Origin of the sequence: Segatella copri, from assembly GCF_009495355.1 — a bacterium.
GTDB lineage: Bacteria > Bacteroidota > Bacteroidia > Bacteroidales > Bacteroidaceae > Prevotella.
In genome coordinates this window covers 1-57,671 of sequence record NZ_VZAD01000020.1, presented here as the reverse complement: position 1 = coordinate 57,671, position 57,671 = coordinate 1, and the positions used below count along the sequence as shown (strand labels likewise).

Sequence of the window (57,671 nt, the reverse complement as noted above, 5' to 3'; positions counted from 1 at the left end):
CCGAAGTAGGTCCTGGTGGCGCTTTCCATTGGCATGGTAATATCTATAGTACTTATACCGAGGACGAGTGGAACAACATGACAGATGCAGAAAAGAACGACTATGCTGAGGCTGTAAAGCCAGAAGTACGTGCAGAAGAAATGAATGCTGCTCCTCATCAAACTGAAGATGTTGCTATGGTATCTCATTCTTCTCATACAGACCAGGATGTATCTGTTGCTCACAATGATGCAAATTTGCATCAGGCAAGTGATGTGCAGGTGGCTGATGACCAAAATGCAGATGTTCATTTGGTTAATGCGGGTGAAGTTCAGCTTGCTGATGGCTCCATGGCTACAGTGGGTGTTTTCGACGTGGATGGTCAGGAAGTGAGTGTGGTAGATTTTGATCAAGATGGAAATCCTGATGTTGCGATTTGTGATGCCAATGGCAATGGAAGTATTGACGTTGGTGAAGCAGTTGATTTGCATACAGGACAAGTGATTACTCCAAGTGGTAGTAATTTCGCTGATGCCGGAGTTGATGATTCTGCTGATCCAAATCTCCAAACTGCATCCTTGGAGAATCCAGATGTTGCTCCTGATATGCCAGACTATATGTCTGATGCTGATATTCAGATGGCATAAACATTGATTAAAATAGATGGTGGCAATGGAAACTAAAAGAATCAAATGTCCGAGTTGCGGTGTTTTGCTTGACGTGAGAAATTCTCAAAACGAAGCGGTAAAGATGATTACTTGTCCTCAATGTAAAGCTCAGTTGAGAGTGATGTTCTCACAGCAACATGCTGCAACTCCGCAATCTTTTGGGGAAACAGAATATGTTGGTAATAGTAATGGTGAGACGCAGTATGTGAATCGAGATAATGGAGAAACTCGTTACGTGGGGCATTTCTCTTCTCCTTCTCAATCTGATGACACGATTCTTGCCGACAAGAAAGAAGAAGTTACCCCCGGTTATTTGCTTTATGGTGGTCAGAAGTATCCGTTGGGGTTCGGCAATAATGTGATAGGCCGCAAGGCTGCTACTTCGCAGGCAACTGTACAGATAGCTACTGATGATAGATATATGAGTCGTCAGCATCTTGCCATCCAGGTAATTAAGGCTTCTACGGACAAGGTTAGGGTTGTGGTGTCTAACTATCATAATAAAAATGCCAGTTATGTGAATGGACAATTATTGAACGAGGGTGACCAGCTCGTCTTGACAGAAGGAAGTATCATCAAGATGGGTAACACAACGGTTGTTTATCATCAAAAATAAAGCTAACAATGAGAATCAAGATATATCAGCCTTTAGCTATCCATGAGTTGGGTAAAAGGGCGAACCAGGAAGATAGCATCTATCCAATAGAGGGCAAAGCAACGGAGAATGACCGTTTGTTTTTGCTCTGTGATGGTATGGGTGGACATGAACATGGCGAGGTGGCAAGCCAAAGTATTTGCAAAAGTCTTTCTTCGTTTTTGTTGCAGCATACAGTTGCTTCAGAAGTCTTGGAAGATAAGTTGCTGTCTGATGCTTTGGCGTATGCCTACGAAGAGCTGGATAAACTGGCTGTTGCGGGAGATTCCCGTCAGATGGGAACAACTTTAACTTTGCTGTATTTTCACAGTAATGGATGTACGGCAGCCCACATTGGTGATAGTAGAATATACCATCTCCGTCCATCTTCGCATACCATATTATATAAGAGTCGTGACCATTCCCTGGTGTATGATCTTTATCAGGCTGGTGAGTTGACCTATGAGGAGATGAAGACATTTCCACAGAAAAATGTCATCACCCGTGCGATGATTGCTGGAGATAAAAATCATCCAAAACCTGATGTTATCCATATTTCAGATATTCAGCCAGGTGATTACTTCTATATTTGTTCTGACGGCATGTTGGAACAGATGGAGGATGAGGAACTGTTGGATGTCTTTGCTGCGAATGTTCGTGATGAAGAAAAACGACAGATGCTGATTTCTGAAACCTCAGATAATAAAGATAATCATTCAGCTTATATTGTACATATCAAAGAGGTGAGTCATGACGAGGCTGATGTAAGTCTTGTGAATGAAGAGCCTACGGAGAAATGCAATGCTTTGAATATCAAGCCTGATGTGGAAGAGTTGACTGCTTCTCCTGATGTTGAAGTCGTAAAGCCTGCTGGTACACCGCCGCCTGTTCCTGATAGTGTAATCGTTGATTTGGTGAATAAGCAGAAAAGAAAGAAACTCCTGTTTGTTGCTTTCATGGCAATAGTGGTGTTGGCTGTTGTAGGAATGTTTGGATATGGCTACTATAGCAAGCATAAAGCAGAGGCTGCTTTGCTTGATTCTCTTCATGAAGATTCTATGATGACCGTGAAAGAGTTTAATAGCCAGCAAGAGTCAAAGACAGATACAACAAAACCAGATTCAATAAAGTAAGATACGATAAAAAATGGACGAACTAAATAATCAAAATATGCTCCAAGTAGGAACCATCCTACACGGAACTTACAAGATAGAAAGCTACTTATCATCAGGTGGCTTCGGCAACACCTATTTAGCAAAGAACATCGAGTTTGATGAGACTTATGCCATCAAAGAGTTCTTTGTAAAGGGCGTGTGCCAGCGTGATGGTAATAGCACTACAATTAGTGTAAGTAATGCCGAGAATACCAATAGCTTTGAGCAACAGCGAGAGAAGTTCAAGAAAGAAGCTCGCCGTCTCCGTAGTCTTAGTAATCCTCATATTGTCAAGGTCTATGATCTTTTTGAGGAGAATGGTACTGCGTATTATGTGATGGATTATGTGGATGGAGAAAATCTATCTGCACGTTTGAAGCGTACCAATGCACCTTTGGCAGAGTCTGAGGTTCGCAATTACTTGAATCAGATATTGGATGGTCTTGAGGCAATCCATAACGAAGGTATGTTCCATCTTGACATCAAGCCAGCCAATATTATGGTGGATAGTCATGATGTAGTCAAGTTGATAGACTTTGGTGCAAGTAAGCAGCAGAGTACGGTAGGTGGTGCCACGATGAGCACGGGTATCAGTTATACAAATGGCTATGCTCCTAGTGAGCAGATGGCGCAGAGCTATGATAAGTTCGGTCCATGGACAGACTTCTATGCTCTTGGTGCTACTATGTATAAGTTACTTACCAATCAAGACCCCCCATCAGTTTCTGACCTTTCTGAAGACGAGACAGAGGACAAGCATCTTGCCCTCCCTATGCCTAATGTCTCTGGGGAAATGAAGAAATTGGTGGTTTGGATGATGCAAGAGAAAAGGTTGAAGAGACCGAAGAATGTTGGGGAAATAAGACGTATCTTGCAACAGACTTCTGTTGCTACTTCTAACAATGAAGAGACAAAAGCGTTTGGTCCTTATCAATCTTATGCTAATCCAGTTAGTGATGATGAAGAAACTGTGTGGGCAGATAAGGCTGAAAAAGTAGAAACAGAGGTCAATGAACAAGAAAAGTGTAATGAAAAAGAACAAACGAATTCTTCTAATAGTCATATCTATTTAAAACTTATGGTTTGTTTCGTAATAGCGTTGCTTGTTATTTTAGCAATATTATTCTTACCTCAATCTGCTCGTACAGCAGCAAATACCAATGTCGCTAGTACAGATTCAGACTCTGCCTATTTTGTTGGAGAAGCAACTGCTGATTCAGATGGAGTTTATGTGGAGAATAAGGAAGAGGTATTCTTTAATCAAACGGTAAAATATACAGGAACAGTACTGACAAATCCTGATCCAGGTAGATTTTATCCATGTGATGATAATGGTGAACTTACCTTTAGTGATGGGCGAATGTATAAGGGACCTTTTAATCGTGGTAGGATGGAAGGTGATAATGCAACTTTCATTTATCCAAATGGTGATACATACACAGGTTCTTTCTATGATAATCATTTTTCGAAAGGCACATATACTGTAAAGACAACAGGTGAACAGTTTATCGGTACATTTGATAGTAATGGTCAACCAAAGAAAGGTGCTTGGTATGATAAAAAAGGTAATTTTTTACAGAATGTTTAAATGTTAGCAATGAGATATTTATTTACGATAATAATATTGTTTTCTTTTTCTCCTTGTTATTGTCAGCAAACGACAATAACGAGGAAAACTAATCCTATAACAATGGTACGTAAAAAGCCTACAACCAAATTCACTTCTAATATTAATTTGAGGGAGGCCGTCTTTTCTGTGGTCGCAGAGAATGAAAATGGAGTTCCTTTTTCACATGGTACAGGCTTTTTCTTGTCTTCTTCAGGAGTAGGAGTAACTAATTTCCATATTCTGCAAGGTGCAGTAAAGGGATATATTCAAACTTCTAAAGGTGAACAATTCGAAATAAGTCAGGTTCTTGATTATAACCCAAATCTTGATTTGGTGAAATTTAAGGTAAATGTAAAAAATAAAGTGCGACCATTGAAGCTTGCTGTTAGGAATATTGAGCAAGGTAGTGCTGTCTTTAGTTTTGGAATGCCAAAACAATATAGGACAAATAATACAGTGCAAACTGGGTTGTTTCTACAAAGGATTAAGTTGCAAGGTTATGGCGATGTATTGCAAACGACATTGCCAATAGAGAAATATTCTTCAGGCTTACCTGTGGTTATTGGTACAGGAGAAGTCGTTGGACTCCTTACAGACAAGATAAATGGTAGTTTAAATGTTTCTTATGCTATAAGTGTAAGCAATATCAAAGCGTTAAGTAGAAGTCTTGATCTACCAATAAGCGAAATGGCTACAAATCCAATGGAAACTGCAGATGTAAAAAAGGCTTATTCTTATGGTGAAGGTGGGGAATATTATAAAGCGGTAAAAATGTTGAGTAATGTATTGTCGGTAAATCCAACTAATCATCTTGCATTATATTATCGTGGCGTTTTTCAATGTCGCGGAAAACTTGACGTGGAAGCAGGCTTAGCTGATTTAGCTAATGCTTGTAAAATGGTAAATTATGGTAACTATGAGTATAATATGCACTATTCTACATTTTTAAGGAACCAATTCTTGATAAATACTGATATGAATGTAGAGGATAGGTCTGTTTTAGAACAAATTGTGTTTGTTTTGAAGAAGTGCATAGAGATAGATTCGAATAGAAATGGTGCTTATGCTCAGCTGGCGTATATTTTGTCTGTGTATTATAAAAATGTTCCAGAACGCCTAAAGGAAGCTCTGGATTATTCTAATCATTCTATAGAATTGGATGGTACTGATCCTGTGAGCTATATTGAAAGAGCTGAAATCAAACGGCATCTTCACGATGTTGGAGGTGCTGTACTAGATTGTGAAAGTGCAATAGAATTGGCACCGAACTATTATAGATCATATTTTATAAGAGGTGACATCAAATTCTTTGATTTGCGTTCGTTTAATGAGGGGTTGATGGATATAAATAAAGCATTGTCTTTGGTTCCCCAGAATCGTAATAACGAAAAAGCTGATATATTGGGCTTGCGAGGTATGGCAAAGGCAAGTAAGGCGTTAGTAGAACGACCTTATGATTTGAAATTAGTGTTAGCTGATGCTGTAAAAGATTTGGATGAGGCGTATTCTCTTTATCCACGTCCATTGTTTATAGAACGGAAAAATGAAATATTAAGTGAATTAAATAAATAAAATTATGAAGAAGCTATTTCTTTTGAAAGGATTATTGGTGATTCTTATGTCTTTTTTTACGATTGGAGGTATGGCGCAAAATAGTAAGAAGGTACTCTTGCCTATATTTGATGTAGGTGAAGTTAGTACGTTGCAGCCTTCTAATAATGGCAAGGTTCTTGTCATTCCTGCATTTTTGAGTGTAAGACGTAATCAAATTCAAATGTTAGATGTTGAACATCAACAAATTGATATGAGTGTATTATTTGTGTTGGAGCATGTGGCTGGTAATAGTCTACGTTGGTTCATTATAAATGCAGAGACGAAGAAAGTTTTGTCGTGTGCATCACTTAGTGGAATGAGTATACAAAAGAATGGTGATGACACTATTTATACATTTTCTGCTTTGTATGATAACCTCTTGGGACACCGGAATTGGAATTCAATGTTGTCATTAATGGCAAGGCAAAATGCGGCTCTTAACATAAATGCTGTAAGTATAATTATGGGATTGGATAACAATTTAGTCTTAGAGTTGGTGGGAGTTATAGGTAATGATTCTACTCTTGCTGATATTGTTGGTAAGTAGAAGTAATGTATATACAGAGAATGTAAAATATTATAAAACGGCTAATTCGTTCTCCTGCTAATTGAAGTGTTTAATTTGGAGGTTGAAAAGTGAGGCAAGTGCGGACTCTTCTTTAATTTGTTTAATGATTTAAACTAATATGTTATGACCTAGAAAAGGTTATAGCTTACTAAAGACGCTGTAAAGGTGGTCGTTAGTTTATTTTGCAATTTTTATTTGGACCCACTAGTTGGACACGATGTTGAATATTGTTTAAATATACTAATAGACTATATCTTTACAGGCTTTAGTAAGTAAAAAAAGGGAATCACTATTTGCGTACATCGGATATGATGAGTATGAGAGATTCGCACGGCTTATATTAAATCGTAGTTCAAATCGCAAATAGGCAGATTCTCTAAAAGATTTCAATAATGAATAAAAGGGAAAAATATGAAGATTGAAATGAAAAATATAGTTCTTGTTTTGTTTGTGCTTTGTGCTTTTGAAGCACATGCACAATCATTGGGAGGAGAGATTGTGCGTAAAAAAGAAAAGCCTACTTTGCGTTCTGCTTGGAGTTCAACTTTTGCTGATACTCATACAAAAGTTGTATATAAGCGAGTTGATAAGCATTTGAAGGTTACTAATGTGGATTATAATATGTACAGTGAGGCATTGAAAGTTGAAGCAGATAAAGGCAATGCCAGTGCTCAGTATGCACTCTCAAAGGTTTATGCTCAAGGGTTGGGAGTTGATGTTGATGAGAAGAATGCTCAGTTTTATCTGAAGAAAGCTTTAGAAAGCAAATATCCTGCAGCTCAATATACATGGGGTAGACTTCTTCAGATGGGAGTTGATGGTGTTGTACAAAATACCGAAGAAGGGCATAGGTACCTTCAAATGGCTGCTGCTAATGAGTGCAAGGATGCTTATTACTATTTGGCGTATGATTATTATAATGGAATTGGAACTACAATAGATTATCAAAAATCTAGAATGTTTTTTGAAAAAAGTGCGAATGAAAATAACTCTTACGCTCTTTATTGGCTTGGAGCAATTTATGATATTGGGCAAGGAATAGTAATGAATCCTTCAAAAGCTTTTCAATATTTCATGCGTAGTGCAATGTTGAGAAATGCTGATGCACAAGCTGCTGTTGGTAAGTTCTATTTGTATGGTAGAGGTGTAGCTAAAAATGACGAGAAAGCATTTGAATGGTTTACGCAATCTGCAAATAATGGTTCATTGGAAGGTAATCATTGGTTAGCCGTTTGTTACAATGAGGGATTGGGGGTTGAACGGAATCCTAAAGAAGCATTTAAGCGATATACTTTGTCTGCAGAACAAGGATTCGCAGAATCACAAGTTCGCCTTGGCATACATTATATGTGTGGTGATGATGTTGCACCTAAAGATGTAAAGAAGGCTATAGGGTACTTTATTAGTTCTGCTAACCAAGGTAATGCCTTGGCTCAATACTGTCTTGGTGAAAGTTTTCTCGATGGTTCTGTAGGGGAGGTTGATAAATATAAAGCAAAAGTATGGTTTCAAAAGGCTGCTGCGCAAGGTGAGCAACATGCAATAGAGGCTTTGAATAATTTGAAATAATTTTAATATGAAACGTTTAATATCTGTTTTTATTTTATTTTTTTTTGTCGAATTTGTTCTCGCACAAAAATCCGTAAGTGATGTAGTTGAAGTTTGTCAAATGGAAAAGACGAAAATTAGGACTTTTTCTATGAATGGTAAATCTATAAAAGTAGATGTAGAAAAAACGGTGAAAGACTATTATCAAGGTGATGTAAATGGACGTTGGTATGGCATTCCTGTAATTATAGAGTGTGGGGCAAAAGAATATAATATAGCTGAAGCTCAATATTTGTTAGGAATTAGTTATATGGAAGGAATAGATCGTAATAAAAATATAGATGAGGGGATGACGTGGCTGAAAAAAGCAGCTGATCAATTCCTTCCTGAGGCAATGGGAGAGTTTGGATCTTATTGCTCAGATTTTGGAAAAAAGGAATTAGCAGAAAAGTATCTGTTGTTAGCAGCTAAAGTTCCAAGTAATTGGGCTTATTACAATTTAGGTCATTTGTATAGTGAAAGTGGAAAATTAGATTTGGCAGAAAAGTATTATAGACTTGCTATAGACAATGGACCAAAAGGACAAGCAAGAGCCATTCACAATCTAAATATTCTTTTAGTAAATCAATATAGGTACGCAGAAGCAATGCAATTGCTAAAATTGGGTGTTGAGAAATATCACGATTCGTATTGTATGGGAACATTAGGAGTTCTTTTGTATTCTATAGGTTCTTTGTGTAATAATAATCCTAGTCAGCAAGATAAGAATAAAGCTATAGAACTATTTAAGCAGGGTGCATCGTTAGGAGATAAACGGTCTATAGAGATGTTGAATGAAATTAATGGAAAATGATGAGAAAGATATTTTTTTTGTTTTTGCTTGTTTCAATGGCTCTCTCGATAAAGGCTCAAATACAGCCTTTGTCGAGACAACCAGTAATGCGTCCCATAGAACCTCCTCGGGTGCAGGGAAGATTTACTCAAACATGGGGGAAAAGGGTAACTGTAAAATACACGGCAGGAATAGACTATAATGTTTATAGCCAAGAATTAATGAATGCTGCAATTAAGCAGGGAGATGCCAAGGCGCAGTTTGCATTAGGTTATCTTTACTATTATGGACTGACTGTACCCCAAAGTTTTTCTTTGGCGGCAAAATACTTAAAGATGGCTGCAGACAAAGGCTTAGCAGAGGCTCAATGTAAAATCGGCTTATGTTATGCCGATGGTTTGGGCACAGATAAAAATGAGATGTTTGCATTTAAGTATTTTCAAAAAGCTCATTTGAAAGGAAATGTTGAAGCTACAGTATATTTGGCTTGGTGTTATTTTAATGGGTTTGGCGTAGAACAAAATTGGAGTAAGGCTGCTGCTTTTTATAAACAAGCTGCCGATAAAGGAAATGCTGTTGCTCAATGTGCGATTGGATTTATGTATGACAAAGGAAAAGGTGTAGTCGTTGATAAGAATAAGAGTTTACAATATTTTATGCTTGCCGCGGACAATAATGATGCTGATGCTTTTTATGAACTTGGATACAAATATCATAATGGTGAAAATGTAGAGAGGGATGCGTACAAATCCTTTCGCTATTTTAAAAGGGCTGCTGATTGTGGAAATTCTGATGCTGCTCTTTGGGTTGGAGAGTGTTATAAGGGAGGACGTGGTATAGAGGAGAATCCTCATTTGGCATTTGAATATTTTTTGAAATCTGCTAAAAGTGGAGATGGTATGGGATTATTTGAAGTTGGCTTTTGTTATTATCGGGGAAATGGAATAAAGAAAGATATGCAAGAAGCTGTTCATTATCTAAGCCAAGCTGCTTTAAAGAAAAATGGTCCAGCAATGGCTACTCTTGGTATCATATATTTTCAAGGTGATGGTGTAAGTCAAGATTATAAACTGGCTTATAAGTTGTTTTATGATGCGGCAAATCTATGTGGCATTATGGGCTTTATTGCATATAAATATTTAGGGGCTTGCTATGAATTTGGTCTTGGAACTGAAAAAGATATTGATAAGGCAATCTATTGGTATGAAAAAGATGCAGCGTTGGGATTGCATCAAGATATTATAGAGCATTTAAAGGATTTAAAACAAGAAAGATAATTATGGGTAATGTTGTTTTTATAGAATCAATGCCTGAAGGTTCATATGATTTTTGGGGGATGATGAAATGGGAAATTAAAGATAATCCATAGTATCAAGGGTTGAATGTATGTTTTGAGACTGTTGAAAATAAGAAAGATTTCAAAGAAGTTGTAACTTGTTTGTTGAAGCAGGTTTCAAAAGAGACAACTCTTGTCCTTCACTTGTGTGTACATGGTGATGAAAATGGAATAGCATTTAAAGGGTATGAAGTAAATCAATCTGATGATGATTGTATATTATGGGATGAGTTTATACAAACTGTTAAGCCTTTGAATGAAGCTGTAGATTGTAATTTGATTTTGTTTTTGCAAGCTTGTTTCTCTTCGTCACTAGGGGAAAAACTTTCAAAAACTAAGTTTTGTAAGTGTTTGATAGCAGGAGAAGGACTTGTTCATTCTAAAGAACTTGAACTTCTCTTTCAATTTTATAAGACATATGCAGAGACTATGGATGTTAAGTCTGCATATGATGCAATGATAAATACCAAATATGTTGATGTGTATCATAATGAGATTCAAATATATAGTAGTTATAAATGTTTTCTAAATGATGTGTCAGTGGAGGAGATGAAAGAATGAAACGATTAGCAATAATAATGTTTTTCTTGTTGTGCATTTTGTTTTTGCAAGCAAGAACCTATATCGTGTGTGTTGGCATCGCCGATTATCCCGGTCGTCAGAACGATCTTCGGGTTAGTGCGAATGATGCCAAGACCATATCGGGTATCTTTACCAAGAATGGTAATGCTACGGTTGATTGTTTTGTCAATTCAGACGTTACTATCCAAAAGGTATGTACGGCAATGCGTAATACATTTGCCAAGGCTTCGCCATCAGATGCTATTATCCTATACTTTAGTGGTCATGGTGTGCCTGGTGGATTGGTGTGTTACGATGGATTTTTGTATTACTCTTCCGTATTGAGCATTATGAGACAGAGTAAAGCTCAGCAGAAAATGATATTCGTGGATGCTTGCTTTGCAGGGAAAATGAGAAATACGAATAAGAGGAGTACTAACTATTCTAAAGAGAATGTGATGTTCTTTCTCTCTTCCCGTTCAACGGAGAAATCCTTAGAAACTCCGAGACAGACAGGTTTCAAGAACAGTCTGTTTACGGTGTTTTTGGAACGTGGCTTGCGAGGTGGTGCTGATACAGACAAGGATAGAGTTATCACGGCTAAGGAAATCTATAATTTCGTGCATCAAGGAGTAGTAGAAGCATCAGGGAATCGTCAGCATCCCGTAATGTGGGGTAAGTTTGATGGGAATATGCCAGTAATAAAATGGTGAATATCCTTAAATTCGTTCATGAAAATCTAATGGATACATAAAATATGGTATTACTTTTAATACTTTTAACGCAAAACATTTGCTTAAGAGTATTATTATTCGTACCTTTGCCTGCGTAATCAAAACATTCAATGATATGAAAAAGTACAAAGTCAAAGATGTTTTGCAGATGTTGAAGAAAGATGGTTGGTATTTGGCGAGAACCAAGGGTGACCATAGACAATTCAAGCATCCTTCCAAGTCTGGAACCGTAACGATTAGAGGTAAGGAAAGTGAAGTGCTGAATCAATTTCTTCTTAATAGCATCTGGCACCAGGCAGGTTGGAAGTAAAACTTCCACAGCCTTGGTGCATTCGCTTTTTGAATTAATAATGATTTTAAAGTAGCACATTATGGAAAAGATTATTGTTAATGTTGCGTGGTGCGACAAGAATTTTGGTGGTTCTCTTGGTAGTAATGTACCAGGTGCGGTGGTTTTTACAGCACCAACCTTTGAAGCTTTGCAAAAGGAGGCAAAGGATAGTTTAGAGTTTCATGTTGAAGGTCTTGTGGAAAATGGAGAAGATGTTCCAGAATGGCTGAAGAATGGCGATTATGAGTTTGTGTATAACTATCAGGATGCAACTACTCTTTTGAAGGCATATTCTCCATACGTTTCTCTAGCGGCAATTAGTCGTGCTTCTGGAATAAACCAAAGTCTTTTATCACACTATGTGAATGGATTGAAGAAACCACGTGAGCAGCAGCGTAAACGTATTGTTGATGGTCTTCATAAAATAGGATCAGATTTACAAACGATTATGTGTGTATGAATTTTGCAAAACGGATGCTTGAAGAATGTGGTCAAGCATCCGTTTTGTCATTTGGTACTTCCAGCTCCCCATTTCATACATTTATCCCCCAATTGTCTATGCTGTTTCGGATAAATTCACTATCTTTGTCCCCCTGAAAACAACTAATAAAATGTAATGAAGAAAGGATTGAAATATACTTTGGTTTCCTTAGGCAGCCTGGTCGTTTTGGCTGGTATTGGTCTGGAAATCATGTATTTGGTGTCGCCATATAAGGTGAAGCGATGGTTAGGCATCGCCTCATTTTATTCTGATGTGTTCGTTGATAGATTGAAAGGGCAACCTTATACTCATGGCGGATATGACGGCATTGATGTGTCGAAACACAATGGAGTTATCAAGTGGAAGGAAATAGCGAAGAACAAGCGAATCAAGTTCGTTTATATCAGAGCTACACATGGTAAGGGATATGTGGATCGACATTATCGTCGAAATATCAGACTGGCTCGTAAATATGGGTTGAAGGTAGGATCTTATCATCTGATGTCTGCCGGCTATTCAGTAACTGCTCAGTTCCGGGATTTCCTAAAGATGGTGAAGAAGAGTGAGCAGGACTTGATTCCTGTATTGGATGTGGAGGAAAAAGGCATCCAGGGAAGATGGAAGGGACGACAGCTGCAGGATAGCATACAGGTGTTTGCTGACTTGGTGAAGAAACACTATGGCAAGTATCCTATCATCTATAGCAACGAGAGCTTCTATAATAAGGAGATGGGGGCGAAGTTCAATCGCTATTATCTCTTCATCGCCAATTATAACTCCCGACAACCATCTATTGATGGCAGAGGAAAGTGCAATATCTGGCAGTATTCAGAAACCGGACATTTGCATGGTATTGGTGAAAGGGTAGATTTAAGTAGATTCATGAATGGTACAACCATCAAGGATTTGATGCTATAGGCATTGATGATTTCATACACATAAGCGAGTATTTGATACAATCCACGTATGGATAGCATCATTACTTGCTTATTTTTTTCTACTTTTGTATTATTATGAAGAAGTTATTGATTATATTGGGAATACTGGTTCTGCTTGTCATCGGTGTTCTTTTCGTTCCACCTATTTATAATAGGTTCACAAAACCGTTTCTTAAGAATACGATGGATGCTAAAGAGTGGTATCATCAGGTGGATTGTGAGAATCTGACGCAAGTAAGGGATTATTGCGACAGACGGGGATACAGTACGGATTACTACATCCTGGTGGATTTCTCCAAACCATCTGGCAAGAAGAGATTCTTTATCTACGACTTGCAGCGTGGCAAAAGACTGATGAGCAGCTATTGCATGCATGGAAGCGGTAAAGGAAATACGGCTGCCCAACCAAAGTTCAGCAATAACCCTGGAAGCGGATGCACGAGTCTTGGAAGATATGTCATGATAGGAAAAGGTGGAATGAAGTTCAAGAACTGCGTTCGCCTTCGAGGGCTCGACAAGAGCAATTATCTGGCAGAAGCCCGTGGTATCCTGATTCATTCTGCTGGCAAGGTGACAAGATTCTCCGGTGAAAAGAAGTATATTCCGCTGGGAACAGAGAGCCGTGGTTGCTTTACTGTATCAAGGAGCTGCGTAGAGAAAGTGATGCAGATATACAAGGAATCTTCTAGGAGAAGACCGGTATTGATTTATGCAAAATACAAATAAAAAGAATATTCTATGAAGAAGTTGAAAATGAAGTATATGGCAATGGCGGTCATGGTTCTGGGAATCGCTACTGTTTCCTTCTTTGCCTGTCGCTTTACAAAAGAAAACAAGGATAGTAATATATATGGTGTGGATCTTTCTCACCATAATTGTGTGGAAGACTGGGACCAGGTTACCGCCTCCTTTGTCTATCTCAAAGCTACAGAAGGTGCAACGCATCAGGATGAAACCTTTAAGAGGTTCGCCCACAATGCCCAAAAACGTGGCATATTGGTCGGTGCTTATCATTTCATGACAACAAGCAGTTCAAGCGAAGAGCAATTCCAAAACTTCCATCAAGCTACAGCTGGCATCAAGATGGACTTGATTCCTGTCATAGACATAGAGAGGCAGACCAAGGGATATAAAGTCTCAGGCAATGAACTCAGAAAAAGAGTCAGGGTATTTGTCAATCTATGCAAGAAGCATTATGGCAAGAACCCCATTATCTATTGCAGTCAGCCTTTCTATACCAAAAACTTTCTCGGTCATTTCAATGACTGCCAGTATTGGTGTGGAGATGTCAATGCACCTGTAGTGCTACCCCATGCCATCCATCAGAAAACGATAAAAAAGGTAGCTGGCATAAAAGGAAATGTTGACTATAACATTTTAAACTGTAAATTAAAAGAGATACAATTATGAGAAAAACATTTGTAACATTAACCGTAGGACTGATTATCATCTTGATGAGCAGTTGTAGTAGTTGGAAAAAGACAAGCAGCACAGAGGATGACTCAGACACTCTCTGTACCTGTCCACCGGAAAGTTACGTTCATATTGACCTTCAGCCGTTTGGAGACTTCACCCAGAAGGAAGCAAATCAATTGAAGGAGGAATTGGAAAAGCACCTGGTTCCCATCTATCTGTCCGAGATAGAAGTACTACCCAAGAAAGATATTCCTGCTTCTTGTCTTTACAAGCCGAGAAACAGATATTGGGCAGGAAATATACTTGGTTTCCTGAAGCAACAGAACCAGGGATCCGATTTTGTAACCATTGGTCTGACACATCGAGACATCTCTACCTCTATCCACGGAAACTATAACTATGGTATCATGGGATTAAGTTTCCGTCCAGGTAATGCTTGTGTGGTTTCAACCTTCCGATTAAAACGAAAGGATGACTTATGGAAAGTAACAATCCATGAATTCCTGCATTCTCGTGGCTTGCCGCATTGCAAGAAGGATGACCCGAAGTGCCTGATGCAGGATGCCCATGGCAAGAATACCTTCTACATGAAACATGGGTTGTGTGAGGATTGCAAGAAATCTTTAAGTAAAATGATGTAAGGAAAACGCCCTTCGCTAGAATGTTACTGCTAACGAAGGGCGCTTATCTTATTATACCAAACGATTTGTTGTTCTAAAGTCTTCGGACAGTTGTCGCAGAGAAATTCCATACGATGATAGATCGTGATGTTCTCAATAGTCGCATGAAAGATTTCTTCGACTGTTATCAACTCCTAACAAAGAGAGATTTGTCTGATGACACCTTATACGATGCTATCAAGGCGACTTTTGACAATCGCGGTCTTACATACAATCCCGAATTGCAGTTGTTTACAGAAAGTTTTGCGACAGACGCAGCACGTATGGCACGTTGGAAAGCATTTCTGAAAAAGATACAATGGAAAGAAATGCTTGATTTCGGGACTGTTATGGAAGTAATAAAAGAAAGGTTGCAGCCTATGGCTGAAAAATATTGGAAAAAGTAGTTTACCTTTTTGAATTGTTCTTTATTCCGATATTTCATACAGTTGGTAAGTAACGTTCTCCGCTTTGCCATTGGATAGGTATATGTCGGAATAGTTTCCATCACCTTTGATGAAAACAATGTCCTCGGAAGCAATCCTAATGATTTCGGTGCTATTTGTTAGCGTCAGATATTCCATATGATATTCTTACAATTTGCAGACAAAGATAATGCAAACGAGCGCAATGAAAAAAAGCCGTTAGACTTCCATGATGAGGTCTAAGGGCTTTTATTTTTGTGTGCCCACGCAAAAAATCCTGCGTGCCCACGCATAAATTCATACGTCGGCAAGCAGAGTTTTTGGGGCAGGGGGTATGTTTTTATTTTATATAAATAAATTTCCTATCTGGAAGACCAGAGCTGATATTACCCATGCTAATAGCGTGGTGTAGATGGCGGCAAAACCAGCCCATTTCCAACTGCCCGTCTCGCCCTTGATAGCCGCGATGGTGGCTATGCAGGGGAAGTAGATCAGTACGAAGAGGAGGAAGCAATAGGCGGTGAGGCTCGCTTTGTGGGCAGCCTCGGCATCGCTATAGCCGTAGGTCTTCTGCAGGTCGGCAGTCATCTGCTTCTTCAGTACCTCGTATTTGCCGTCCTCGTCGTTGTAGTCGCTGTCGTCGCCGAAGCTGTCGTTGTTGCTGTAGAGCACGCCCATGGTTGACGCTACGATCTCCTTGGCTCCCACGCCTGAGATGAGTCCTACGTCGAGTTTCCAGTCGAAGCCCTGAGGCGTGAAGATTGGCTCGATGGTCTTACCTATTCTTCCGATGTAGCTTTGTTCCTGCTGTTGCTGCTGTCCCAGCTCTTCGTTGTGGGGGAAGTATCCCAGAGCCCACACGATGATGCTTGCCACGAGGATGATGCCACCCATCTTCTTCAGGTACTGCTTGCCTTTCTCCCAGGTGTGTCGGCCTATGGCTTTCCAGGTAGGGAAGCGGTAGGGTGGCAGCTCCATGACGAAAGGCGTGTCCTCGCCCTTGATGACGAAGCTGGAGAGCACGCGGCTCAGTATGACGGCAAGCAGGATGCCGATGAGATAGAGCGATACCATGATGAGTGAACGGTATTGGATGGCAAAGAAAGTTCCGATGACCATGATGTAGATAGGCAGACGAGCCGAACAGCTCATCAATGGCAAAATCAGCATCGTAATGAGGCGGGAACGGTGACTCTCGATGGTTCTCGTTGCCATCACGGCAGGTACGTTACATCCGAATCCCATAATCAGCGGAATGAATGATTTGCCATGTAGGCCCATCTTGTGCATCAACTTGTCCATGATGAAGGCTGCACGTGCCATATAGCCCGAGTCCTCCATGTAGGAGATGAAGAAGTAGAGGATGAGAATCTGCGGCAGGAAGACGATGACGGCTCCCACGCCTCCGATGACTCCGTCGACGAGCATGTCTTTCACCGGTCCGTCGGGCATGCTGGTGCTGATGACGGTTCCCAGCCATGCCACTCCGTCCTCAATCCATCCCTTAGGCACCTCGCCCAGGACGAAGGTGGCAGAGAACATGATGAACAGGAGCAGTACGAAGATGGGAAATCCCACGTATTTGTTGGTAAGGATGCGGTCGATGAGATGCGTCACCTGATAGGTGTCTTTGGCTTTTCCCGTTTCGTAGCCAGCCTCCTGCAAGGCTCCGTGTATGAAGCCGTACTTGGCGTCCATGATGGCAGTCTCGCTGTCTTCCATGGTTTCCTCCTTGACGCGTCGTGCAGCCTCGTCGCGTGCAGCGAAGATTTCCTTTGCCGACTTGAGGTGGCTCACATACTCCTCGGCATGCTTGTCGTTCTCGAGTAGTTTGATGGAGAGATATCGGGTGGAGTAGCGCTGGCGGATGCTGTCATCGGCCTTCAGATATTTCTGTATGTGCTCGATGCCGTGTTCTATCTCGTGTCCGTGGTTGATGTGGATGTGGCGATAGTGGGCATTGGAGCCTTCGCGTCCCTCGTACATTTCGATGATGGTGTCGAAGAGCCGGTCTACGCCTCTGCCGTTCTTGAAGACGGTAGGAACCATAGGTATTCCGAAGAGTTCGCCCAACTTGTCGTAGTCGATGTTGTCGCCTCGTTTCTCGGTCTCGTCGAACATATTGAGAGCGCACACCATGCGGATGTGCATATCGATGAGCTGAGTGGTGAGATAGAGGTTGCGCTCCAGGTTGCTGGTGTCGATGACGTTGATGACGATATCGGGTGTGTGCTCGATGAGCTGCTTGCGCACATAGAGTTCCTCGGGCGAGTAGGCTGAGAGCGAATAGGTGCCAGGCAGGTCGACAAGGTTGAAGTGATAGCCGTTGTATTCTGCTTCTCCCACCTTGGCGTCGACGGTGACACCGCTGTAGTTGCCCACACGCTCGTGTGCGCCCGAGGCGAAGTTGAAGAGGGAAGTCTTTCCGCAGTTAGGGTTGCCGATGAGCGCCACGTTGATGACATGGTGCAGACGGTCGGCCTCCTGTTCTGCCACGAGCATCTTGTCGCCCAGTGCCTGCTCGTCGGGGTCATTAGAATCGATAGTCTGCGAGTTGATAACCTGTTCGCGTTCTTCCTCGTCAGCTTGTCTGAGTTGTTTGTCTTTCTTGGCCTCGTTGACCGAAACCACCTCGATATGGTCGGCCTCGCTGTGTCTCAACGACACCTCGTAGCCCATGATTTTGTACTTTACAGGGTCCTGCAGTGGGGCATTGAGCAGCACGTCTACCTTCTTGCCCTTGATGAATCCCATCTCGATGATTCTTTTGCGGAAGCCGCCGTGTCCTGAAACCTTGACGATGACACCGCTTTCGCCTGTGTTGAGTTCGGATAATTTCATATATTTTTATCTCCTTTTCTTCTTTTTCTGTTATTGTGCATGGCATGCAAACTGTGTGCCACGTTGTGTTGTGTTGTTTGGCCTGCAAAAATACAAAAATAACTTGGCAACTGAATATTGATACCTTATTAATACGAAAAAATACCTATAAATGATGAGCCTGTCATCAAATATAGGTATTTCCTCATTATTTATGATTATTGAACTTTAGTAAGTTCTCTCTAACTTCTCCATCTGCGAATGTAGAGTTACAGGTTTCTGCCGTGGCAGTTCTTGAACTTCTTGCCGCTGCCGCAAGGACATGGGTCGTTGGGACGAGGCATGCGCTCTGCACGGTAAGGAGTGTGGTTGACCTGCTGTGCGCCCTCGCGTGTGTCGTGATGGGCAGCAGCCTGCTGTGCGGCACGCTCGGCACGTTCGCGCTCTGCGTCGATGTCCACCTTCTGCTCTACATAGTTCTGCTGTGGGCGCTGCTCGGGTGCAGCTTCCTGAACGGGCTGTTCCTGCTCCATGACAGGAATCTGTCCGCGCATCAGAATGCTGGCGATGCGGTCGTTCATCTCGTTGATCATAGAGTCCCAGAGCTTCACACTCTCAAGCTTGAAGATGAGCAATGGATCTTTCTGCTCGTAGCTGGCGTTCTGTACAGAGTGGCGCAACTCGTCGAGCTGGCGCAGGTTCTCCTTCCAGTTGTCGTCGATGATATGGAGCATGATGACTTTCTCCCACTGCTTTACCACGCTCTTGGCCTCGGTGTCGTAAGCCTCCTTGAGGTTGCAAGGAATGTTGTACATGCGCTTGCCGTCGGTGATTGGCACCATGATGCGCTCGTACATAGCGCCCTGGTTCTCGTACACCTGCTGGATGATAGGCCATGCTGTGGCCTGGATGCGCTCGGTCTTGCGCTTGAAGCTTGCCATGGCCTCCTGGAAGGCACGCTCGCAAAGTTCCTCACGCTGTATTCCCTCAAACTCCTCGGCAGTGAATGGAATCTCCATGGCCAGGATCTTGAGGAAGTCCTCCTTGGCGCCCTCGTAGTCGTTGTTGTTGATGATATAGAGCACGCGGTCCCAGATGACGTTGGTGATGTCCATACCGATACGCTCGCCCATCAAGGCGTGGCGGCGCTTCTCGTAGATCACGGTACGCTGCTTGTTCATCACATCGTCGTACTCCAGAAGGTGCTTACGGATACCGAAGTTGTTCTCCTCCACCTTGCGCTGTGCACGCTCGATGCTCTTGCTGATCATTGGACTCTCGATACGCTCGCCGTCCTCGAAGCCCAAGCGGTCCATCACCTTGGCAATACGCTCAGAGGCGAAGAGACGCATCAGTTTGTCCTCCAAAGATACATAGAAGACAGAAGAGCCTGGGTCTCCCTGACGACCGGCACGACCACGCAACTGGCGGTCTACACGGCGGCTCTCATGGCGCTCGGTACCAATGATGGCAAGACCGCCTGCAGCCTTCACCTCGGGGGTGAGCTTGATATCGGTACCACGACCTGCCATGTTGGTGGCGATGGTGACAGCACCCTTGCCGTTGGTAGAGCGTCCTGCCTCGGCTACGATCTGAGCCTCCTGCTGGTGGAGCTTGGCGTTGAGCACATTGTGAGGAATATTGCGCATCTTGAGCATCTTGCTCAGCAATTCTGAAATCTCAACAGATGTTGTACCTACCAAGACTGGGCGACCGGCATTGCGCATCTCCTCGATCTCGTCGATAACGGCACGATACTTCTCGCGGGCTGTCTTGTAGACACGGTCGTCGAGGTCGTGGCGTGCGATTGGGCGGTTGGTAGGAATCTCTACCACGTCGAGCTTATAGATGTCCCAGAACTCACCGGCCTCGGTGCTGGCAGTACCTGTCATACCCGAAAGCTTGTGGTACATACGGAAGTAGTTCTGCAGGGTGATGGTGGCAAAGGTCTGTGTGGCAGCCTCTACCTTGACATGCTCCTTGGCCTCGATAGCCTGGTGCAAGCCGTCGCTCCAGCGTCGGCCTTCCATGATACGGCCTGTCTGCTCGTCGACAATCTTCACCTCGCCGTCCATCACGACGTATTCGTCGTCCTTGTTGAACATGGTGTAGGCCTTCAGGAGCTGCTGCAAGGTGTGCACGCGCTCGCTCTGTACGCCGTAGTGAGCCATCATCTCGTCCTTGATGTCGAGACGCTCCTGGTCGCTGATGTCGGTGCGTGCCTCGAGCTGGCTCATCTCTGTGGCGATGTCGGGCAGTACGAAGAGCTCACGGTCGTTCACCTGCTTGGCGAGCCATTCGGTTCCCTTGTCGGTGAGGTCGGCAGAGTTGAGTTTCTCGTCTACGACGAAGTATAGTGGAGCCACGGCCTTTGGCATCTCACGGTTGTTGTTGGCCATGTAGTATTCCTCAGTCTTGAGCATGCCTGCCTTGATACCTTCTTCAGAGAGGTACTTGATGAGAGGCTTGTTCTTAGGCAGTGCCTTGTAGGAACGGTAGAGGGCGAGGAATCCGTCCTCGAGCATCTTAGCGTCCTTGTTCTTGGTGCCTTCGCCAATCTTCTGCTTTGCCTCGGCGAGCAACTCGGTAGCCTGCTTGCGCTGTACCTCGTACAGGCGCTCTACCAATGGCTGATACTGCTCGAACATTTGGTCGTCGCCCTTAGGAATAGGACCTGATATAATAAGAGGTGTACGGGCATCGTCGATCAACACGGAGTCGACCTCATCGACGATGGCGTAGTTGTGCTGACGCTGTACGAGGTCGGCAGGACTTGTCGCCATGTTGTCGCGCAGGTAGTCGAAACCAAACTCGTTGTTGGTACCGAAGGTGATGTCGGCCATGTAAGCCTTGCGACGAGCGTCGGAGTTGGGACGGTGCTTGTCGATACAGTCGACAGAGAGTCCGTTGAACATATAGAGTGGGCCCATCCACTCGGAGTCACGCTTGGCCAGATAGTCGTTCACGGTAACCACGTGCACACCGTTGCCAGTGAGGGCGTTGAGGAACACAGGCAGTGTAGCGACGAGGGTCTTACCTTCACCCGTAGCCATCTCGGCAATCTTACCCTGGTGCAGCACCGTACCACCGAAGAGCTGTACGTCGTAGTGAACCATTTCCCACTTCAGGTCGTTTCCGCCTGCTGTCCAGTGGTTGTGGTATATGGCATTGTCGCCATCGATGGTGATGAAGTCGTTGGCAGGATTGGCAGCCAGCTCGCGGTCGAACTCAGTAGCTGTGACCACAGTCTCCTCGTTCTCGGCGAATCGGCGGGCTGTATCTTTCACGATGCTGAAAGCTGTAGGCAGCACCTCGTTGAGGGCAACCTCGTAGTTGTCGAGTGCCTCTTTCTCCAACTTGTCTATCTGGTTGAAGATATCTTCACGCTGGTCGATAGGTGTGTCTTCGATAGTGGCTTTCAGCTCAGTAATCTTCTCTCTCTGAGCCTTGCCGGCGTTCTGTACATACTGCTGTATTTCCTTGGTTTTTGCACGAAGCTGGTCATTGCTCAGGGCCTTGATGTTAGGATACTCGGCCTTTACTTTCTCCACGATAGGCTGGATGAGCTTCATATCGCGGGAAGACTTGTTGCCGAACAATGACTGCAGAAATTTGTTAAAGTTCATTTTATATATTGTTTTTTATTATTATTCGTTGATTTTTATTGTTTTCAGGGTTGCAAAGGTACAAATAATATCTGTAAATCAGCAACGTTTTGGGTGATAAATGTTAAAAATCGGGTCCGCGAATAACAATACTTCCGTATGGAGCCTGATATTTGGGCTCTGTGGGGGGAGTAAAACAAATATAAGGATTGGATTCTGTCAGATTGGCAGAAGTGTCGGCTTTCTGTATTGCCGACGGGAAATGATGTTGTGCTTTCTGATGGTCTTCGGATGCTTCCTTGATGGCCTTGATGACGCTCAGAATGTCTTCTTCGAGCGCTTTGGCCTCGGGCTGCTGGATGAACTCATCGTAGGATATATCGGTGAGCGCAAACCTCAGTGCCTGCTGATAGGTCTGCGCTTCCATGCCTGTTGCCGCAAGGACAACCAAGAGGGCGGTGATATATCTGTTTACCATTCTATTTTTTGTTATGAAGCTTTGTTGGCTTCGTGTTGATGATTTTCCTTCGAGAGGTTGAATTCCTTCGTAAAGTCTGTATCTTCAAGAGGTTGATTCCTTCGTGAAGTCTATATCCTTTGTGAGGTCTATTTTCTTCGCAAGTCGAGTTGAGTTGACTTCACTGCTACTCTTACGAGCAAAGATAATGCCAAAATGACCATGCCCTCAGCGTAGTCCTGCCATATCTGCAGGAAAAGTGCCACGACGATGAGTGCTGCCCATACGTTGTAATACCAGTGCACACGATGCTGACGCATCTTCTTGGTGACGCTCCATACGAAGATGAGGTTCAGCGGGTTGAGGATGAGTGTCTGGAAATTGATCTGCACGGTGGGGTGTTGCGAGAACACCATGGCAAGGAGAATCAGTCCTGGCAGTCCGGTAAGTACGAGCAGGGCTGTGTCAATCCACCAGAAATTCTTCTTTCTGCGCCATTCCGTGAGGCTGAGCAGGATAACAATCACCAAGATGCCTGTCGCTGCCACGAAAGGAGAGATGACATCGGCTATAGTAGTTCCTGTCTGAGAGTTCTCCTTGTCTGCATCTGCAGCCATCACTACTTCCTTGGGTGAAATGAGATAGAAGGTGCTGTCTACCAGTTTGATGTATCTTGGTTCTTGTGGATAAACTGTTGTCGACGGAATAGGTTGCTGGGCTGTGTCCTTTCGGGCTTCCACTGCGAAGTCCATGGAGAGGTTGTCGGGCAGGAACTCCCATTCCTGTTTGTTTATTGCACGGTCGGCTCGGAAGCCCAGGAGCAGGTCGTTTCCGAAGCGTGCCCAACGGTGATGGGCGTTCAGGCGGTGAATCTCCTCACGATAGGTGGAGAGGGTCGTTTTGATCTCGAAGTTGGTGCTGTTGGTCGCCAAGTGGTCGATGATCATGTTGCGTGCACGTGTGGTGCAGTTGTCGTAGAAGAAGTTGTAGCGGTAGGTGCGGTTCTCCTCCTGGTTGTTCTTCTCCACGGCAGTAAGGATGTTCCATTTCTCGTTTCGTGTCAGGGCAAGGCGCTGTTGTCTTACCCATCTGCCTTCGTAGGAATACTCCGCCATGAAACGATCCATGGGGATGATGCCTATCTGATAGTCGGTGAGCCCGAAGACGAAGCGCAGCACAAAAAAGTCCTGGTTGAAGGAGAACATGCCCCAGTTGACAGCCACGTCACTGCCATGGGCACGGTCTTCTATGCGAAGAGCGGTGTGTCCATAATACGACCAAACCTCCTGTCCCGGTCCGCAGGTCAGGAGTGAAATATCCACGGAGTCGACCCATTGGGGTGCTTCCGTCTGTTGTGCAGAAGCCTTAGTCGTTAAAATGATTAACAAAACGGCAAAAATGCACCTAAAATTATATTTAAAACGTTTCACGATGCAAAAATACCTTATTATTTTGGATTTTCCTTCTTTTATCTCGATTTTTTTCAATACTTTTGCACTCTGAATATAATTTTGAACAATTATCATAGGATGAAAAAACTATTTTTGGCGGCTCTCATGATGAGCTTGGCTCTGGCAGTGAATGCCCAGAGCGGCATGAATTCTCCATACAGTCAGTGGGGGTTGGGCTTATTGTCCGACCAGACTTCTGGTTTCAATGCAGGTATGAATGGAGTGGGACTTGGCTTTCATGAGCACAATCAGGTAAATTATATCAACCCGGCTTCTTATTCTTCGGTCGACTCGCTGACATTCCTTTTCGATGCCGGCATCTCGGGTCAGATCAGCAACTTCAATGAGAACGGCGTGAAGAAGAACGCCAAGAATGCCAACTTGGACTATGTGGTCGCTGCTTTCCGTGCTTTCCGCCACATGGGTGTGAGTTTCGGTATCCTGCCTTTCTCCAACGTGGGCTATAACTATTCTGTGTCGGGATGGGTGAACGAAGAAACCAAGGAAGATTATTACACCAATACCTATGAGGGTGATGAGGGATTCCATCAGGCTTACGTGGGTTTGGGCTACATGCCAGTGAAGGGACTGTCGGTGGGTGCCAACATCTCTTACCTGTGGGGCAAGTATAACCGTACCGTCACCAACAGCTACAGCAATTCGTATATCAACTCGCTCTCGCGCAACTATTCGGCAAGAGTGGGAAGCTATAAGCTCGACTTCGGTGTGCAGTATACGCAGCGTGTGTCGAAGAAGGACTGGGTGACACTGGGTCTTACCTATTCGCCCAAGCATAATTTAGGTGCCAGCGCCGATATGTATCAGGTGAAGACAAATGCCATGGATGGCTCGCTCGACACCACATCCTTTTCTGTTGACAAGGCTTTTGAACTGCCTCACATGGTGGGAGCAGGATTGATGTGGAATCATGCGGCACAGTGGAAAGTGGGTCTCGACTACACTCTACAGATGTGGGAAGACCTCAAGGCTCCTGTCTTCGACGGAAGAAACTATGTGCTGAAGGACGGTTGCTACAGCAATCGTCATAAGATCAACCTCGGTGCACAGTACTGCTATGGCGAGTACAGCCGCCGTTTCTTGCAGAGAGTACAGTATCGTGCCGGTGTGAGCTACACCACTCCTTATGTGAAAATCAATGGACAGGACGGACCCAAGGAATTTGCGGTAAGTGCCGGTTTCGGTATTCCTATCGTCAACTCCTACAACAGCCGTTCATTCCTCAATATCAGCGGTCAGTGGGTGAAACGCTCTGCCAAGGACCTTATCAAGGAGAATATTTTCCGCATCAACATAGGCTTCACCTTCAACGAGGATTGGTTCAAGAAGTGGAAGATGCAGTAAACTGTACGGAATTTCTGTGCTGAATGTTGGTTTCTGGAAGATTCGGAATGCTTCGGAATATTTCGGAAATGTTTGAGATGTTTTGGGAAACTTCTGGAAGCTTCGAAGTGAGAGATGTTTCCGAAAGCTTGAAAATATTTATATTATTAATGTATAGAACAAGGCATTTTATATATGGACTTATCGCTCTCCTGCTGATGGCTGCATGCCAGGAGCAGGTGGAGCATACGGCTCCTGCCATCAGGGCACGCGACTCCGTGGCAATGATGACTTCTTATGGTGTCAATACACTCATCAGCGACTCTGGCGTCATCAAGTATCGCATTGTTACTGAGCGATGGGAGGTGAATGTCAACAAGCATCCGTCGCAATGGATTTTTGACAAAGGCATACTCCTGGAGCAGTTCGACGACAAGTTTCATATCAACAGTTATATACAGTGCGACACGGCTTATTACTTCGACCAGCTCAGAATATGGAAACTCTATGGTCGTGTGAGAATTCTCACCAAGGATGGCTTGCGCTTTATGAGCGAGCAACTTACATGGGATGAGAATAAGCACGAACTGTCGAGCCATGTGTTCAGTAAACTCATCACGCCTGAGCGTACCTTGCAGGGCACGCACTTCTGGAGCGATGAGAAGATGACGCGTTATTATGTGAGCAACTCGAAGGGTAGTTTCGAGAAGAGCGACATGACAGGATCGGGAGCAAGCGATACCTTGCTCTCGCAGCCCGACTCGGTGAAGGGAAACCTTCGACAGAGAGCCACTCCGCAGCGTGCTACTACCATCCCTCTGATGCATTAATGTCATGACAGAAACAGACAAAAATATATGGAAGTAGGAATAAATCTTGTGATAGGCATATTGGTTACGCTCTTGTTCTCTGCCTTTTTCAGTGGCATGGAGATAGCCTTTGTGTCTTCCAACCGAATGCTTGCCGAGATGGATAAGGACAAGAACAAGAACGGAGTGACCCAGCGATTGGTCTCGCTCTTCTATAACCATCCCAACGGCTTTGTCAGCACCATGCTCGTGGGCAACAATATCGCCCTTGTGGTGTATGGCATACTGATAGCGCGACTGTTCGATAATACAATTTTTCTTGGTATGGATGCGGCTTTCACTGTGCCTGCTGATACTATTCTCTCGACCATCATCGTGCTTTTTACGGGCGAGTTCTTGCCCAAGACCCTTTTTAAGGCGAACCCCAACCGACTGTTGAACTTCTTCAGCCCCATGGCTTATGTTTGTTATGTCGTGCTGTGGCCCATCAGTGTGTTCAGCACTTTCCTGAGCAGAATCCTGTTGAGATTGGTGGGAGTGAAGATGGACAAGGAGGCTGAGGACGAAGGCTTCTCGAAGGTTGACCTCGACTACTTGGTGCAGTCGAGTATAGATAATGCAGAGAAAGACTCCGATATCGATGACGAGGTGAAGATCTTCCAAAATGCACTCGACTTCTCCGACACAAAGGTGCGCGACTGCATGGTGCCGCGAACCGAAATTCAGGCCGTAGAGACCGATGCCTCGCTCGATGAGCTCCGCCAGAAATTCATAGAGAGTGGAAACTCTAAAATCATTGTCTACGAAGAGGATATCGACCACATCGTCGGCTATATCCACAGCTCTGAACTCTTCCGCAATCCTGCCCGATGGCAAGACCATGTGCGCAAAATGCCTTTTGTGCCCGAAACCATGCAGGCACAGAAGCTGATGCAGATTTTCCTGCAACAGAAGAAGTCGTTGGGTGTAGTGGTTGACGAGTTTGGTGGAACCAGCGGACTTGTGAGTCTGGAAGACATTGTGGAGGAAATCTTTGGCGATATAGAAGACGAGCACGACTCGTCCAAGTATGTTGCCAAAAAGACCGAGGACGGTGATTATCTGCTGTCGGCACGCTTGGAGATAGACAAGGTGAACGAACTCTTTGATCTTGATCTTCCCGAGAGTGATGAATATATGACTGTGGGTGGCTTGATTCTGCACGAATATCAGAGTTTCCCAAAGCTGAACGAAATCATCAAGTTCGGTAAGTATGAGTTCAAAATCATCAAGTCCACATCCCGCAAGATAGAGTTGGTACGTCTGCATTTGTTGCAGTAAAAAGCACTTGTTTAAGCCTACAAGTGCTTTTTTTATTTATAAAAATTGCAGTTTTTGCTTGATAAGGCTAAAAAACATAGTAAAAAATTCCCTTATTTGCAATTTTCTTTGTATTTTTGCAAGCAATTGGCTACATTTCTGATAATGAGCCTTCAACGAGAAACAAAAAATAAAAACAAAAATAATAATTAAAACGTAATGGCAGCATTAGGAACAATTAGAAAAAGAGGCGTGATACTGGTATGTATCATTAGTTTTGGCCTCTTTGCATTCATTGCCGAGGAAGGCTTCCGTTCGTGCGATTCTGCAAAGAACAACGAGCGCCAGCAAATCGGTGAAGTGTTAGGTGAGAAAATCAGCGTACAGGAATTTCAGAAGTTGCTCGATGAGTACACCGAAGTTATCAAGATGCAGCAGGGACAGGAAAATCTCCCTGAGGATCAGATGAATCAAATCAAGGATATGGTTTGGAACACATACGTTCAGAACCAGATTGTGGCTAAGGAAGCCAGCAAGTTGGGTCTTACCGTAACAGACGCTGAGCTCCAGGATATTTTGAAGACAGGTACTAACCCTATGCTTCAGCAGACTCCATTCGTCAATCAGCAGACTGGCCGCTTCGATGCAGCTTCTCTTCAGAAGTTCTTGGCTGATTACAAGGCTCAGAAGGCTAATCCTTCTGCCAATGCACAGATGATGGAGCAGTATGACAAAATCTTCAAGTATTGGTCGTTCATCGAGAAGACGCTTCGTCAGCAGACTTTGGCTCAGAAGTATCAGTCTCTCTTGGCTCACTGCTTCCTCTCTAACCCTGTAGAGGCTAAGATGGCTTTCAAGGAGGAGAACGAGGAGAGCCAGATTCAGTTGGCTGCTTTCCCTTACTCTGATATTCAGGACGACAAGGTGAAGGTTGAGGAAAGCGATCTGAAGGCTAAGTATGATGAACTGAAGGCTCGTTTCAAGCAGCCTGTAGAGAGCCGCGACATCAAGTTCGTTGATGTAGAGGTAAGTGCTTCTCAGACTGACCGCGTAGCTCTCAACAAGGAGTTCGCTTCTTTCCACAAGCAGTTAGCAGAGGCTGCCGATCCTGCTGAGGTTGTACGCAAGTCTGCTTCTACTGTGGCTTACCTTGGTTTGCCTGTCAGCAAGACTGCTTTCCCATCAGATATCGCTTCTGAACTCGATTCTCTCGCAGTGGGTGCTACTTCTGCAGTGAAGGTTAATGCTGGTGACAATACTTTGAATATCGTCAAGCTCGTCAGCAAGCAGCAGTTGCCCGATTCAATCCAGTATCGTGCCATCCAGGTGGCTGCCAATACTGTAGCCGAGGCTAAGGTGAAGGCAGACTCTATCCAGGGAGCTATTGCTGGTGGTGCTGACTTCGAGGCCGTTGCCAAGAAGTACGGTCAGACAGGCGAGAAGGCTTGGATGACTACCAAGCAGTATGAGTTTGCTCAGAGCATGGACAAGGACAACAAGACTTTCATCAATACTCTGAATACTGCATCTGTCAATGCTTTGAACACGATTCAGTTGGGGCAGGGTTATGTTGTTCTCCAGGTTCTCGACAAGAAGGGTATGGTAGAGAAGTATATGGCTGCTGTGATCAAGAAGCCTATCGATTTCTCACAGGATACTTATCGTGCTGCTTACAACAAGTTCTCAAGCTTCGTAAGCGCCAACGAGAAGTCTGAGGACTTGCTCAAGAATGCAGAAAAGAACGGTTACAAGGTTCAAGACTTGAAGGACGTTACTACAAATGCTCACTACGTAGCCAACATCCACGCTACACGTGAGGCTTTGAAGTGGATCTTTGACAGCAAGGAAGGTGCTGTTTCTCCTCTCTATGAGTGTGGCGACAACAACCACTTGTTGGTAATTGTTCTTGACAAGATTCATCGTATCGGTTACCGCGGATTGGACGACGCTCAGGTGAAGGAAATGGTAAAGGCTGAGGTCATCAAGGATAAGAAGGCTCAGATGATCGAGGAGAAGTTGAATGGTGTGAAGAGCATCGCAGCTGCCAAGGCTAAGGGTGGCAAGGTTTCTTCTGTCAACCAGATCACTTTCGCAGCTCCTGTCTTTATCGCAGCTACTGGTGCCAGCGAGCCTGCTCTCTCTGGTGCTGTTTCTGCCACTAAGAAGGGTGCTTTCTCTGCTCACGCTGTTAAGGGCAATGCCGGTGTTTATCTCTTCCAGGTAACCAACAAGGCTAATCGTTCTGTTAAGTTCGACGAGAAGGCTATGGAGCAGAAGTGCCGTCAGAAGGCAATGCAGTATGCAGGAAACTTCATGAACGAGCTTTATATGAAGGCTCATGTAGTTGACAACCGCTACTTGTTCTTCTAATTCTTTAGAAATACTTGTTTTCTGATTATTCAGAACAAAACGTATCAATATTTTTTTGAGGGTGTGTCATTAACTGGTGTTATGACACACCCTCGTTTTTTTCTTTTTCTTATTCTTATAAGTTCTGCTAAAGTAGTAGATTGCAGAATATACAATGCATGATGGGATATCTGGAAAGAATAGAAATGCCTCGAAATATGAAAGCGGCTTCGATAGTCAATGAAGCCTATTGCGTAGAGCAATGAAAGCGGCTTCGTAAGCAGTTGAAGCCTATTGCATTATACTGATATAAACTATAAGTAGAGAAACGATTATATCTTACGGTTGTTTGGAAAGTTGGAAATAGCTTTGTAAGCTTTTTCTCATTTTTTTGCACTACAAAAAAAACTGCGACAACGAGGATTTTTATCCTTGTGTCGCAGCCTTTGATATCCTTTCAGCGAAAATCCTTCATCGAAAATTCTTCAGCGAAAATCCTTTCAATTAAATGCTTTTTTCTTTAGGAAAGTATTACAGACTCCACCAATGCTTTTTCTTTTGAGGCTCTGGTTGTGCGCCCATGCTTTCTCTGATGAGCGCCCTGTAGCTTTTTCCCTGGCTGATTATCTGATAAATCTGTCCCCAGTCGGGTAGACCGCCAATGTTACGGTCATCAATGAAGTAATCAGCCTTGAGCTTACGTGAGAAATGATTGTTGTTTTCGTAGCTTTCCTCAGGATAATCCTTGTTGACAGCCCAGAATTCAACTCCTCTTTCCTTGCACCAGTTCACAGCCTCCTGCAGCAGTTCGCCTTCACGAACTGACCACAGGATGAGGCGGTGCTGGTCTCTTATCAGCATTTTCAACGTCTCGATGGCGAATGGAATCTCGCGTCCTATCTTGGGATATTCGTGAGTTACTATTGTGCCGTCGAAGTCTACTGCTATTGTTGCCATAAGTCGTTTTCGTTTTAACGTTTTACGCTATTGTCGTTCTGGTCGCCGTAGTGGCTGTTGTTATAGTTGCCATAGCTTCCGTATACAGAACTGCCGTAACCCTTGTAAGAGCCGTATTTGCCATATTTGCCGTACTTTCCGTACTTTCCGTAGCCGTAATAGTAGCCATACTTTTTCTTCGACAGATCGACACCGTTAAGCACAATCGACATCTTAGGCATCTTCTTGTCGTGGTTCAGCGCATTGATGAGATCGAAACTTGATTTTGGAGTATAGTCTGCACGGCACAGGTAAACCGTAGCATCGGCGATGCGGCTGATCTGCAGTGTGTCGGATACAAGACCTACTGGAGCTGTGTCAATCAAAATATAGTCGTAGTGTTCTCTTAGCTGCGCCATGATGTCATCGAGACTGTGACGTGCAATCAACTCAGCAGGGTTTGGAGGAATAGGCCCTGCCATCAGTATGTCGAGGTTCTTGTTGACACCCGAATTGATAATCTGTGCCTCGATGTCCTGCCATGTGTTGTGGTCTTTGGTGAGCAGCGGAGTGATACCATGATGATGGTCGTCGATTTCGAAGAGTTCTGCCAGTCTTGGCTTACGGATGTCGAGACCAAGAATGATGGCTTTCTTGCCCAACAGGGCGAAGCTGATGGCCACATTCGATGCTGTGAATGTCTTTCCTTCGCCTGATTGGGTAGAGGTGAACATGATGACTTTTTCGTCCTCTTTCAGCATAAACTGAAGGTTGGTTCTCAGTCCACGGAATATTTCCTCCATCAGGTTGTTCTTGTTTTCGTGCACCACGATGTCGGCCTTGCTCTTTGCGCTGTCGCTTGCCACTGCCACATCAGCGAGAATAGGCAGTGTGGTGAGTTTCTCCACATCGTCGTGACCCTCAATCTTGTAGCGGAAGAGCTGTATCAGGAAGAGGATGGCGGCAGGAATGGCGATGCCCAATACGAAGGCGATGAGCATGATGATAGAGCTCTTGGGGCTTATCTTTCCGCTGAATACAGGCTCATCGATGAGCTTACCTTTGTCGGCTGTGGCGGCAAGCGAGATGGAGTTCTCCTCACGCTTCTGCAGCAACATCAGGTAAAGTCCAGACTTCACTTCTTGTTGTCTGCCTATCTGTGTCAGCATTCGCTCCTGTTCAGGTGTCTCACCTATCTGTCCCTGATATTTGTTGGCCTGCGATGCGATGCTGTTGCGCTGAATCTCCATGTTGGTGCGTGCCTGTTTCATGGCACGGCGGATTGACGAGCTGAGGTCGTCGAGCTGTGCTGTGAGCGGTGTCACAGTAGGCGAAGTTTCGTTGGCGCTGTGCAGCAGTTGGTTGCGTTGCAGAGCTATTCTGTTGTATTCGTTGATGAGTGCAGTGGCACTCTCGTCGCTCAGGCCCACGTTGGATGGGATGGGCTGATGATTGTTGTTAGGTTCATTCATGTATTTGTTCAGTTCGTCGAGCAATGCCAGCTGTGTGTTGGCTTCTGTCAGACGCTTGCTGAACTCGTCGGCATTCGATACTGCTTGTGTGGCGTTTATTTTCAGTTCCACCATCTGGTTGCGCTTCTTGAAGTTCTCCAACTCACCTTCTGTGTTGCCCAGTTCGGCGTTGATTTTCTCCAGACGGTTGTTGATGAACTGCTCTGTGCGCACGGCAATGAGGTTCTTGTCTTCGTTGGCCTGTCGGTTGTAGACGATAGCTAATTGCTTCAGATAGTCGATGGCACGTTGTGGGAACTCATCGCTCAACACAAGCTGTGCGATAGTCGTAGTCTTCGAAGTCTGGCTTACGGTCAGACTGCCGGCATACTTGCCTGCTGCCCCTACTGGCGAACTCAGTGTCACCTCGAGTACTTGCCCATCGGCAAGTGTGCGATATTCGTTCTGAGTCAGCGTGATGATGCCCACACGTGTGCCAATCATGGCTGGCAGGCGGCTGAAAGTCCTGTTGATGTTCTTGCTTGTCACCTCCTGCGTGTTCTCACCGGCAGGCATATAGTAGGTTCCTGTCACATGATAGTTGTTGCCTTCGCGGGTAATGCTCAACTGTATAGGCGCACACAACTTCTTCAGGTGAACCAAGTCCATGTCGACGTTGATTTCCTGGTTTCGGTACAAGGTGGCGTCCTTGATGTGGCCCGGATGGCGATAGGTGACGTAGAGCTTCAGGTCGGTGACAGCCTGCTGCGCCAGGTTGCATGAGCTTAGGATTTCCATCTCGTTGTCGATACCAGTCGAGTTGGAAATAATGCCCAGGTTGGAGGTGTTCATGATACTGTTGCCTCTGCTTCTCGATTGTGTCTCGTCCTTGATGAGCAACTTTGCCTGTGCCTGATAGATAGGCGTGGTGTATCGCAGATAAATGTAGGCAACTCCTAAACAGATGATGATGGACAATACAAACCATTTCCAGTTGAGCACCAGAATGGTGTAAATCTGCTTGATGTCGAAAGAAGATTTCTCCTCCTCATCTTGTAGGTATTCCTGTTTCAGATACTTTGTTTCTTCCATTATGTTGATCTTTTCTTTATAATATATAATAGGTATACATATTTATATATAGGCATTTTATCTCTTGGCCAGTTCGAGCAAATACTTACCGTAGTTGTTCTTCATCATTGGTTTGGCGAGTTCTTCCAGCTGCTTGGCGTTGATCCATCCCTGTTTGAAGGCTATTTCCTCCAGACAAGCCACTTTAAGTCCCTGTCGTTTCTCAATCACCTCGATGAAGGTGCTGGCTTCCGACAGACTGTCGTGTGTTCCAGTGTCGAGCCATGCAAAACCTCTCTGCAGGGTGCGTACCTTCAGCACGTTCTTGCCCAGATAATGCTGATTGACGGAGGTTATCTCCAACTCACCACGTGCGCTTGGCTTGATGTTCTTAGCCACCTCTACCACGTCGTTGGGGTAGAAGTAGAGTCCCACCACTGCATAGTTGCTCTTTGGATGCTCAGGCTTTTCCTCGATGCTGAGGCAGTTGCCGTCCTTGTCAAATTCTGCCACGCCGTATCTCTCTGGATCGTTCACATAGTATCCGAAGACGCTCGCCTTTCCTTCTTCGGTAGCCTTCACACTCTCTTTCAGCAGGGCTGAGAAACCTGCGCCATAGAAGATGTTGTCGCCCAATACCAGGCACACATTGTCATCGCCGATAAACTTCTCGCCGATGATGAAAGCCTGTGCCAGTCCGTCGGGTGATGGTTGCTCGGCATATTCGAACTTCACCCCCAACTCGCTTCCGTCACCCAAGAGGCGCTTGAATCCCGGCAAGTCGTAGGGAGTGGATATGATGAGTATTTCCCTGATGCCAGCCAGCATGAGTACCGAAATGGGATAATAGATCATGGGCTTGTCGAAGATAGGTATCAACTGCTTGCTGATGCCTTTCGTGATGGGGTAGAGGCGTGTGCCCGACCCACCTGCTAAAACGATACCTTTCATATTCTTTGGTTTATGTTGTTTCTTATTGTGTTAATTTTTCAAGTTTTGAAACTTCTGTCAATACGCCTTCTTGTCGGGCATGATGATGCTCTTGGCTGTGAGGAAGATGATGCGTATGTCGAGCCAGAACGACCAGTTCTCCAAGTACCAGATGTCGCGTCGCACGCGTTCCTCCATCTGCCAAAGTTCCTTGGTCTCGCCACGATAGCCTGTCACCTGTGCCCATCCTGTGATGCCTGGTTTGGCGAAGTGGCGCACCATGTACTTGTTGATGATGGTGCCGTATATCTCGGTGTGGTGCAGCATGTGTGGTCGTGGACCCACGATACTCATGTCGCCTCGCAGCACATTGAAGAACTGCGGAAACTCGTCGATGTTGGTCTTCCTCATGAAGTTGCCAAAGGCAAACTTGCGTGGGTCGTGCTCCGTAGCCTGTGCCAGGTCGGCATCCTTGTTAATGTGCATCGAGCGGAATTTAATGCACTTGAAGGTCTTGCCGTTGATGCCCGTTCTGTCCTGACGGAAGAAGATGGGGCCGGGGCTCTGTAGCTTGATGATGAGCGCGATGATGGGGATGAATGGCAGCATGCACAGGCAGGCTATGCCGCTCACCACCAGGTCGAACGAGCGCTTGATGACACGGTTGGTGGTGTTCGACAGCGGCTCGATATGGTTGGTGTACAGACTCTTTCCCATAAACTGCAGCGCATCGAGGTGCAGCTTGTAGCCCTCAAATTGGCGTGGCAGATAGTAGAAGTGAATCACGTTCTTGTCGCAGTACTGCATCAGCCTGATTACCTCCTTTGACTGGTTGTGCGACAGACAGCAGAACATCTCGTGCATATTGGCAGGTGCTCCGTGAATCGTGTTGTTGATCGAGCTGTCCACGATCTCGTTCAGTTCTGTCAAGTTTCCCAACCGTACAAACTCCTTGGGCGCTCCGACAATGTCGGCATCAGCAAAGTATCCGTTCACTCGATAACCTGCCGAAGGGTCTTCCACCAGAGTGTTGTACATGTCGAGCACAGCAGGGTCGTTGCCCACGAAGATGGCAGTGCGGCTGTTGTAGCCTTTGGTGCGGAAATATTTCAAGACCTCCAGTTCCAGTGCCCTTGAAATGACAAGGATGACGTAGAACGAGCCAAAAAACAGCAAACTGAAGTAGAACAGTCCGCCATAGTTGATCAGGAGTCTGATGGAAAGAAAGAACAGGATGGAAGCCAGTCCGCTCAAGCAGAAGGTGCGCTTGCACGCCTGCATGAAACTCACCCTTCTGATGTGGATAATGGTGGAGTACATGCTCTCGGCGATGAACATCGATGCATTGGCTGCGAAAAAAGTCATTTTCGTGGACAGGTCGAATGCTGCTGGCGAAATGTCTGGTGTGAGCAGAATATATGCCAGCAACACCAGGTTGAGGATGGCAAAGTCTACTACAATGACAATTCTTTTGACCAGTATATTACCTTTGTTTCTTTCCATTTCTTTATGATTAAGTTATTCTCACCTCTTACTTGAGGGATAGTCTGTTCCCGTTTCTGCTGTGCAAAGATACTGCAAATCGAATGCACAACATCAAGCTTGCTTGAATGTTTTGCTGAGATGCAGCGTATTTTCTGCAAAGATAATTATTTTTATTTAATAAGGTATAAAAAAAGACCAGAAATGTAGTAAAAAAATGATTTACGTCAAAAAACACCCCGTCAATTTTGATATATTGTAATTTTATTGTACTTTTGCAAGTAATTTTAATTTGTATGAATCATAAATAACGAATAATGGGAGTATTTTCAAAACTATTCGGCCGCAAGACCGAGGATAAAAAAGTAGGCGGCATGGAAGACTACATGACGCTTGTCAGAGTGTATTTCCAGGCAGCCCTTGCTTCACAGTTGGGCATCACCAATTTGGCAATGTTGCCCGACCTTCGTGCCTTCAAGACTACATTCCGCGTTCCTACTCAGAACAACAAGTTGGGCCTGGGCGAGAAGGCGCATGTCAAGAAGATGATGAAGAGTGTCTATGATACTGATGACAATTTCTTTAAGGAGATCGATCAGAGCATCCGTAAGAAGTGCCACAAGTTGCAGGATGTCAATGTGTATCTCATCCAGTTCCAAACATTCACACAGGACCTCATGATGCTCCTGGGCAACCTGATGAAGTTCAAGCTCCGTCTGCCAGGTTTCATGAAGAAGGCGCTCTACACCATGACTCAGAAAACCGTCGACGATATCTTCAACAAGAATGACTTCAACGACGCCAGTGTGGTGAAGACCGTCATGCAGCTTCGTCAGCTCGACAAGCAGCTGTGCTTCAGCCAGCAGTGGGTCACTGATTTCGCCTTCCAGGTGCTGATGCTTGCCAAGAAGGAGCCACGTCCATCCGATGAGGAAATAGAGAAGGCAAAGGGAAAGCTGGGCAAGTAATTTCACTTAATTTGTATAAAATTCACAAATAGTTGACGGAATATTTGCAATTTTGAAATATTTCCGCTATATTTGTACCCAAAATAGAGAGTAATGAGTGCTGATGAAAAGACAATCAATACGTTTGCCACACGTGTTAGGCAGTTGATTCTTGAGTTTGGAAAGCTCAAGCAGGAGAATGCCGAGCTCTACGAGATGGTGGATGAGCGCGACGCCCAGATCAAGGCGCTGCAGGAGAAGTTGTCCCAGGCAGAGCACGATTACAACAGCCTGAAAATGGCTAAGATGATGACAATTTCGGATGCCGACATGGAAGCTACGCTGAAGCGCGTCGCCAAGCTCATCCGTGATGTCAACAAGTGTATAACGCTACTGAGCAATCAATAAGTCGGAGCGATGGCAGATCAGGAACAAGAGAAATTACTCATAAGATTACATATCTATGACACCGACCTCTCGGTCAAGATACCGCGAGAGGACGAGGAGTACTATCGTAAGTCAGGCAAACTGATTAACGATATTGTCAACTCGTATTCCAAGATTTTCAAGGGACGCAAGAGCGACAAGGAGATTCTTTACATGTCGCTCCTCGATATCGCCTTGAGATATGAGAAGGAGTCGGGTCGTAACGATACTGCACCTTATCACGATATTCTCACCCGCCTTACTGCCGAGATTGAGGACACCCTGAAGTAGTAAGAGTGTTTTTTCTCCGTCCGTTTGTTTGTTCCGTTGTCTTAAGGATGCCGGGCAGTAGCTGTTGCACAGGCGAGAATATTAATAAATCATTTATATATAATAAAATAATGGTAGTAACAATCATAGCAACCCTTGTAGCCCTCGTATTGGGAGGAGCCTTAGGGTTTTTTATTTTCCGTTATGTCATTACCGGGAAATATAACGAAATGATCGCCGCCGCCAACAAGGAGGCGGAAGTAGTGAAGGAAAAGAAACTGCTCGAAGTAAAGGAGAAGTTCCTCAACAAGAAAGCAGAGCTGGAGAAAGAGGTGCAGCAGCGCAACTCACGCATTCAGCAGAGCGAGAACAAGCTCAAGCAGCGTGAGATTTCGCTCAACCAGCGCCAGGAAGAGCTCGGCCGCCGCAAGCAGGAGGTAGAGCAGAACAACCAGCGCGTGGAGAACGAGAAGAAACTCCTTGCCCTGAAGCAGCAGGAGTTGGAGAAGATGCAGCGTCAGGAGCAGGAGAAGCTTGAGGAACTCTCTGGTCTGAGCGCTGAGGAAGCTAAGCAGCGCCTCATCGAGAGCTTGAAAGATCAGGCAAGACTCGATGCTGCCAGCTACGTCAACGAGATCATGGACGATGCCAAGCTCAATGCCAACCAGCAGGCCAAGAAGATCGTTATCCAGACCATCCAGCGCGTGGCCACAGAGACGGCTATAGAGAATTCTGTCAGTGTCTTTCATATCGACAACGACGAGGTGAAGGGCCGCATCATCGGTCGTGAGGGTCGCAACATTCGTGCTTTGGAAGCAGCCACTGGTGTCGAGATTGTTGTAGACGACACTCCCGAGGCCATCGTCATCTCTGCCTTCGACCCCGTGCGTCGCGAGGTATGTCGTCTGGCCCTCCACCAGTTGGTAGCCGACGGACGTATTCATCCAGCCCGTATTGAGGAAGTTGTAGCCAAGGTGAAGAAGCAGCTCGAGAATGAGATTATCGAAACCGGTAAGCGCACCGCTATCGACCTCGGTATCCACGGCTTGCATCCTGAGCTGATTCGTATCATTGGTAAGATGAAGTACCGTTCATCATATGGTCAGAACCTCTTGCAGCACGCACGCGAGACAGCCAACCTCTGTGCTGTCATGGCATCTGAGTTGGGCTTGAATCCTAAGAAGGCAAAGCGTGCCGGTCTTTTGCACGATATTGGTAAGGTGCCTGATGAGGAGAGTGAGTTGCCTCACGCACTCTATGGTGCCAAGATTGCCGAGAAGTTCAAGGAGAAGCCAGATATCTGCAATGCCATCGGTGCACACCATGACGAGATGGAGATGAACACTCTTCTTGCTCCAATCGTTCAGGTTTGCGATGCTATCTCTGGTGCTCGTCCTGGTGCCCGTCGCGAGATTGTTGAGGCATACATCAAGCGTCTCAACGACCTTGAGGCAATAGCCATGAGTTATCCTGGTGTTACCAAGACCTATGCCATCCAGGCAGGACGTGAGCTTCGCGTTATCGTGGGAGCCGACAAGATGAACGATGAGGAGAGCACCAAACTCTCTGACGAGATCGCCACTAAGATTCAGAACGAAATGACCTATCCTGGTCAGGTGAAGATCACCGTCATCCGCGAGACCCGCAGCGTAGCATACGCCAAGTAATCGAAAGTAGAATAACACTTGATTTATATCGAGGGAGCTGTCTGATGAGACGGCTCCCTTTTTTCTTACGACATGGGCGAAGTCAAAATTCGAAAATGACTAATGACTAATGACTATAATTCGGAAAAACTAAAATGACTAATGTGACTTACGTTTTTCCCTCGATAGTGTTCGTCATGTGGGTCTTAATAGATGACCAAAGCTGCTCATCTATTATGACCTCTCTTGGTCATAATAGATGCCTTCTGCAGGGCTCTTGGAGCACTTGTAAAGGAACAGAGATAAGACTTACACCAAGGTTTATGCAGCAAACAGCAACCATAGGTGAATATAGTTTCATCTCTCCACATGACTCTATTAGTGAACTAATGGAAGCATATTTGTCTCTCTGAAGATTTTACTGATTAAGTTCAGTCATTAGTCATTAGTCATTATCGCATTTTAGGCATACGATTATGTGGTAATATGGTGAAAAACTTCCTCTTAGGCATACGAGTGCATGCCTGTGAGGAAGTAGTTTACTCCGAAATATGTCATGACGATGCTCAGGAAGGCAAGGGTCATGTAGACGTGGTAGGCGAGGGGCTTGCGGAACAGGGGCAGGCTCTGTGTATGAGCCACTACGGCGTAAATCATAAAGGTGATGAGCGCCCAGGTTTCCTTGGAATCCCAACTCCAGTAGTTGCCCCAGCTCACGTTTGCCCAGATTGCACCGATGAAGATGCCGAACCCCATGGTGGCAAGGGCTGGATAGAGGAACACACGGCTCAGCGCCTGAAGCTCCTCTCCGTGCGAGCGGAGGAAGATGCCCATGACGCCGCAGAGGAAAGTGAGCGACAGCAGGGCGTAGCTCATCATGATGATGCTGACGTGGATGCTGAGAAGGGGACTGTTGAGCACGGGCATCATCTGTCCTATGGCAGGGTCCATCTGGTTGATGTGGCTTACCAATAGGAAGAAGCCTGACAGCAGGAAGCCGAAGACCATTACGAGGCGGATGCGATATTGCATCACAAAGCTGATGAGCATCACAAACCATGCAACGGTGAGCATGCTTTCATAGCCGTTGGACATGGGTACGTTGCCGCTGACTATCCACCTCAGCGCCAAACCGAAGGTGAGGGCAAGAAAGGAAACGCCCAACAGTGCGGGCAGAGCTATGTCGAAAGCCTTCAGGCTGCGCTGTCTTGTGATGCGATAGATGGTGTAGAGGAGGGCGATGAAACCTAACGTGAGATTTACCATAAAGAGGATGGTGGCAAAGGGGAAGCCATTGAGTATCCGTTCTGCACGATATTGCACACTGGAGGGAATCGAGTTGCCGCCGCTCACCTGCTGATACTTCTTCATTTTGTCGAAGAAGATGTTTACTCGCTCCGTGTTTCCAGCCTTTACGTCGCCATAGAGCAACGAGAAGACGTTGGTGATATAGAGCGCATGCTGATGTTCCACTGCCTTAGGTAATCGGTCGGAAGGCGAGAACCAAGTGGTGGTACCAGCCTTGATGAATGGATTCTCCTTGGTGGCACGTACATTCTTAGGGAAGGTATAAGGCAATACCTTGAGCGATACGCCACGGCGCAAGTCCATTATGAGTTGTATCTTTCCATCGATGTCGGCAGCTTGCTGATGGAACTTGTCTTGTGCCCCATTGTAATATTCCTGCACATATTGGCCGATGATGTAACCGCCCATCTCCTTGTTGAAGAACTGGTTGATGGAGCAATAATCCGGCAAGTTCATCGCTGTCTTCAACTCTCCACTCTTCACCTTGATGAAGGGTTCGCTTGCCCATTCGTCTCCGTAGAATATCCAACCGGTCAAAACTTGTTCGGCTGTCAGTCCCTTGTAGCTTCTAGCACCATATATCTTCTTGCAGAAGTCGAGTGCGTAGGTTTGAACAGGACAGATGCGGTCGTTATAGAGGATATTCAACTCGCCAAACTTCTCTGCGGTAGCCTTTGGCAAGACTACGCTTTGTAGATTCTCCAGCGTAGAGCCTTCTGAGATTTCTTCCATGGCAGAACTACCACAACCTGCTGCCATCATTTGGTTGTAGGAAGTATGGTTGAATCCCATTCCTCCCATTCCGAAGAACAGGGCAATCATCAAAGCCCCCTTCTTCAGCAGCTGACTTGCCAATAGTTTGCGATAGCTTGCCTTAGGGTCGATGAGCATCCAAATCAGTGAGATGAAGAGGATGGCATAGCCTGTATAGGTGACAGGGATGCCGTATGGGTCGGCGTTGATGGCGAGTACGCTTCCCTTGCCGTCCTCATCATAGGAAGACTGGTAGAAGCGGTAGGAGCGATGAGAGTAGATATTATTCATCGACACCTGTCCTTCGCTCTTATCGTTGCCGTCGGTCACAGTAAACTTGGAAGAGTAGTCAGCGACCGCTTGTGTACCATCGTGCATCTTCGTCTCGAAGTTTTGCAGGCAGAGCGAGAAAGGTAGTTTCTCCTCTTGCATCCCCATGCCATCTTGCGAATCGGAAGCAGCCATATAGGTATCGGTCGGTTGCCCTATACGTAGATGAATCATTCCTCTTTTGGCGGAGATATGCGTGAGCAGTGCGCCTGCGAGGATAATGACAAAGGAGAGGTGGAGTGCAAGCGTAGAGGCACGCTTCACCTTTCGCTTGATGATATAGAATACACCGAGGGCTGCCATTACTGCCCACATCAATATAAACCACCATGCGCCATAGTAGTGGGCATGGACATAGTCTGTACCCTGGCTCTTCTCCACGATGCTGGCGACAGCCATGCTAATGAGAACAAGAATGTAAAGGGTGAAAATAATCTTTTTGACCATTTTGTTAATACAATTCGTTCATGTCGAAAAACATTAATCGCGTATGTTTGTTATAGGAAGAAAGCCATTATAGTCGGCATCACCGCAATCGAATGGCTTAATGTCTTCATTGATTTTAATGCGTTTTAATTTCATTTTCGCTTTGCCTTATAGTATCGGCGTTTCTCTGATTGGTCTTGCCATAATAATACCTCCTATTTTGTTGATTTTCGTATTTCTGCTGCAAAGTTACGATTTCCTTTTGAGAAGACAATGCTTTTTAGACAAGTATTTACACGATATGATATAAAAAGCTGCCAAGTCCACGATGAAACTTGGCAACTTCTTTATTGATAATGTTTTGCGATCTAATATACCAATGAACTCACAAATATTAGATGGAGCGCAAGAACATCACTACGGCGTCACGGTCTGCCTTGGGCAAGTTGTAGAATTTCACTGCAGTGTTGTATGCCTGGCTGTTCTTGCTGTAGCAGTGCCACATGATAGCCTCTACCTCGTTGCGAGCACGAGCATCGTGCAAGCGATCCTCGGCACCACTGTTAATCAGTGAGAGACCGCGTCCCCAAAGTGGAGTGGTACGGCACCATGAACCATGAATGTCGTTGATCATATCCAACTTGTGCTGGATAAAGTCTGAATATGGATAAATCTTCTGTCCAGGGTAATGTGGAAGGTCCTTGCCTTCGATAATCTTTGAGCGACCATAGTTGTCTGGACCAGTGGTCCAAGACTGCTTGTGACAATTGGTGCAACCCATGCTCATGAATAGTTCCTTACCACGCTGTACACTAGGATTGTTCAAGTTGCGAGCACGTGGTACGGCGATACCTCTATGCCAAACGATGAAAGAGTGATATTGATCGTCTGTCATCTCAGGCTTGAATTTGTAGTACTTGTTGTCGTAGAGGTTGACGTTGTCATCTGGTGAGAGCAAGTAAGCCAAAGCCTCCTTGATACCTTCTCTTGTACCGTCATAATAGTATGGATGCAAGCGTGAGGAAGGGTTTTTGCCTTCAGCCATCACCTTGTCTATGACATCTTTGTTCTCTGACATGGCTTTTGCCCAAGCTGGTGTAGAGCAGATATGCTTGATGTCTGAGCGTAAGATGTTCAACTCATCCCAAAGAGCTACGTCGTTCTGGAGGCATCCCTCCAAGAGGTCATAGTTGAAACGCTTCACGAATTTCTTTCCAAAAGCATCCTCTGCATAGGCTTCGTCCTTCAACTTCTTGGCATTGTTGTCCCAAAACTCAGGGTTCAACTCTACGTGCTCACTCTCAGTCTTGTATTGAGCCTCAATGTCCTCATTGGAGAGGGCATCGATCAAACCCAAACCTTGGAAGTTGCAAGATGCGATGAGGCGCACGGCATAATTGGTAGGTTGAGGATCTGCATTGAAGGCATCCTGTGGAATAGACACCTCAGGATAATGCAATGAGAATGCCTCTCCGTCAGGAAATCTCATGGCGAGTCCACTTGGCATAGAGGTTACGTCTTTCCAAGTGATGGTTACCTTGTCTGGATTCAATTGTGGCAAGAATGGGGAGTCTGCCATCGTCATGGTAAATGTGGTGAGCTGGTCGATAGGTTCGCCATTGTTGCTGCCTGGTGCGTCTGGATGATAGACAGATACAATGTAGCCATTGCCCATCACAGGTTTGAAGTCGTTGCGGCTATGGCCATGAGCATAACCGCCTGCGTGGCAGTATTCACAAGCACGGCGTGAGGCACAAGGTCCCCATCCCTTATAAGGCTCGTTGCTCAGCGTATATGGTGTACTAGCCATCAAATCGCCTTGGTTGAAACGTGCTGTAAAGCCTTGATTGGTTACTGCTGGTGTTTCATCCTCGTAGCAATTGGAGGAAACGTTTTCCGTAGTTCCCAGTTCACCACCAGGAAGCCATTCTTCTGCTTTGAAGTTGCCTACCGCTTGTCCGATGTATTTGGCATCAGACTCAATAGGTTCTTTTTTTTCTTCTTCGTTTGGCGTGTTTTCATCAGAGCATGAGCCTAGTAGTAAGGCGGAACTCATCAAAAACACACTTGTCTTCAAAAATTGATTCATAAATGTTTCTATTTTTATTTGTTGATTTTTTATCCTTAGTAGAAGGATTGTTCAACATGAAAAAGGGGCAGAGCGAATATTTGCGATTCACTTTGTCCTTTATCTTGTTGATTCATATATTTCTTGCGGAATAGTTTTTCAAGAAATTGTTTTATGAAATGCAGCTTGCAGAATATTAGATAGACTGGAGGAACTTAACCACTGCGTCGCGGTCGGCCTTCGAAGCTTTGTAGAAGTTGAGGGCTGCGTGGTAGGAGTGGCTGTTCTTGCTGTAGCAGTGCCACATGATGGCCTCTACCTCGTTGCGGGCACGGCAGTCGTGCAGACGGTCTTCAGCTCCGGTACACATACGTGACAGTCCGCGGCCCCACAATGGAGTGGTGCGGCACCAAGAACCATGAATGTCGTTCTTCATGTACAGCTTGTGCTGCAACATGTCAGTGTATGGATAGATGGTCTGGTTCTTGTATCGTGGCAATGGTTTGCCGGCTATCATGTTAGGAGTCCAGTAGTTGTCATCGCCTGTCTTCCATGATGGGCGGTGGCAGCTGGCGCAACCCCACTCCATGAAGAGCTTCTTGCCGCGCTGTACGTCCTTGTCGTTCAGGTTGCGTGCACGCGGAATGGCCAGACCTCTGTGCCATACCATGAAGTCGTAGAAGTTGTTGGCTGTCATCTCGGGCTGGAACTTGTGCCATTGGTTGTCGAACTGGTTAGTGGAAGGCAACAGCAGGTTGTAGACAGCCTCCTTGATGCCCGCATCAGTACCGTCGGCATAGTAGGGTGACTGTGGGTTTGCCTTGATTTTGGCAATCACCTCTGGGTCTTCCGACATAGCCTTTGCCCATGCTTCTGTAGAGTAGAGCTTGGGGCGGTCTGGACGGCTCACATTGGTGATGTTCCAAATGGCGTTCGCGCCAGGACCGTCCTGCAGAGAGGCACGTGTCAGGGCATAGGTGTATCGCTTGATGGCCTTGTATACACCCGTCTTGCATTCGCCGCCATCGGCAAGCTGGCCGTCAGAGCCCCAGGTAGTGTAGTAGGCACCGGCTGCCATCTGCTCGCCAGCAGCATCCCAGAACTTAGGGTTGAGATACTCTGATACGTTCATACCGGCACTCTTGAAGTAAGCTGCCTCAGAGGCATACTGCTTCTCGATTTCCTCCTGTGGAATAGCGTCAAGCAGACCTGTGCCAATCACACCGATGGTAGACTCTAAGCGCACGGCAATGTTGGATGGAACAGGGTTGGTATGGAAGGCATCTGAAGGAATGGTCACCTCAGGATAGATGAGGTCGAAGGGCTCGCCGTCGGCAGGGAACTTCATGGCCAGTCCACTTTCCATGGTGCTTACGTGCTCCCAATGAATCTTGATTTTGTCAGCCTCGATAGGAGCCTTGAAGGGGTCGGCAGCGCCTGTCTGGGGCATACCTGTCACCTCGCCGATATAGTCTCCGTCGTTGCTTCCTGGTGCGTCGGGTTTGTAGATGGCCATCAGGTAGCCGTTACCGTTGCCATAGGCGATGGCATAGCTGTCCTGTCGCATGCCGTGTCCGTAGCTTGGGTGGCAGTCGAGGCACGACTTGCGCAGATAGGCAGGACCTACGCCCTTGAAGGCACCATTGTCGATGGTGTACTGGCGCTCGAAGAACATCTCGCCCGTCTTGAAGTTGTCGTGCAGTCCCTGCTCGTTGACGGCAGGAGCCTCGTCCTCATAACAGCCGGAGTTGACATTCTCGGTGGTTCCCAGCTCGCCACCAGGATACCATTCCTCGGCGGTAAAACCATCCTGTGCCTTGCCTACATAGTTGGCATCCGACTCCATAGGGTTGTCGGGCTCTTGTGGGTTGCTGTTCTCATCGGAGCAGCTGTTCATTGACATCATGGTCAATGCCGCAGCAAATGACCATACCAAATAATGTTTCTTTTTCATAATGTTCCTTTTTGGGATAAAGTTTATTTTGCGCACAACGTAGCCTTGCGCACAATGACTCAAGGCTACGTATATGTTATTGACAAAAATCTTGTGATTTCTGTGGGTTCTGGAATTACTGTGCACTCTGGCGTCCAATCCATGTGCCGGCTGCATTCAGCTCTTCGTCGAGATCCTTGATCTTGTCGATGGCATTCTTTACAGCTGTAGAACCTGGGTTAGCCAGGAAGTAACCCTGTGCAGCTGTTGCGTCGTCGAGTGATTTCAGGGCTGCGGTCAGGGCATTCTGCAGTTTGCTCAAGTCAGGATAGTTGAGGCTTGTGAGAAGCGACATGATAGAGTTGGCTGCTGGAGAGGTGGCGTTGACGTCGCGTGTGCCATAGAGTGTGTTCTTGATAGAGTAGAGGTTGTCCTTGTAGTCTACGAAAGAACGATGGCTGTATGGCGACTCGATGTAGTCTTTTGACTCAGCCTCACCGTCTTCGGTTGTTCCGCCCTGGTTGTTGTATACACGCCATGCCTGACCGAGCTTTTGCTCCTGTACCTCGTTGCAGATGTTGGAGCAACCGCCTACGAAGATCTGGTTGATGGTGCCTGGCCAAGACTGATAGCCTGTGGTCTGTGCAGGGGTGAGCAGATACTGACCGTAGCACATGGTGCCTTTGGCTGCGAAGCCATTATAGCGCATGCTTGAGAATACGTAGCTGTTGTCCTGGAGCACCTGCTTGGTGTCGTTGCTGGCAGCATCACCCATCCATGTGAACTCCAGCATGGCTGTCATGTTCTTCACATCGCCAGCCACAGCAGCGAGGAATGCCAATTCGTCCATGCCCTTTACTGAGGTCATGCCTTCTTCGGTCTCATTGGCCTTGAAAGCATCAACTGTGCGGTTCTGACCCTCACGGAAGAGGACGAACTCCATACCATGGAAGCCCAATACAGACTGGAACTGCTCGTTCTTGTCGGAAACGAACTTCTCTGGAGTTTCGCTCTTGAAGCCGGCAATGAGGCTGGCATTGGTCAAGGCAGAAACCAACTCATCGTGGTCGAGAGGCCAAGAGTCAATGTGTGGGTCGATATTGTTGTCGGAAGCTGAGCCATAGAGGAAAGCCTCGCTGCGCTCCCACTCACGGCGTGCGTTCTTGAAAGCCTCGCAGGCTGCGTCGATCTGGCTCTGTGTCATGGTGCCAGCCTCTGCTGCCTTGTAGAGCGTTGTGCAGGTGGTGTAAAGTTCGCGTGAGTTCTTTGCCAAAGCCTGGTAAGTGGGGTAAACCACATTCTCGACGTAAGCCTTGGTGGTTTTCTGCATCGCGAGATCAGACGAGTTGATGGTAGTTGTAGCCTGACCTACGTCAGGCAGGTCGAAAGTTGTGTCGTCATCGCTGCCGCATGATGCAAAGCAGAGTGCCAAGCCACCCATCATGAATGACAAGGCCAATTTCTGAATTTTTTTCATTTGTTTATCTTATTATTATTAATGAATGTATACTTCTCTAACTTCTTTAACTTCCCCATTTGCGAAAGTTGTGTATGTTTTTTTAGATCGAAATCCTCATTCTGCGATTACAGGAAGAAACCCTGGTAGGCGACGCCGATGTTGAGGGCAGGCTCGTCGTTGTACTGGCTTCTGAACTTGCGCAGGTTGTACTCTGCTTTCACGCAGATTTGCTTGATGGGGTAGTAGTTGATACCGCCGGCGAAGATCTGTCGCTTGGTGTACTGCTTGGTGGTGTTGTTGAGATAAGAGTCGTAATACTCGTAGTGACCGAAGACATACAGTTTCTGGTTATCGGCACGCAACTTCTCTATCTGTGAGAATACATCGTAGCCCACCTCAAACATGGTGGCGATGGCATGGCTTCCGAAAGCCTGGTTGGTCTCGTAAGGCTTCACATACTGCACGCCAGGCTTTACCAGCTTGCTGATGGCAGCGGCATCGCTCACGTAGCCATAGTCTACATTGCCTCGTGCCATCCAATTGTGGGCCTTGTAGGTGAAGTCGAGTGCTCCGAGGAAGATGTTGCCCTTCAGCTTCTTGTTGTTGCCTTTCTCCATATCGTGGGGCACACTGTTGTGCATGGATTGTCCGAAATAGCCACTCAAACCGATGCGCAGCCCAGGGATGGTGTAGTTGTCGACACGGGCAGAAAAGCCATACTTGTTGGCTGTCTCAAACTCGAAAGGCTTCGTGGTGCCAGGCTTGATCCAGTTGAGCGAACTGAACTGATAGGCATCGAGTCCAGCAAGGAACTGGGCTTCGTAGCGGAAGTCGCCATGACGTCCCCACACCGAAACTCCCGTCTGATGCCAAGTGCAAGGCAGAATGGTGTTCTCGCCCTCAGGACGGTATACGGTGAAGAAGTTGAGGGGTTCGTGATAAGCATTGGTCAGGCCTACAGGCACTACGATGTGTCCGGCACGGATGTTGAGGAACTTGCCAAATGATTTCTGAATCCAGAACTGTTCCAACTCTACCTCACCGCCTTTCTCCTGTTCCTGTTCAAACTCGATAGCCTCCTCTGCCTCATATTCGATGGCAGAACCTGTACCTCCGTGCTCAAACTCGATCTCGGTGCCGAATGTCCAGCCTTTGCCAAAGTCGTAGCCTAAATAGATGACTGCATGAGGAATGTCGAATCGTCCATGGCTGGGGTCGTTCTTATGGAGCGAGGCTGAACTGTATCGGTTTCCGCTGTCGCTGTAGAAGTTACGGCTGAAAGCCACTTCGCCATAGCCGCCTATGCTGAGGCGCTTTCCGTTGACATGCTGCATCACGCTGTCGGCAGCAACTACTTGTGCGTCGGCGCTTGCCAAACCTGCAACCAACGCAGCGGACATCAATCCAATTTTTAAAATGTTCATTTTTATCTGTTTAGAAATGTTTTCTGTTTATTATCCTAAAATAAAAGAAAAGAGCGCGGATGTCTGCTTGCGGTCTCGACACTTTAGAGGCCTAGTATCTCCTTAAAGCCCTGAAGCTTGATAAGGAATTACGCAGCTCTGCCGCTCGGGAGTGGCAATCATCACCGCGCTCTTTCTCGATTTCGTGTGCAAAGGTACGGCGTTTTAAAAAATCTTGCAATACTTAAAAGTTGGTAAATTGCGGCATCCCCATTTTTAGGTATTGCGAGTTTCAGATGTTTTTTGTAATTTTGCAGCGGAAACAAAAACATGATGAATGTCCGCTCTTAAACGTGCATGATTTAGGTCTTAAAAGTATACAACAACGATGAAAAATCAAAAGATGTATGAAGCTGATGACAAGATGATCAGCATTATTCGCGATAATTACAACATCCTTCAGAGCTTGGGTAGTTTCGGTATCAATCTGGGCTTTGGCGACAAAACGGTGAGAGAGGTTTGCGAGGAACAGGCGGTGGATACTTATACTTTTTTGGCGGTGGTGAACTTCACCATCAACGGCTATAAGGAGTACGACAATGCCTCGCGCCTGTCGTTGCCTACATTGCTGCATTATCTCAAGGCATCGCATGCTTACTACATTGATTTTCAGTTGCCTTTCATCCGCAAAGAGTTGGTGGAGGCGCTCGACGAGAACGACAATCTGGCCCGACTTATTCTCAAACTATACGATGAGTATGCGCACAGCATCACCAATCATATGAAGTATGAGGAAAAAGCCGTCTTCCCTTACGTGCAGTCGCTTATCGACGGTATAGCCCCAGCCAACTTCGACATCGAGACGTTCTCTAAGCATCATGGGCAGATAGACTTGAAGTTGAAAGAGTTGAAGAACATCATTATCAAGTATTTGCCTTCTGACGGATTGCACAACAATCAGCTTAGCGCCACGCTTTACGACATATATAATAATGAGGAATGGCTCAACCAGCATTCAGAGGTAGAGGAGGAAATCTTCATTCCTGCCGTGCGCAACGAGGAACGAAAGCTGAAACAAAGTGATGTGAGTGTTAAAATATCCAATATGATCAACCAGACACCGCAGAGCGATGAGCAGTTGAGTGACCGCGAGAAAGACGTCATTGTGGCTTTGGTACAGGGCATGACCAACAAGGAGATTGCCGACCATCTGTTTATCTCCATCAACACGGTGATTACTCATCGTCGCAACATAGCCCGTAAGCTGCAGATTCATTCACCTGCCGGACTTACCATCTATGCCATCGTCAACAATCTGGTGGATATTTCGAGTGTAAAATTGTAAGCAGGCATCATATCTTATTGATATCCACATAGCCATGCATCACGGCATAGATAGTAAGTGAGGAGACTGACTTCAGTCCTAATTTCTCCTGAATGTTCTTGCGGTGCGTGATTACGGTAGAGAGGCCGATACACAAAGTATCGGCTATTTCTTTGTTTATTTTGCCTTGTGCCACGAGTGCCAACACCTCGGTCTCGCGGTCGGAGAGAACTTTCTCCTTGACGGTTACGGGCATGGCTGGGAGGTGTTCGCCATGAGGATGACCTATCTTCTGAAGGGCAAGCAGATGTTTTACAAGTGTTTCTTCGGGCACACTCACGCAGAGACAATGGAAATCGTTGAGCTGTGAGTTGGGGTCGTTGCTGGGCGTGAGCACGATGGTGTGGTGTACTCGCTGTCCCTGCACGAAGAAGTTACGGTGTGCCAGCACTATGTGCATGGACACAAAGTAATGGATGAAGCGGTCAGGATTGTTGGACTCAAACTCAGCAAAGCTGCCGAAGGTGCAAATATTCATCATCGGCATAACGGTTTCCAATAATTGCTTGAGTCCCATCATGGCGAGTGTGTTGCTCTCGATGATAGCCATTTCGGGCATCCTTCCTTGCATCCTGTCGCCCTTATGCGGGGCTCTCATTGCTTCTTTGTTCATGTTTTTTTGTTTTTATTTAAACTTTCGAGGACTTGTGGAGATGTTTGGGAAGTTAAAGCTTAATGTTCAATGTTCAAAACAAATGCTTTGTAGTCTTCTGCTTTTTAGCCATAAAGCATATGTCTTAACTCCTTAACTCCCTTAAACTCCTGAAAATCTCTTGTTTATAAGAACGGTGTCAGTACTTTGGCGGCAAACCACCCTCTGAATCTCTGCCAGCCAGTTCGCCACTCGCGCCACTTCTTCTCGGTGAGCAGGAAACTGTCAGCCTTGTCCTTGTCGAAGAGGTCGGTGAGCTGCTTGGTGGTCTGTGGGTCAATGATGACAGCATTCTCCTCGTAGTCCCAGCGCAGGCTTCGGGCATTGAGGTTGGCGCTTCCCACCGTGCAGAATTTACCGTCCACCATGATAATCTTGGTGTGATGGAATCCTGGTGTGTACATCCAGATGTGGCATCCTGCTTTCATCAGCTTGTGTGCATTATAGAATCCACAGTCGGGCGTCAGGGGAATGTCGCTCTTGGTGGAGAGCATGATTTCCACTTTCACGCCTCGCTTGGCTGCATTCTTGAGTGCCTTCTTCAGTTTGTGACTCAGGGTGAAGTAGGGACTGATGAGCTTGATGCTGTCCTGTGCATCGTTGATGGCGTTGACATAGAAGTAACGTATGATGTCCTTCGAAATGTGTGGCTCGCGGTTGATGATGCCCACCATCTTGTGATAAGCTGTGGCTGTGGTGTCGGGCTTGAGTCCGTCTACCAGATAATCCTGACGTTTGGCACGGAAGTATTCTGCGCCATGTATATGCTGTCCACTCACCTTGTTCCACATTTTCAGGAAGATGGCCTGTAGCGTGTTTACCTCGTCACCGTCGATACGGCAGTGCATGTCGTTCCAGGAACCCACAACCTCTGTTCCCTTGATGTAATAGTCGGCCACGTTCATACCGCCTGTATAGGCTATTTGTCCGTCGATGACAACAATCTTGCGGTGGTCGCGGTTGAAGATGGCGTGAACCCAGGGAAACTTCACTGGTTTGTATTCATAAATCTCTATGCCGTTGGCACGAATCTCCTTGATGTGTCGTTTGCGTAAAGGTTTGTTGTTGGATGAGTTACCGAAACCATCATAGAGGGCTCTAACCTTGACTCCCTGCTTTGCTTTCTCAGCAAGCAGGTCGAAGAGCAAGCCAGCGATGCTGTCGTTGCGGAAGTTGAAATACTCTAAGTGCACACTTTTCTTTGCCTGGCGAATGGCCTGGAACAGATCGTCGAACTTCTCCTGACCGTTCATCAGGAGTGTGACGGAGTTGTTGTGTGAGAATCGAATGCCTTTTTCTCTCAACTGGTTGACAATGACTGAGTCACTACTCTCTTTCGTGTGATGGTTGGCAAGCTGTAGGCTGTCTTGTGCGCTGCACAGCGAAGAAAACAGCATGATGCTTGCAGTTAATAATAGGTATCTGAGTCTCATTCTGAATTATTGATGTTGTTTCCTCTCTTTTTTACACCATGCAGGCATAGTGGTCAACGATGCCCAGAAGATGTTTCTCGTCGTCCATCACCAATACGGTGTGTACCTTGTATTGGTGCATGATGTGCTGTATCTCTGTAATCTTGGTGGTTGGCGCCACGTGTTTGGGAGACGTCGTCATAATGTCGCTCACAGTCTTGTTGAAGAACTCTGCCTGCCATTTCTCCATGGCACGACGTATGTCGCCATCAGTGATAAGTCCGATGACACGGTTTTCCTTGTCTACCGATACGCCCAGTCCCAATTTTCCCTTGCTCACATGAATGATGGCCTCGCCCAAGTGCATGTCTTTAGGAATGATAGGCAGGTCTTCCTTCTTCATCACGTCCTCGGCTGTGGTGAGCAGGCGCTTGCCCAACTCTCCACCAGGGTGGAACTGTGCAAAGTCGCGTGGTTTGAAGTGGCGTACCTGCATCAGCGCAATGGCTAAGGCGTCGCCCATGGCAAGTGCGGCTGTGGTGCTGCTTGTAGGAGCGAGGTTGAGCGGGCAGGCTTCCTTTTTCACCTTCACCGTGATGTGGTAGTTGGAGTATTTTGCCAACAGCGAGTGGGGATTGCCTGTCATCGAGATGATAGGTACGTTCATGTGGAGCACCATGGGGATGAATCGCAGCAACTCGTCGGTCTGTCCGCTGTTGCTCAGCGCCAGAACCACGTCCTTATCCGTCATCACACCCAAGTCGCCGTGATAAACGTCGAGTGGGTTGATGTAGAAGGCTGGAGTTCCTGTCGATGCCAGTGTGGCAGCGATCTTGGCTCCTACGTGTCCGCTTTTTCCTACACCGGTCACGATGATTTTTCCCTCGCAGTGATACATCAGGTCGACAGCCTTCTCGAAGTTGTCGTCCAGCAATGCTATCTGGTCTAATATGGCTTCGGCCTCTTCGCGCAGAGCCTCTTCGCCATAGTGACGGACTGTTTTGTCCTCTATATGGTTGTTTTTTTCTGTCATGATTTATAATTCTTAAACTGAAAAGATATAGCTGCTAAGCCAGTAAGTCAGTGATTAATGCTTCAAGTTTGTCGAGTTCCAACATGTTGGCAGCATCGCTTTTGCCGTTGTCAGGGTCGGGATGAACCTCGAAGAAATAGCCTGTGGCTCCGAAAGCCTTGGCTGCCATAGCCATGGCGGGAACGAACTTGCGGTCGCCAACTGTCTTTCCGTCTCCAGCACTGGGGCGCTGTACGCTGTGTGTGCAGTCCATGATGACAGTGGGCACAATCTCTTTCATGTCGGGAATGTTGCGGAAGTCAACTACCAGGTTGTTGTAGCCGAAACTGTTGCCTCGTTCTGTGAGCCATACTTCCTTGGCACCGCTCTCCAAGGCTTTCTCAACAGGATATTTCATATCTCTGCCACTGAGGAACTGTGCTTTCTTGATATTTACCGTCTTGCCTGTATGGGCAGCAGCCACCAGGAGGTCGGTCTGTCGGCATAGGAAGGCTGGTATTTGCAGAATGTCGCACACCTGTCCTGCCGCCTCTGCCTGATAACTCTCGTGAATATCGGTCGTAATGCGAAGACCATATTTCGACTTGATGTCTGCAAGCATCTGCAGTCCTTTCTCCAGTCCAGGACCACGGAAGGAGCGGATGCTTGTACGGTTGGCTTTGTCGAATGAAGCCTTGAATATAATGTCTGTACCTAATTTCTGGTTGATGCGTACGAGTTGCTGGGCTACTGTGTCCAACAGTTCCATTGATTCGATGACGCAGGGACCTGCAATGAATGTTGCCATATAGTTGTTTTTTTTATGTTAAGTGTTAAATACTCAATGCTCGATATCCAATGTTGAGTGCGAAATGCTTAATGCTCAGTGCTTATGCTTTCGCATTCAGTGCCGATTCTGCAGCATTGGTTTCTTCGGCTGATGCGGTTTTGATAGTAATCTCGCGCTGAGGGAATGGAATCTCGATGTTGTGTTCGTTGAGTGTATCGTAGATGCATTCCATAATCTTGCCGTCGTCCACATACTGTGTGAGCACATTCACCCATACCAGTATCTTGAGTGTGATGCAACTGTCGTCGAAACTTTTCAGCACGACCTTGACGCCTTTCTCGTGGTAGATGCAGTCGAGCTGGTTCAAGGCATCGATGAGAATCTGCTTCACATGCTTCACATTAGTGCCATAGGCCACACCAACCTCTAAGATGTCGAGCTCATAACCATGATTGCGGGTCATGTTCTTGTAGTTCTTCGAGAAGAGCTGTGCGTTCTGGAAGGCTATCACTGAACCGTCGGTAGCTTCGAGCATGGTCGATGTATAACTGATGCTGCTTACTCGTCCCCGCGTGCCGTCGCAGATGATATAGTCGCCCACCTTCACGCGTCCCATCATCAGTGAGACACCATAGTAGATGTTTTCCAGAATATCCTTGGAGGCGAAACCAAGACCCGTTGACAAACCGGCAAAGATAGCCAAGAGCCAAGACTTGCCCACCTGGAAGACGTTGAGGGCTATCATCAGCCAAATGCCCCAGATGATAACCTGCAGTACGTTCTTAAACATCACTATCTTACTGGCTGCCGAAGCAGGGTCTTGCTTCTCGAAGTGATGGCGCATCAGGTCGTTGGTGGTGATGTTGATATAGTTGAACAGGAAGAACAGGCAAGCCACAAGGCTGATGCTGTAGAGCGAGGCCGTGAAGTTGCTGGTTCTGATGTACTCCTTGTTGAAAATCATCCATGTGGTGTCGCTCATGTTGAATACGTCGGCAGCCCAATAGATGGCCACGATAAACGACAACACGCCTCCGGCAGGAATCAGCACCTTGTTGATAAACCTGAAAATCCATTTGTCGGTGATAGGCTTCTGCTTCAGGTTCTTGCGCTCAGCATAGACTCCCATCCAGTCTTTCAGACAGGTGATGCTCAGAATACAGGTGAGCTGCATCATCCACCAGATGATAATCTGCACCGACAGCAGGGTGAAGCCTACCCACGAACAGAAGGTACTTGCTGCAAAGACGCAGAGTGAGATGTAGGCATACATCTTGTCTTCTCTCGGCACCAGCTTGCTGTGGCGCTTGATGACGTTTGCCTGCCACAGCGAACAGACGAGCAGGATAGGGGGAAAGATGAAGTTGACCAGGCTGTTGGGAATCAGGATGATACGGAATGTGATGACGAGGAACCCCACCAGCATCAGTGGAGAATAGATGCGGAAGGCGCTCTTTATCTGGTCGTTGCCCACGCGGAGCAAGAGTGAAATCAGAATCACGCCTATGAGCCATGCAAACTCTACGAGCAGTCCGCATGCCATGATGACAAAGTTCTGGTGAGCTGTAACACGTATGATGCCCAAGAGGATGGCAAAGGTCACTACCGTCATCGCCATAATGATGCAGGGGCGCTTGGCCATGAAGTTGTCCTTGATGCTCTCAAAACGGCCTCGCTTCACCAGCTGTGTCACCACGATGCGGATGGTAAAGAGGTTGAGGGCAATAGAGATAATGCCATAGAAAATGATGATACTGAAGAGGATGAAGATGATTCTCACGTCCCATTGCGACATCATGCCCGGAGCAGGTCTGTATTTCTCTGCCACCGATGTCTTGGCTTCCTTGTAATGGTTGCTTACATGCCGCAGGATAGTGAGATAGTTGTCGCCACCATTGTTGAAGATGCTGTTCTGTATCTCGGCATATCGTTGGTTGGCATAGTCGTTGAGCGACTTCAGTTTTCTCTCGGTTATGTCGTAGGCTCTTATATAGTCCTGCAACTGTTGCTGTCGCTCTATTAATTGTCGGCGGATGTTCACTGCCAGGGTAAGGTCTACGTTGCGGTTGAGTTGTGCCTCCTTGCTCATGAACATCGTGTTCATGTTGTACAGATAGTTGATGAGCGAGTCAAATCGCGCCACCTCTATGTTGTTCTTGTTGATAAGTCCCCTGAATGGTGCTGCCTTCGACTTGAACTTGTCAAACTGCTCAGTAGCTTCGTGGCAGGCGTATGTCAGGTCGAAGATGTAACCGTTACGCTGCGAGTAGAGCATGATGGAGTTCTGGTCGGCTTGTGCCATGATGGTCATCAGTTCCTTGATGATAGCCTGCTGTTGCTGCTTGGCATACTCGTTCTGCTTCTCGAAGTCGAGATGATAACTCGTCAGCTCAGTACGGAGCATGAAGAGCGTCGTGTCGAGGTTTGCCTCTTTGAGCACGGCATGGCTGGGCAGCAGGAATGCCACCCACATCAGGATGATTATCGATAATTTCTTCATATAGTCTTCTTTATTCGTCTGCAAAGTTAAGCAAAAATGAAGAAAGAAGCAAAAAGATAATTCCTTTTTTACGATTTTCAATACGATATGTTGTTTTTCCCGTTAAATTTATTACTTTTGCAGATACTATTTAACACTTAACATTTAAACACATTATATGACAATACTCATAGCTGATAGCGGAAGCACCAAGACAGATTGGGCACTTGTGGATGATGCTGGGCAAATTCTGTTCACCGGCAAGACACAGGGCATCAATCCTTTCCATCTCTCCGATGATGACATCTGGAAAATTCTTGCCGAGGAACTCACTTTACCCGAAGTACCGGCACGTGTGTTCTTTTATGGTAGCGGTGTTACCGAATCTATGAAGCCGCGCATGGAGCATCTATTGTTCCAACAATTTCCACAAGCAGAGGTTCATGCCGAGAGCGATTTGTTGGGTGCTGCCCGAGCCTTGTTGGGACGACGTTCAGGCATAGCCTGTATCTTAGGTACAGGCGCCAACAGCTGTCTGTATGATGGCGAACATATTCTTCTCAACACTCCTCCGCTGGGTTACATTCTTGGCGATGAGGGTAGTGGGGCTGTCTTGGGTAAGATGTTTCTCAATGGCATCTTCAAGGGTGCCCTGCCCGAGAGTCTGAAGCAGGAATATCTCTCCTGGTCGGGACTCGACTATCCCGCTATTATAAATAAGGTGTATCGTCAGCCTCTCGCCAACCGTTACTTGGCTTCTATCGCTCCTTTCATATCTATGCAGATGAAAAGGGTAGAAGAGGCAGCCGCCACAGACAACAGTTGCCAGTATTCAGAAGTTTTGAGCCAGCACACAGAAACATTGCGTCTTCATGCCGAGGCTTTACATCAAATGGTGGTCGAAGCCTTCGAACAATTCTATCAGCGCAACATCACACCTTATCTTTCTTCTTCTGATTCCTCTCAAGATTCAATGTCGCTTCGGGTAGCTTTTGTGGGAAGCATAGCCCATTACTTCGAGCAACCGCTTCGACAAGTCTTCGAACAACATCATCACCTTACTGTCTCTCAGATACTGAAGGCGCCCATGAAAGGGTTGGTGAGTTATCATCTACATTAAATGTTATAAAAGCCCAGAATATGGGCTTTTATTGTTAATATACTATGCAAAAATAACATTTCGTACATATTAAATTAACCAAATGATACACTGAGGTTCGTAAAAACACGCTAATTTTGCCATCGTAATGCTAATAATAACCTAAAAATAACAAACAATTACAAAACAGAAACAAACAAATAAGTAAACAAAACCAAACCATTTCGAAACAAAAACCAACGTAGCGTATCTATTCAAAACGATAGTATACCTATATTATATTAAATAAAACCTAAAGTAATTCACAACAGCCGTATGTGTTTGGAACTGATAGAAAGAGAATATTAATAGCATGAGGGTGTGTCATAAGTCTGTGACGCACCCTTTTTTTGTGTTTTTCTGTATAT

Annotated in this window: 45 protein-coding genes and 1 pseudogene (1 of these 46 running past the window's edge); 28 read left to right on the top strand and 18 right to left on the bottom strand. The window is 46.0% G+C overall.

From position 1 onward, the window contains the following. From F7D20_RS02220 to F7D20_RS02135, 18 genes and pseudogenes are all read left to right on the top strand, one after another. On the top strand, positions 1–626 hold the 3' portion of the coding sequence (locus F7D20_RS02220; protein WP_158462663.1) for a hypothetical protein. It extends 322 nt beyond the left edge of the window; the window shows 626 of its 948 coding nt (coding positions 323–948); its start codon lies beyond the left edge, outside the window; its stop codon occupies positions 624–626. A 25-nt stretch (positions 627–651) separates the two neighbouring features. Continuing rightward, positions 652–1,263 carry an FHA domain-containing protein gene (locus F7D20_RS02215; protein WP_194253472.1) on the top strand — a complete coding sequence of 204 codons (612 nt, stop codon included), beginning with the start codon at positions 652–654 and terminating at the stop codon, positions 1,261–1,263. A gap of 8 nt (positions 1,264–1,271) precedes the next feature. Continuing rightward, entirely contained in the window at positions 1,272–2,414 is a 1,143-nt protein-coding gene (locus F7D20_RS02210) for a PP2C family protein-serine/threonine phosphatase (protein ID WP_158462661.1), read from the top strand. 13 nt (positions 2,415–2,427) lie between these two features. Beyond that, complete coding sequence (locus tag F7D20_RS02205; protein WP_158462660.1) at positions 2,428–4,023, top strand: protein kinase domain-containing protein; 1,596 nt, start codon at positions 2,428–2,430, stop codon at positions 4,021–4,023. 102 nt (positions 4,024–4,125) lie between these two features. Further along, positions 4,126–5,616, top strand: coding sequence for a S1 family peptidase (locus F7D20_RS02200; protein ID WP_194253471.1), 1,491 nt, complete (start codon positions 4,126–4,128; stop codon positions 5,614–5,616). A 4-nt stretch (positions 5,617–5,620) separates the two neighbouring features. Then, positions 5,621–6,184 carry a hypothetical protein gene (locus F7D20_RS02195; RefSeq protein WP_158462658.1) on the top strand — a complete coding sequence of 188 codons (564 nt, stop codon included), beginning with the start codon at positions 5,621–5,623 and terminating at the stop codon, positions 6,182–6,184. Between the two features lie 432 nt (positions 6,185–6,616). Beyond that, complete coding sequence (locus tag F7D20_RS02190) at positions 6,617–7,774, top strand: SEL1-like repeat protein (RefSeq protein ID WP_158462657.1); 1,158 nt, start codon at positions 6,617–6,619, stop codon at positions 7,772–7,774. A gap of 7 nt (positions 7,775–7,781) precedes the next feature. Continuing rightward, entirely contained in the window at positions 7,782–8,606 is an 825-nt protein-coding gene (locus tag F7D20_RS02185; protein ID WP_158462656.1) for a tetratricopeptide repeat protein, read from the top strand. Continuing rightward, complete coding sequence (locus tag F7D20_RS02180) at positions 8,603–9,862, top strand: tetratricopeptide repeat protein (RefSeq protein WP_158462655.1); 1,260 nt, start codon at positions 8,603–8,605, stop codon at positions 9,860–9,862. The genes F7D20_RS02185 and F7D20_RS02180 overlap by 4 nt, the downstream gene beginning before the upstream one ends. A 101-nt stretch (positions 9,863–9,963) precedes the next feature. Further along, positions 9,964–10,482 carry a hypothetical protein gene (locus F7D20_RS02175; protein WP_158462654.1) on the top strand — a complete coding sequence of 173 codons (519 nt, stop codon included), beginning with the start codon at positions 9,964–9,966 and terminating at the stop codon, positions 10,480–10,482. Continuing rightward, the gene (locus F7D20_RS02170) at positions 10,479–11,195 is read left to right on the top strand and encodes a caspase family protein (RefSeq protein ID WP_158462653.1); all 717 of its coding nucleotides are present in this window, start codon (positions 10,479–10,481) and stop codon (positions 11,193–11,195) included. The genes F7D20_RS02175 and F7D20_RS02170 overlap by 4 nt, the downstream gene beginning before the upstream one ends. A 136-nt stretch (positions 11,196–11,331) precedes the next feature. Then, positions 11,332–11,526: a type II toxin-antitoxin system HicA family toxin gene (locus F7D20_RS02165; protein WP_158462652.1), complete on the top strand. Its 195-nt coding sequence runs from the start codon at positions 11,332–11,334 to the stop codon at positions 11,524–11,526. Between the two features lie 61 nt (positions 11,527–11,587). Then, complete coding sequence (locus tag F7D20_RS02160) at positions 11,588–12,007, top strand: CopG family transcriptional regulator (RefSeq protein ID WP_158462651.1); 420 nt, start codon at positions 11,588–11,590, stop codon at positions 12,005–12,007. A 156-nt stretch (positions 12,008–12,163) separates the two neighbouring features. Continuing rightward, positions 12,164–12,946: a glycoside hydrolase family 25 protein gene (locus F7D20_RS02155; RefSeq protein WP_158462650.1), complete on the top strand. Its 783-nt coding sequence runs from the start codon at positions 12,164–12,166 to the stop codon at positions 12,944–12,946. Positions 12,947–13,041: 95 nt separating this feature from the next. Beyond that, a complete protein-coding gene (locus tag F7D20_RS02150) occupies positions 13,042–13,692 on the top strand; it encodes a murein L,D-transpeptidase catalytic domain-containing protein (RefSeq protein WP_158462649.1) in 651 nt (216 codons plus the stop codon). 12 nt (positions 13,693–13,704) lie between these two features. Next, complete coding sequence (locus F7D20_RS02145; protein ID WP_158462648.1) at positions 13,705–14,376, top strand: glycoside hydrolase family 25 protein; 672 nt, start codon at positions 13,705–13,707, stop codon at positions 14,374–14,376. Next, entirely contained in the window at positions 14,373–15,023 is a 651-nt protein-coding gene (locus F7D20_RS02140; RefSeq protein WP_158462647.1) for a hypothetical protein, read from the top strand. Before F7D20_RS02145 ends, F7D20_RS02140 begins: the two co-directional genes overlap by 4 nt. Positions 15,024–15,112: 89 nt before the next feature. Beyond that, positions 15,113–15,448 (top strand): annotated as a pseudogene (locus F7D20_RS02135) (nucleotidyl transferase AbiEii/AbiGii toxin family protein); the annotation flags it as partial. A gap of 363 nt (positions 15,449–15,811) precedes the next feature. Here F7D20_RS02135 and feoB read toward each other — a convergent pair. The 4 genes from feoB to F7D20_RS02115 all read right to left on the bottom strand — a co-directional run bounded on the left by feoB (position 15,812) and on the right by F7D20_RS02115 (position 23,736). Beyond that, the gene (gene feoB / locus F7D20_RS02130; RefSeq protein ID WP_158462646.1) at positions 15,812–18,307 is read right to left on the bottom strand and encodes a ferrous iron transport protein B; all 2,496 of its coding nucleotides are present in this window, start codon (positions 18,305–18,307) and stop codon (positions 15,812–15,814) included. A 248-nt stretch (positions 18,308–18,555) separates the two neighbouring features. Beyond that, positions 18,556–21,912 (bottom strand): preprotein translocase subunit SecA, encoded by a 3,357-nt coding sequence (gene secA, locus F7D20_RS02125; RefSeq protein WP_158462645.1) that lies wholly within the window; start codon positions 21,910–21,912, stop codon positions 18,556–18,558. A 103-nt stretch (positions 21,913–22,015) separates the two neighbouring features. After that, positions 22,016–22,369, bottom strand: a complete 354-nt coding sequence (locus F7D20_RS13000; protein WP_022252792.1) for a hypothetical protein — start codon at positions 22,367–22,369, stop codon at positions 22,016–22,018. A 128-nt stretch (positions 22,370–22,497) separates the two neighbouring features. After that, entirely contained in the window at positions 22,498–23,736 is a 1,239-nt protein-coding gene (locus F7D20_RS02115; protein ID WP_228114075.1) for an Lnb N-terminal periplasmic domain-containing protein, read from the bottom strand. A gap of 141 nt (positions 23,737–23,877) precedes the next feature. On the opposite strand from F7D20_RS02115, the gene F7D20_RS02110 reads away from it, so the two are divergent. The 4 genes from F7D20_RS02110 to F7D20_RS02095 all read left to right on the top strand — a co-directional run bounded on the left by F7D20_RS02110 (position 23,878) and on the right by F7D20_RS02095 (position 29,618). Beyond that, entirely contained in the window at positions 23,878–25,161 is a 1,284-nt protein-coding gene (locus F7D20_RS02110; protein WP_158462643.1) for a hypothetical protein, read from the top strand. A 149-nt stretch (positions 25,162–25,310) separates the two neighbouring features. Further along, positions 25,311–25,970, top strand: coding sequence for an LPS export ABC transporter periplasmic protein LptC (locus tag F7D20_RS02105; protein ID WP_158462642.1), 660 nt, complete (start codon positions 25,311–25,313; stop codon positions 25,968–25,970). A 27-nt stretch (positions 25,971–25,997) separates the two neighbouring features. Beyond that, positions 25,998–27,269 carry a hemolysin family protein gene (locus F7D20_RS02100; protein ID WP_022252796.1) on the top strand — a complete coding sequence of 424 codons (1,272 nt, stop codon included), beginning with the start codon at positions 25,998–26,000 and terminating at the stop codon, positions 27,267–27,269. A gap of 198 nt (positions 27,270–27,467) precedes the next feature. Next, on the top strand, positions 27,468–29,618 hold the full coding sequence (locus F7D20_RS02095) for a peptidylprolyl isomerase (RefSeq protein ID WP_158462641.1): 2,151 nt from the start codon (positions 27,468–27,470) through the stop codon (positions 29,616–29,618). A 510-nt stretch (positions 29,619–30,128) separates the two neighbouring features. On the opposite strand, the gene F7D20_RS02090 is transcribed toward F7D20_RS02095, so the two are convergent. Genes F7D20_RS02090 through F7D20_RS02075 form a run of 4 tightly spaced genes read right to left on the bottom strand, consistent with a single transcriptional unit; the run spans position 30,129 to position 35,488 of the window. Beyond that, the gene (locus F7D20_RS02090) at positions 30,129–30,554 is read right to left on the bottom strand and encodes a BT0820 family HAD-type phosphatase (protein WP_158462640.1); all 426 of its coding nucleotides are present in this window, start codon (positions 30,552–30,554) and stop codon (positions 30,129–30,131) included. Positions 30,555–30,568: 14 nt separating this feature from the next. Next, positions 30,569–33,076, bottom strand: a complete 2,508-nt coding sequence (locus F7D20_RS02085; protein WP_158462639.1) for a GumC family protein — start codon at positions 33,074–33,076, stop codon at positions 30,569–30,571. A gap of 57 nt (positions 33,077–33,133) precedes the next feature. After that, positions 33,134–34,006, bottom strand: coding sequence for a glucose-1-phosphate thymidylyltransferase RfbA (gene rfbA, locus F7D20_RS02080; RefSeq protein WP_022251928.1), 873 nt, complete (start codon positions 34,004–34,006; stop codon positions 33,134–33,136). 57 nt (positions 34,007–34,063) lie between these two features. Beyond that, positions 34,064–35,488 carry an exopolysaccharide biosynthesis polyprenyl glycosylphosphotransferase gene (locus F7D20_RS02075; RefSeq protein ID WP_158462638.1) on the bottom strand — a complete coding sequence of 475 codons (1,425 nt, stop codon included), beginning with the start codon at positions 35,486–35,488 and terminating at the stop codon, positions 34,064–34,066. A 296-nt stretch (positions 35,489–35,784) separates the two neighbouring features. Here F7D20_RS02075 and F7D20_RS02070 point away from each other — a divergent pair, with 296 nt between their 5' ends. From F7D20_RS02070 to rny, 4 genes are all read left to right on the top strand, one after another. Next, positions 35,785–36,435 (top strand): hypothetical protein, encoded by a 651-nt coding sequence (locus F7D20_RS02070; RefSeq protein ID WP_022251926.1) that lies wholly within the window; start codon positions 35,785–35,787, stop codon positions 36,433–36,435. Positions 36,436–36,528: 93 nt separating this feature from the next. After that, positions 36,529–36,822 carry a hypothetical protein gene (locus F7D20_RS02065; RefSeq protein ID WP_158462637.1) on the top strand — a complete coding sequence of 98 codons (294 nt, stop codon included), beginning with the start codon at positions 36,529–36,531 and terminating at the stop codon, positions 36,820–36,822. A 9-nt stretch (positions 36,823–36,831) separates the two neighbouring features. Next, positions 36,832–37,131 carry a cell division protein ZapA gene (locus F7D20_RS02060; protein WP_022251924.1) on the top strand — a complete coding sequence of 100 codons (300 nt, stop codon included), beginning with the start codon at positions 36,832–36,834 and terminating at the stop codon, positions 37,129–37,131. A 110-nt stretch (positions 37,132–37,241) separates the two neighbouring features. Next, entirely contained in the window at positions 37,242–38,777 is a 1,536-nt protein-coding gene (gene rny, locus F7D20_RS02055) for a ribonuclease Y (RefSeq protein WP_022251923.1), read from the top strand. A 483-nt stretch (positions 38,778–39,260) separates the two neighbouring features. On the opposite strand, the gene ccsA is transcribed toward rny, so the two are convergent. The 5 genes from ccsA to F7D20_RS02030 all read right to left on the bottom strand — a co-directional run bounded on the left by ccsA (position 39,261) and on the right by F7D20_RS02030 (position 48,457). Then, complete coding sequence (gene ccsA / locus F7D20_RS02050; protein ID WP_158462636.1) at positions 39,261–41,594, bottom strand: cytochrome c biogenesis protein CcsA; 2,334 nt, start codon at positions 41,592–41,594, stop codon at positions 39,261–39,263. A 373-nt stretch (positions 41,595–41,967) separates the two neighbouring features. Then, complete coding sequence (locus F7D20_RS02045; RefSeq protein ID WP_158462635.1) at positions 41,968–43,662, bottom strand: di-heme oxidoredictase family protein; 1,695 nt, start codon at positions 43,660–43,662, stop codon at positions 41,968–41,970. Between the two features lie 175 nt (positions 43,663–43,837). Then, a complete protein-coding gene (locus F7D20_RS02040) occupies positions 43,838–45,595 on the bottom strand; it encodes a di-heme oxidoredictase family protein (protein WP_158462634.1) in 1,758 nt (585 codons plus the stop codon). A 115-nt stretch (positions 45,596–45,710) separates the two neighbouring features. Then, on the bottom strand, positions 45,711–47,051 hold the full coding sequence (locus tag F7D20_RS02035; protein WP_158462633.1) for an imelysin family protein: 1,341 nt from the start codon (positions 47,049–47,051) through the stop codon (positions 45,711–45,713). 107 nt (positions 47,052–47,158) lie between these two features. Beyond that, positions 47,159–48,457: a hypothetical protein gene (locus F7D20_RS02030; RefSeq protein WP_158462632.1), complete on the bottom strand. Its 1,299-nt coding sequence runs from the start codon at positions 48,455–48,457 to the stop codon at positions 47,159–47,161. Between the two features lie 367 nt (positions 48,458–48,824). On the opposite strand from F7D20_RS02030, the gene F7D20_RS02025 reads away from it, so the two are divergent. Further along, positions 48,825–49,781 (top strand): LuxR C-terminal-related transcriptional regulator, encoded by a 957-nt coding sequence (locus F7D20_RS02025; RefSeq protein ID WP_158462631.1) that lies wholly within the window; start codon positions 48,825–48,827, stop codon positions 49,779–49,781. A 7-nt stretch (positions 49,782–49,788) separates the two neighbouring features. Here F7D20_RS02025 and F7D20_RS02020 read toward each other — a convergent pair whose 3' ends face one another. From F7D20_RS02020 to F7D20_RS02000, 5 genes are all read right to left on the bottom strand, one after another. Then, a complete protein-coding gene (locus F7D20_RS02020; protein WP_158462630.1) occupies positions 49,789–50,433 on the bottom strand; it encodes a response regulator transcription factor in 645 nt (214 codons plus the stop codon). Positions 50,434–50,597: 164 nt separating this feature from the next. Continuing rightward, the gene (gene cls, locus F7D20_RS02015; protein WP_158462629.1) at positions 50,598–51,905 is read right to left on the bottom strand and encodes a cardiolipin synthase; all 1,308 of its coding nucleotides are present in this window, start codon (positions 51,903–51,905) and stop codon (positions 50,598–50,600) included. A 31-nt stretch (positions 51,906–51,936) separates the two neighbouring features. Further along, complete coding sequence (locus F7D20_RS02010) at positions 51,937–52,917, bottom strand: KpsF/GutQ family sugar-phosphate isomerase (protein ID WP_158462628.1); 981 nt, start codon at positions 52,915–52,917, stop codon at positions 51,937–51,939. A gap of 34 nt (positions 52,918–52,951) precedes the next feature. Beyond that, the gene (gene kdsA / locus F7D20_RS02005; RefSeq protein ID WP_158462627.1) at positions 52,952–53,704 is read right to left on the bottom strand and encodes a 3-deoxy-8-phosphooctulonate synthase; all 753 of its coding nucleotides are present in this window, start codon (positions 53,702–53,704) and stop codon (positions 52,952–52,954) included. A gap of 82 nt (positions 53,705–53,786) precedes the next feature. After that, positions 53,787–56,186: a mechanosensitive ion channel family protein gene (locus tag F7D20_RS02000; RefSeq protein ID WP_158462626.1), complete on the bottom strand. Its 2,400-nt coding sequence runs from the start codon at positions 56,184–56,186 to the stop codon at positions 53,787–53,789. Between the two features lie 157 nt (positions 56,187–56,343). On the opposite strand from F7D20_RS02000, the gene F7D20_RS01995 reads away from it, so the two are divergent. Continuing rightward, on the top strand, positions 56,344–57,285 hold the full coding sequence (locus F7D20_RS01995) for an ATPase (RefSeq protein WP_158462625.1): 942 nt from the start codon (positions 56,344–56,346) through the stop codon (positions 57,283–57,285). The last annotated feature ends 386 nt before the right edge of the window (positions 57,286–57,671 follow it).

Bases quoted from the DNA above. Each gene is read 5' to 3' on its own strand.
- F7D20_RS02215 (WP_194253472.1), top strand. From the start codon at position 652: ATGGAAACTAAAAGAATCAAATGTCCGAGTTGCGGTGTTTTGCTTGAC.
- F7D20_RS02210 (WP_158462661.1), top strand. From the start codon at position 1,272: ATGAGAATCAAGATATATCAGCCTTTAGCTATCCATGAGTTGGGTAAA.
- F7D20_RS02205 (WP_158462660.1), top strand. From the start codon at position 2,428: ATGGACGAACTAAATAATCAAAATATGCTCCAAGTAGGAACCATCCTA.
- F7D20_RS02200 (WP_194253471.1), top strand. From the start codon at position 4,126: ATGGTACGTAAAAAGCCTACAACCAAATTCACTTCTAATATTAATTTG.
- F7D20_RS02195 (WP_158462658.1), top strand. From the start codon at position 5,621: ATGAAGAAGCTATTTCTTTTGAAAGGATTATTGGTGATTCTTATGTCT.
- F7D20_RS02190 (WP_158462657.1), top strand. From the start codon at position 6,617: ATGAAGATTGAAATGAAAAATATAGTTCTTGTTTTGTTTGTGCTTTGT.
- F7D20_RS02185 (WP_158462656.1), top strand. From the start codon at position 7,782: ATGAAACGTTTAATATCTGTTTTTATTTTATTTTTTTTTGTCGAATTT.
- F7D20_RS02180 (WP_158462655.1), top strand. From the start codon at position 8,603: ATGATGAGAAAGATATTTTTTTTGTTTTTGCTTGTTTCAATGGCTCTC.
- F7D20_RS02170 (WP_158462653.1), top strand. From the start codon at position 10,479: ATGAAACGATTAGCAATAATAATGTTTTTCTTGTTGTGCATTTTGTTT.
- F7D20_RS02165 (WP_158462652.1), top strand. From the start codon at position 11,332: ATGAAAAAGTACAAAGTCAAAGATGTTTTGCAGATGTTGAAGAAAGAT.
- F7D20_RS02160 (WP_158462651.1), top strand. From the start codon at position 11,588: ATGGAAAAGATTATTGTTAATGTTGCGTGGTGCGACAAGAATTTTGGT.
- F7D20_RS02155 (WP_158462650.1), top strand. From the start codon at position 12,164: ATGAAGAAAGGATTGAAATATACTTTGGTTTCCTTAGGCAGCCTGGTC.
- F7D20_RS02150 (WP_158462649.1), top strand. From the start codon at position 13,042: ATGAAGAAGTTATTGATTATATTGGGAATACTGGTTCTGCTTGTCATC.
- F7D20_RS02145 (WP_158462648.1), top strand. From the start codon at position 13,705: ATGAAGAAGTTGAAAATGAAGTATATGGCAATGGCGGTCATGGTTCTG.
- F7D20_RS02140 (WP_158462647.1), top strand. From the start codon at position 14,373: ATGAGAAAAACATTTGTAACATTAACCGTAGGACTGATTATCATCTTG.
- feoB (WP_158462646.1), bottom strand. From the start codon at position 18,307: ATGAAATTATCCGAACTCAACACAGGCGAAAGCGGTGTCATCGTCAAG.
- secA (WP_158462645.1), bottom strand. From the start codon at position 21,912: ATGAACTTTAACAAATTTCTGCAGTCATTGTTCGGCAACAAGTCTTCC.
- F7D20_RS13000 (WP_022252792.1), bottom strand. From the start codon at position 22,369: ATGGTAAACAGATATATCACCGCCCTCTTGGTTGTCCTTGCGGCAACA.
- F7D20_RS02110 (WP_158462643.1), top strand. From the start codon at position 23,878: ATGAAAAAACTATTTTTGGCGGCTCTCATGATGAGCTTGGCTCTGGCA.
- F7D20_RS02105 (WP_158462642.1), top strand. From the start codon at position 25,311: ATGTATAGAACAAGGCATTTTATATATGGACTTATCGCTCTCCTGCTG.
- F7D20_RS02100 (WP_022252796.1), top strand. From the start codon at position 25,998: ATGGAAGTAGGAATAAATCTTGTGATAGGCATATTGGTTACGCTCTTG.
- F7D20_RS02095 (WP_158462641.1), top strand. From the start codon at position 27,468: ATGGCAGCATTAGGAACAATTAGAAAAAGAGGCGTGATACTGGTATGT.
- F7D20_RS02090 (WP_158462640.1), bottom strand. From the start codon at position 30,554: ATGGCAACAATAGCAGTAGACTTCGACGGCACAATAGTAACTCACGAA.
- F7D20_RS02085 (WP_158462639.1), bottom strand. From the start codon at position 33,076: ATGGAAGAAACAAAGTATCTGAAACAGGAATACCTACAAGATGAGGAG.
- rfbA (WP_022251928.1), bottom strand. From the start codon at position 34,006: ATGAAAGGTATCGTTTTAGCAGGTGGGTCGGGCACACGCCTCTACCCC.
- F7D20_RS02075 (WP_158462638.1), bottom strand. From the start codon at position 35,488: ATGGAAAGAAACAAAGGTAATATACTGGTCAAAAGAATTGTCATTGTA.
- F7D20_RS02070 (WP_022251926.1), top strand. From the start codon at position 35,785: ATGGGAGTATTTTCAAAACTATTCGGCCGCAAGACCGAGGATAAAAAA.
- F7D20_RS02065 (WP_158462637.1), top strand. From the start codon at position 36,529: ATGAGTGCTGATGAAAAGACAATCAATACGTTTGCCACACGTGTTAGG.
- F7D20_RS02060 (WP_022251924.1), top strand. From the start codon at position 36,832: ATGGCAGATCAGGAACAAGAGAAATTACTCATAAGATTACATATCTAT.
- rny (WP_022251923.1), top strand. From the start codon at position 37,242: ATGGTAGTAACAATCATAGCAACCCTTGTAGCCCTCGTATTGGGAGGA.
- ccsA (WP_158462636.1), bottom strand. From the start codon at position 41,594: ATGGTCAAAAAGATTATTTTCACCCTTTACATTCTTGTTCTCATTAGC.
- F7D20_RS02045 (WP_158462635.1), bottom strand. From the start codon at position 43,662: ATGAATCAATTTTTGAAGACAAGTGTGTTTTTGATGAGTTCCGCCTTA.
- F7D20_RS02040 (WP_158462634.1), bottom strand. From the start codon at position 45,595: ATGAAAAAGAAACATTATTTGGTATGGTCATTTGCTGCGGCATTGACC.
- F7D20_RS02035 (WP_158462633.1), bottom strand. From the start codon at position 47,051: ATGAAAAAAATTCAGAAATTGGCCTTGTCATTCATGATGGGTGGCTTG.
- F7D20_RS02030 (WP_158462632.1), bottom strand. From the start codon at position 48,457: ATGAACATTTTAAAAATTGGATTGATGTCCGCTGCGTTGGTTGCAGGT.
- F7D20_RS02025 (WP_158462631.1), top strand. From the start codon at position 48,825: ATGAAAAATCAAAAGATGTATGAAGCTGATGACAAGATGATCAGCATT.
- F7D20_RS02020 (WP_158462630.1), bottom strand. From the start codon at position 50,433: ATGAACAAAGAAGCAATGAGAGCCCCGCATAAGGGCGACAGGATGCAA.
- cls (WP_158462629.1), bottom strand. From the start codon at position 51,905: ATGAGACTCAGATACCTATTATTAACTGCAAGCATCATGCTGTTTTCT.
- F7D20_RS02010 (WP_158462628.1), bottom strand. From the start codon at position 52,917: ATGACAGAAAAAAACAACCATATAGAGGACAAAACAGTCCGTCACTAT.
- kdsA (WP_158462627.1), bottom strand. From the start codon at position 53,704: ATGGCAACATTCATTGCAGGTCCCTGCGTCATCGAATCAATGGAACTG.
- F7D20_RS02000 (WP_158462626.1), bottom strand. From the start codon at position 56,186: ATGAAGAAATTATCGATAATCATCCTGATGTGGGTGGCATTCCTGCTG.
- F7D20_RS01995 (WP_158462625.1), top strand. From the start codon at position 56,344: ATGACAATACTCATAGCTGATAGCGGAAGCACCAAGACAGATTGGGCA.